At 37.0% G+C, this 57,671-nt stretch carries 56 protein-coding genes and 2 pseudogenes (2 of these 58 cut by a window edge); 48 read left to right on the top strand and 10 right to left on the bottom strand.

Annotation, left to right across the window (positions count from 1 at the left end; all coding sequences use genetic code 11):
• From V192_RS0117680 to V192_RS0117640, 9 genes are all read left to right on the top strand, one after another.
• A protein-coding gene (locus V192_RS0117680) for a precorrin-2 dehydrogenase/sirohydrochlorin ferrochelatase family protein (protein ID WP_025873608.1) crosses the window boundary here: on the top strand, positions 1–180 show its end. The gene continues 264 nt to the left of window position 1, outside the view; only the last 180 of its 444 coding nucleotides appear in the window; its start codon lies beyond the left edge, outside the window; the stop codon is at positions 178–180.
• Between the two features lie 23 nt (positions 181–203).
• A complete protein-coding gene (locus tag V192_RS0117675) occupies positions 204–1,034 on the top strand; it encodes an STM3941 family protein (protein ID WP_025873607.1) in 831 nt (276 codons plus the stop codon).
• A 133-nt stretch (positions 1,035–1,167) separates the two neighbouring features.
• The gene (gene nirB / locus V192_RS0117670; protein ID WP_025873606.1) at positions 1,168–3,570 is read left to right on the top strand and encodes a nitrite reductase large subunit NirB; all 2,403 of its coding nucleotides are present in this window, start codon (positions 1,168–1,170) and stop codon (positions 3,568–3,570) included.
• 2 nt (positions 3,571–3,572) lie between these two features.
• Complete coding sequence (gene nirD / locus V192_RS0117665; RefSeq protein WP_025873605.1) at positions 3,573–3,881, top strand: nitrite reductase small subunit NirD; 309 nt, start codon at positions 3,573–3,575, stop codon at positions 3,879–3,881.
• Positions 3,881–4,765 carry a uroporphyrinogen-III C-methyltransferase gene (gene cobA / locus V192_RS0117660; protein WP_025873604.1) on the top strand — a complete coding sequence of 295 codons (885 nt, stop codon included), beginning with the start codon at positions 3,881–3,883 and terminating at the stop codon, positions 4,763–4,765. Before nirD ends, cobA begins: the two co-directional genes overlap by 1 nt.
• A 392-nt stretch (positions 4,766–5,157) precedes the next feature.
• Positions 5,158–5,943, top strand: coding sequence for a formate/nitrite transporter family protein (locus V192_RS0117655; protein ID WP_025873603.1), 786 nt, complete (start codon positions 5,158–5,160; stop codon positions 5,941–5,943).
• Between the two features lie 47 nt (positions 5,944–5,990).
• On the top strand, positions 5,991–6,899 hold the full coding sequence (hemC, locus tag V192_RS0117650; RefSeq protein ID WP_025873602.1) for a hydroxymethylbilane synthase: 909 nt from the start codon (positions 5,991–5,993) through the stop codon (positions 6,897–6,899).
• Positions 6,896–7,576, top strand: a complete 681-nt coding sequence (locus V192_RS0117645; RefSeq protein WP_025873601.1) for a uroporphyrinogen-III synthase — start codon at positions 6,896–6,898, stop codon at positions 7,574–7,576. Before hemC ends, V192_RS0117645 begins: the two co-directional genes overlap by 4 nt.
• Positions 7,577–7,780: 204 nt before the next feature.
• Positions 7,781–8,323 (top strand): dihydrofolate reductase family protein, encoded by a 543-nt coding sequence (locus V192_RS0117640; RefSeq protein ID WP_025873600.1) that lies wholly within the window; start codon positions 7,781–7,783, stop codon positions 8,321–8,323.
• Positions 8,324–8,463: 140 nt separating this feature from the next.
• On the opposite strand, the gene V192_RS0117635 is transcribed toward V192_RS0117640, so the two are convergent.
• Entirely contained in the window at positions 8,464–9,228 is a 765-nt protein-coding gene (locus V192_RS0117635) for a DeoR/GlpR family DNA-binding transcription regulator (protein ID WP_025873599.1), read from the bottom strand.
• A gap of 309 nt (positions 9,229–9,537) precedes the next feature.
• On the opposite strand from V192_RS0117635, the gene rpiB reads away from it, so the two are divergent.
• From rpiB to V192_RS0117540, 19 genes are all read left to right on the top strand, one after another.
• A complete protein-coding gene (gene rpiB / locus V192_RS0117630) occupies positions 9,538–9,987 on the top strand; it encodes a ribose 5-phosphate isomerase B (protein ID WP_025873598.1) in 450 nt (149 codons plus the stop codon).
• A 26-nt stretch (positions 9,988–10,013) separates the two neighbouring features.
• Complete coding sequence (gene fsa / locus V192_RS0117625; RefSeq protein WP_025873597.1) at positions 10,014–10,658, top strand: fructose-6-phosphate aldolase; 645 nt, start codon at positions 10,014–10,016, stop codon at positions 10,656–10,658.
• Between the two features lie 67 nt (positions 10,659–10,725).
• A complete protein-coding gene (locus V192_RS0117620) occupies positions 10,726–11,508 on the top strand; it encodes a triose-phosphate isomerase family protein (protein ID WP_239644731.1) in 783 nt (260 codons plus the stop codon).
• Positions 11,509–11,511: 3 nt separating this feature from the next.
• A complete protein-coding gene (gene dhaM, locus V192_RS0117615; RefSeq protein WP_025873595.1) occupies positions 11,512–11,895 on the top strand; it encodes a dihydroxyacetone kinase phosphoryl donor subunit DhaM in 384 nt (127 codons plus the stop codon).
• Between the two features lie 18 nt (positions 11,896–11,913).
• Positions 11,914–12,336: a Lin0368 family putative glycerol transporter subunit gene (locus V192_RS0117610; protein WP_025873594.1), complete on the top strand. Its 423-nt coding sequence runs from the start codon at positions 11,914–11,916 to the stop codon at positions 12,334–12,336.
• Positions 12,337–12,351: 15 nt separating this feature from the next.
• Positions 12,352–12,693 (top strand): Lin0368 family putative glycerol transporter subunit, encoded by a 342-nt coding sequence (locus V192_RS0117605; RefSeq protein ID WP_025873593.1) that lies wholly within the window; start codon positions 12,352–12,354, stop codon positions 12,691–12,693.
• An 18-nt stretch (positions 12,694–12,711) separates the two neighbouring features.
• On the top strand, positions 12,712–13,701 hold the full coding sequence (locus tag V192_RS0117600) for a dihydroxyacetone kinase subunit DhaK (RefSeq protein ID WP_025873592.1): 990 nt from the start codon (positions 12,712–12,714) through the stop codon (positions 13,699–13,701).
• Between the two features lie 16 nt (positions 13,702–13,717).
• Positions 13,718–14,482 (top strand): SDR family oxidoreductase, encoded by a 765-nt coding sequence (locus tag V192_RS0117595; RefSeq protein WP_025873591.1) that lies wholly within the window; start codon positions 13,718–13,720, stop codon positions 14,480–14,482.
• Positions 14,483–14,568: 86 nt separating this feature from the next.
• Positions 14,569–15,222: a dihydroxyacetone kinase subunit DhaL gene (gene dhaL, locus V192_RS0117590; RefSeq protein WP_025873590.1), complete on the top strand. Its 654-nt coding sequence runs from the start codon at positions 14,569–14,571 to the stop codon at positions 15,220–15,222.
• Between the two features lie 16 nt (positions 15,223–15,238).
• On the top strand, positions 15,239–16,051 hold the full coding sequence (locus V192_RS0117585; protein ID WP_025873589.1) for a transketolase: 813 nt from the start codon (positions 15,239–15,241) through the stop codon (positions 16,049–16,051).
• Between the two features lies 1 nt (position 16,052).
• A complete protein-coding gene (locus V192_RS0117580) occupies positions 16,053–16,976 on the top strand; it encodes a transketolase family protein (protein WP_025873588.1) in 924 nt (307 codons plus the stop codon).
• A gap of 232 nt (positions 16,977–17,208) precedes the next feature.
• Positions 17,209–17,655: a CopY/TcrY family copper transport repressor gene (locus V192_RS0117575; protein ID WP_025873587.1), complete on the top strand. Its 447-nt coding sequence runs from the start codon at positions 17,209–17,211 to the stop codon at positions 17,653–17,655.
• A 35-nt stretch (positions 17,656–17,690) separates the two neighbouring features.
• A complete protein-coding gene (locus V192_RS0117570; protein ID WP_025873586.1) occupies positions 17,691–17,891 on the top strand; it encodes a heavy-metal-associated domain-containing protein in 201 nt (66 codons plus the stop codon).
• Positions 17,892–18,107: 216 nt separating this feature from the next.
• Positions 18,108–20,204 carry a BglG family transcription antiterminator gene (locus tag V192_RS0117565; protein WP_025873585.1) on the top strand — a complete coding sequence of 699 codons (2,097 nt, stop codon included), beginning with the start codon at positions 18,108–18,110 and terminating at the stop codon, positions 20,202–20,204.
• Between the two features lie 23 nt (positions 20,205–20,227).
• Positions 20,228–20,575, top strand: coding sequence for a PTS sugar transporter subunit IIB (locus V192_RS0117560; protein ID WP_025873584.1), 348 nt, complete (start codon positions 20,228–20,230; stop codon positions 20,573–20,575).
• Positions 20,562–21,851: a PTS sugar transporter subunit IIC gene (locus V192_RS0117555; RefSeq protein ID WP_025873583.1), complete on the top strand. Its 1,290-nt coding sequence runs from the start codon at positions 20,562–20,564 to the stop codon at positions 21,849–21,851. Before V192_RS0117560 ends, V192_RS0117555 begins: the two co-directional genes overlap by 14 nt.
• 14 nt (positions 21,852–21,865) lie before the next feature.
• Positions 21,866–22,267 (top strand): hypothetical protein, encoded by a 402-nt coding sequence (locus V192_RS0117550; RefSeq protein ID WP_025873582.1) that lies wholly within the window; start codon positions 21,866–21,868, stop codon positions 22,265–22,267.
• A gap of 25 nt (positions 22,268–22,292) precedes the next feature.
• Complete coding sequence (locus tag V192_RS0117545) at positions 22,293–23,156, top strand: class II fructose-bisphosphate aldolase (RefSeq protein WP_025873581.1); 864 nt, start codon at positions 22,293–22,295, stop codon at positions 23,154–23,156.
• A gap of 4 nt (positions 23,157–23,160) precedes the next feature.
• Entirely contained in the window at positions 23,161–23,778 is a 618-nt protein-coding gene (locus V192_RS0117540) for a P-loop nucleotide/nucleoside kinase family protein (RefSeq protein ID WP_025873580.1), read from the top strand.
• A gap of 95 nt (positions 23,779–23,873) precedes the next feature.
• Here the strand turns inward: V192_RS0117540 and V192_RS0117535 are convergent, their stop codons facing one another.
• The 3 genes from V192_RS0117535 to V192_RS0117525 all read right to left on the bottom strand — a co-directional run bounded on the left by V192_RS0117535 (position 23,874) and on the right by V192_RS0117525 (position 26,298).
• Positions 23,874–24,353 carry a GNAT family N-acetyltransferase gene (locus tag V192_RS0117535; RefSeq protein WP_025873579.1) on the bottom strand — a complete coding sequence of 160 codons (480 nt, stop codon included), beginning with the start codon at positions 24,351–24,353 and terminating at the stop codon, positions 23,874–23,876.
• A gap of 173 nt (positions 24,354–24,526) precedes the next feature.
• Positions 24,527–25,909 (bottom strand): DUF5808 domain-containing protein, encoded by a 1,383-nt coding sequence (locus tag V192_RS0117530; RefSeq protein ID WP_025873578.1) that lies wholly within the window; start codon positions 25,907–25,909, stop codon positions 24,527–24,529.
• 14 nt (positions 25,910–25,923) lie between these two features.
• The gene (locus tag V192_RS0117525) at positions 25,924–26,298 is read right to left on the bottom strand and encodes a GntR family transcriptional regulator (RefSeq protein ID WP_025873577.1); all 375 of its coding nucleotides are present in this window, start codon (positions 26,296–26,298) and stop codon (positions 25,924–25,926) included.
• A gap of 147 nt (positions 26,299–26,445) precedes the next feature.
• Between V192_RS0117525 and V192_RS0117520 the strand changes: the two genes are divergently transcribed.
• The 4 genes and pseudogenes from V192_RS0117520 to V192_RS0117505 all read left to right on the top strand — a co-directional run bounded on the left by V192_RS0117520 (position 26,446) and on the right by V192_RS0117505 (position 30,324).
• The gene (locus V192_RS0117520) at positions 26,446–27,774 is read left to right on the top strand and encodes a C1 family peptidase (protein ID WP_025873576.1); all 1,329 of its coding nucleotides are present in this window, start codon (positions 26,446–26,448) and stop codon (positions 27,772–27,774) included.
• Positions 27,775–28,071: 297 nt separating this feature from the next.
• A complete protein-coding gene (locus tag V192_RS0117515; protein ID WP_025873575.1) occupies positions 28,072–28,935 on the top strand; it encodes a PhzF family phenazine biosynthesis protein in 864 nt (287 codons plus the stop codon).
• A 743-nt stretch (positions 28,936–29,678) separates the two neighbouring features.
• Positions 29,679–30,013: pseudogene (locus V192_RS20610) on the top strand (DMT family transporter).
• The gene (locus tag V192_RS0117505; RefSeq protein ID WP_025873574.1) at positions 30,010–30,324 is read left to right on the top strand and encodes a DMT family transporter; all 315 of its coding nucleotides are present in this window, start codon (positions 30,010–30,012) and stop codon (positions 30,322–30,324) included. The pseudogene V192_RS20610 and the gene V192_RS0117505 overlap by 4 nt, the downstream one beginning before the upstream one ends.
• Positions 30,325–30,664: 340 nt before the next feature.
• Here the strand turns inward: V192_RS0117505 and V192_RS0117500 are convergent, their stop codons facing one another.
• On the bottom strand, positions 30,665–31,234 hold the full coding sequence (locus tag V192_RS0117500) for a recombinase family protein (RefSeq protein ID WP_025873573.1): 570 nt from the start codon (positions 31,232–31,234) through the stop codon (positions 30,665–30,667).
• Between the two features lie 446 nt (positions 31,235–31,680).
• On the opposite strand from V192_RS0117500, the gene V192_RS0117495 reads away from it, so the two are divergent.
• From V192_RS0117495 to V192_RS0117465, 7 genes are all read left to right on the top strand, one after another.
• Positions 31,681–32,424, top strand: coding sequence for a signal peptidase I (locus V192_RS0117495; RefSeq protein ID WP_025873572.1), 744 nt, complete (start codon positions 31,681–31,683; stop codon positions 32,422–32,424).
• Positions 32,425–32,513: 89 nt separating this feature from the next.
• Positions 32,514–33,551 carry a BsaA family SipW-dependent biofilm matrix protein gene (locus V192_RS0117490; RefSeq protein WP_025873571.1) on the top strand — a complete coding sequence of 346 codons (1,038 nt, stop codon included), beginning with the start codon at positions 32,514–32,516 and terminating at the stop codon, positions 33,549–33,551.
• A gap of 34 nt (positions 33,552–33,585) precedes the next feature.
• On the top strand, positions 33,586–34,347 hold the full coding sequence (locus V192_RS0117485; RefSeq protein WP_025873570.1) for a hypothetical protein: 762 nt from the start codon (positions 33,586–33,588) through the stop codon (positions 34,345–34,347).
• A gap of 57 nt (positions 34,348–34,404) precedes the next feature.
• Positions 34,405–35,277 (top strand): BsaA family SipW-dependent biofilm matrix protein, encoded by an 873-nt coding sequence (locus tag V192_RS0117480; RefSeq protein ID WP_025873569.1) that lies wholly within the window; start codon positions 34,405–34,407, stop codon positions 35,275–35,277.
• A gap of 78 nt (positions 35,278–35,355) precedes the next feature.
• Complete coding sequence (locus tag V192_RS21030; protein ID WP_025873568.1) at positions 35,356–36,021, top strand: winged helix-turn-helix domain-containing protein; 666 nt, start codon at positions 35,356–35,358, stop codon at positions 36,019–36,021.
• A 71-nt stretch (positions 36,022–36,092) separates the two neighbouring features.
• Positions 36,093–36,752 (top strand): hypothetical protein, encoded by a 660-nt coding sequence (locus V192_RS0117470; RefSeq protein ID WP_025873567.1) that lies wholly within the window; start codon positions 36,093–36,095, stop codon positions 36,750–36,752.
• Between the two features lie 32 nt (positions 36,753–36,784).
• Positions 36,785–39,013, top strand: a complete 2,229-nt coding sequence (locus tag V192_RS0117465; protein WP_025873566.1) for a vWA domain-containing protein — start codon at positions 36,785–36,787, stop codon at positions 39,011–39,013.
• A gap of 29 nt (positions 39,014–39,042) precedes the next feature.
• On the opposite strand, the gene V192_RS0117460 is transcribed toward V192_RS0117465, so the two are convergent.
• On the bottom strand, positions 39,043–39,918 hold the full coding sequence (locus V192_RS0117460) for a helix-turn-helix domain-containing protein (protein WP_025873565.1): 876 nt from the start codon (positions 39,916–39,918) through the stop codon (positions 39,043–39,045).
• 300 nt (positions 39,919–40,218) lie between these two features.
• Here V192_RS0117460 and V192_RS0117455 point away from each other — a divergent pair, with 300 nt between their 5' ends.
• The 5 genes from V192_RS0117455 to V192_RS0117435 all read left to right on the top strand — a co-directional run bounded on the left by V192_RS0117455 (position 40,219) and on the right by V192_RS0117435 (position 49,307).
• Positions 40,219–42,933: a SpaA isopeptide-forming pilin-related protein gene (locus tag V192_RS0117455; protein ID WP_239644730.1), complete on the top strand. Its 2,715-nt coding sequence runs from the start codon at positions 40,219–40,221 to the stop codon at positions 42,931–42,933.
• Between the two features lie 124 nt (positions 42,934–43,057).
• Entirely contained in the window at positions 43,058–43,243 is a 186-nt protein-coding gene (locus tag V192_RS21475; RefSeq protein ID WP_128080838.1) for a serine-rich class II lanthipeptide, read from the top strand.
• Between the two features lie 109 nt (positions 43,244–43,352).
• A complete protein-coding gene (locus V192_RS0117445) occupies positions 43,353–46,466 on the top strand; it encodes a type 2 lanthipeptide synthetase LanM family protein (RefSeq protein ID WP_025873563.1) in 3,114 nt (1,037 codons plus the stop codon).
• Positions 46,467–46,478: 12 nt separating this feature from the next.
• Positions 46,479–48,623 (top strand): peptidase domain-containing ABC transporter, encoded by a 2,145-nt coding sequence (locus V192_RS0117440; protein WP_025873562.1) that lies wholly within the window; start codon positions 46,479–46,481, stop codon positions 48,621–48,623.
• A 57-nt stretch (positions 48,624–48,680) separates the two neighbouring features.
• Positions 48,681–49,307 carry a recombinase family protein gene (locus V192_RS0117435; RefSeq protein ID WP_025873561.1) on the top strand — a complete coding sequence of 209 codons (627 nt, stop codon included), beginning with the start codon at positions 48,681–48,683 and terminating at the stop codon, positions 49,305–49,307.
• 131 nt (positions 49,308–49,438) lie between these two features.
• On the opposite strand, the gene V192_RS0117430 is transcribed toward V192_RS0117435, so the two are convergent.
• The 3 genes from V192_RS0117430 to V192_RS0117420 all read right to left on the bottom strand — a co-directional run bounded on the left by V192_RS0117430 (position 49,439) and on the right by V192_RS0117420 (position 52,185).
• Entirely contained in the window at positions 49,439–50,488 is a 1,050-nt protein-coding gene (locus V192_RS0117430; protein WP_025873560.1) for a chitinase, read from the bottom strand.
• 31 nt (positions 50,489–50,519) lie between these two features.
• Positions 50,520–51,104 carry a lytic polysaccharide monooxygenase gene (locus tag V192_RS0117425; protein ID WP_025873559.1) on the bottom strand — a complete coding sequence of 195 codons (585 nt, stop codon included), beginning with the start codon at positions 51,102–51,104 and terminating at the stop codon, positions 50,520–50,522.
• A gap of 235 nt (positions 51,105–51,339) precedes the next feature.
• A complete protein-coding gene (locus V192_RS0117420; RefSeq protein ID WP_025873558.1) occupies positions 51,340–52,185 on the bottom strand; it encodes a helix-turn-helix domain-containing protein in 846 nt (281 codons plus the stop codon).
• Positions 52,186–52,615: 430 nt separating this feature from the next.
• Here V192_RS0117420 and V192_RS0117415 point away from each other — a divergent pair, with 430 nt between their 5' ends.
• The gene (locus V192_RS0117415; RefSeq protein WP_025873557.1) at positions 52,616–53,953 is read left to right on the top strand and encodes a PTS sugar transporter subunit IIC; all 1,338 of its coding nucleotides are present in this window, start codon (positions 52,616–52,618) and stop codon (positions 53,951–53,953) included.
• Between the two features lies 1 nt (position 53,954).
• Positions 53,955–55,375: pseudogene (locus V192_RS20600) on the top strand (6-phospho-beta-glucosidase).
• Positions 55,376–55,452: 77 nt separating this feature from the next.
• Here the strand turns inward: V192_RS20600 and V192_RS0117405 are convergent.
• The gene (locus V192_RS0117405) at positions 55,453–56,253 is read right to left on the bottom strand and encodes a MurR/RpiR family transcriptional regulator (RefSeq protein WP_025873556.1); all 801 of its coding nucleotides are present in this window, start codon (positions 56,251–56,253) and stop codon (positions 55,453–55,455) included.
• A gap of 196 nt (positions 56,254–56,449) precedes the next feature.
• On the opposite strand from V192_RS0117405, the gene V192_RS0117400 reads away from it, so the two are divergent.
• Together V192_RS0117400 and V192_RS0117395 are read left to right on the top strand one after the other, a co-directional pair.
• Complete coding sequence (locus tag V192_RS0117400) at positions 56,450–57,190, top strand: acyl-ACP thioesterase domain-containing protein (protein ID WP_025873555.1); 741 nt, start codon at positions 56,450–56,452, stop codon at positions 57,188–57,190.
• Between the two features lie 142 nt (positions 57,191–57,332).
• Positions 57,333–57,671: the 5' end (the start) of a DUF72 domain-containing protein gene (locus V192_RS0117395; RefSeq protein WP_025873554.1), read on the top strand. It continues 495 nt past the right edge of the window; the window shows 339 of its 834 coding nt (coding positions 1–339); it begins with the start codon at positions 57,333–57,335; its stop codon lies off the right edge, out of view.

Genomic DNA, 57,671 nt, shown 5'->3' with positions numbered 1-57,671 from the left:
TCTGAACACCAATGGGTCAATGATTGTAGCCAGAAAGAAAATAGCGATTTTTATAATATGAGCACGATTGAAGACAAGGAGTATCTAATAGCCTTGTCTTCTTATGGGCAAAATCCAGCTGCAGTGAAAGAGAAGAAAAGAGAGTTAATAAAATTGTTGGATGAAAATTCAATATATTAAATAAAAAGGTAGGAAAAATGAAAATGAGTGAGTATTATTTAATTGAAAAGAAAAATAAAACGCTAGGAAGGACTGTTTTGATTTCTTTTTTTGGCGTTGTTGGTTGGCTTATAGTATGTGGTATTTTTATGAATATCAATGAAACGTTGATTATGTTCGCTTTTTTTGCAGGTGTTATTTTCTTTGGCTATTATTTTGTTAAAGGAATTTATTTGACGATTAAGGGGAAAAAATTGGTCAGCTGGACACCAGAACAACTAACGATCTATTCAATTTTTGCAAATAGAGCAAAGTATTCGATTCCTTGGGACAAAATAGAAAGCATCAGTTATGCCTATGAACAAGGAGTTATTTTTATTAATGACGATAATGCCTATAAAGAACTAGGAATAAAAACAAGTAAATTAAATCAAAAACTTCAAGCAAAAAATGGGGTCTATTTCAACTATAAAAATATCAAGGGTTATCAAGAAAAGGAAGTCTTGCTATATCTGAGATCTCTCTTGCAAGAATATGCGCCAAAAGAATACGTTGAAGAAAATAAATTGGAAGAGAAACAACCGATTGACCAAAAATCCGAAATCAACAAAGATGAAGATAAACCAACAAAAGGCGGAATGATTCGGGGCGTCATAGTAGCTGCCGCTCTTATTTCCATTGTGTTGTTTGTACTATTGTGGATAATCAGTTTATTTTCTGCTGGGATCAGAGAATCTAGAGCAGTTGAAATTATCAATTTTATTTTAGAAGCATTCATTGCTTTAGGACTTGTGTTAGTTATGTTTGATGCATACAGTTCAAAAGGAAAGGTCACCAACGAGCAGAAACTGAAAGAGAAAGAACTAGAAAAATAAATAGAATATTTTGAGAAGACGGTGACTATTAGGTAATTCCCTAATAGCCACCGTCTTTCATTCTTGCTATTCTAAAAAAGACAAAGCATCGAAAAGATTGCTCATAACATCACAAAAGGAGAGTATACATAAAATGAAAGAAAAGCTTGTCTTAATTGGAAATGGAATGGCTGGTGTTCGCACTATTGAAGAAATCTTAGACCGTGATTCTGATCGTTATCAAATCACGATTATAGGAGAAGAAAAATACCCGAACTATAACCGGATCATGCTGAGCAATGTCTTACAAAAGAAAATGACTGTTTCAGAAATCATCACGAATCCATTGGAATGGTATGAAGAAAATCAAATTGAATTGATCAATCATGATCCAGCAGTTCAAATGGACACTAACAATAAAAAAATCATCACCCGATCAGGCAAAGAAATAACTTACGATAAATGCATTTTAGCTACAGGTTCTAGAGCCTTTATTTTACCTGTTGAAGGAGCGCAATTACCTGGAGTTGTTGGGTTTAGAACAATCGATGATACGGAAAATATGCTTGAAGCTGCTCAAAAATACCAAAAAGCAGTAGTGATTGGCGGCGGGTTACTTGGCTTAGAAGCGGCAAAAGGATTACTGGATCAAGGGATGGACGTAACTGTGATCCATTTAGAAAAATGGCTGATGGAAACCCAATTAGATGAAAAAGCAGGTAAAATGCTACAAGCAGATTTAGAAAAACAAGGCTTAAAATTTCTAATGGAAAAAGCGACTCAGAAGATTCTCGGAGATACCCGTGTTACAGGGTTAGCCTTTAGTGACGGAACTACGATCGAAACGGATATGGTTGTAATGTCGATCGGAATTCGTTCAGAAACAACACTAGCAAGAACAGCAGCGATAGAGGTGAATCGTGGAATCGTTGTCGATGACTTTATGAAAACAACTGTTCCAGATGTTTTTGCAGTAGGGGAATGTGCGGAACATAACGGCAATGTTTATGGTTTAGTTGCACCCTTATTTGAACAAGGAAAGGTTTTGGCAGATGTATTAACTGGTAAAGAAGCGAAACCATATCAAGGTAGCACGACATTTACTTCGTTGAAAGTATCTGGTTGTGATTTATATTCTGCTGGAAATATCAAAGAAACTGAAGGAATCAATAGTATCGAAGCATTTGACGGGATCAATTATACGTATAAAAAGATTTTTGTAAGAGACAGTCAAGTTATCGGTGTAGTTCTTTATGGGGATACCAGCGAAGGGAATCGCTATTACAATATTTTGAAGAAAAACGAGAGTATTGAAGAATATACGCCAGTATCTTTACTCCATATGGTTGGTGAAGAAGCGAGTGCGGATGTGAGTGAATGGCCGGATGATGAAGTGATCTGTGGCTGTAACGGAATCGATAAAGGAACGATCATGACTGCGATCAATGAAAAAGACCTGACCTCTGTAGCGGATGTGACCAAACACACGAAAGCAGGCGGATCTTGTGGAAAATGTAAATCTGTGATCGGCGATGTTTTAGCCTATGCTTTAGGTGGTGAAATTGTTTCTGCACCAACTGGGATTTGTGGTTGTACGGATTTAACGCGAGATCAAATCGTTACCCAAATCTATGCAAAGAAAATGACCTCTTCTGATGAAGTTTACCGGGAATTGACTTTTACAAATCCAGAAGGTTGTCCGAAGTGCCGTCCTGCAATCAATTTTTATTTAAATGTGGCGTGGCCTAAAGAACACGAGGATGAAAAAGAATCTCGCTATGTCAACGAACGCCTCTATGCCAATATTCAAAATGATGGGACGTTTTCAGTGATTCCAAGAATGCGTGGCGGTAAAACGAATCCACAGCAGTTACTACTGATTGCTAAAGTTGCAGAAAAATATGATGTACCGATGGTTAAAGTAACAGGTAGTCAACGAATTGGTTTATATGGAGTGAAAAAAGAAGACTTACCAAAAGTTTGGGAAGAACTGGATATGAAAGCAGCTGGTGCTTATGCGAAAGCTGTTCGTTCAGTAAAAACTTGTGTGGGCGCGAATTTCTGTCGGTTTGGTACGCAAGATTCAATGGGATTGGGGATCAAACTAGAACAACGCTATGAGTTTATTGATACGCCACATAAATTTAAAATGGGTGTATCTGCTTGTCCAAGAAGTTGTGTGGAAAGTGGTGTAAAAGATTTTGGGATCATCGGTGTGGAAAACGGCTTCCAAATTTATGTTGGTGGAAATGGCGGAACCGAAGTCAAAGAAGCGGTGCTACTAACAACTGTTGAAACCGAACAAGAAGTCATCGATATTTGTGGGGCAATGCTGCAATATTACCGTGAAACAGGAATTTATGCTGAACGGACTGCTCCATGGATCGAACGTATGGGCTTTGAAGTCGTCAAAGAAGTGTTATTAGATCCTGAAAAACGTCAAGAATTATTAGCAGCATTAGATGATGCTGTTGCAGGACGTCGTGGAAATCCTTGGGATGAAGTGGTTGAAGATCAGAAAACACGTCAAGAGTTATACACAGTGGGGAGAGTATAAAAATGGAAAAAATTTTTGTCGGGCGATTAGATGAATTAGCACTTAGAATGGGTAAAGAAGTGATCATTGGAGAGCAGAAAATCGCTGTTTTTCGTTTAAGTGATGATCGTGTCAAAGCGATTGAAAATGTTTGCCCACATAAACAAGGCCCGTTAGCTGAAGGAACGGTTTCTGGTGAGTATGTTTTTTGCCCGTTGCATGATTATAAAATCAATCTGAATGATGGACAAGTTCAAGAACCAGACGAAGGTTGCGTTCGTGCGTATGAAACAATTGTCGAAGAAGACCTCGTTTATGTCATGGTGGAGTGATGGGAAAAGTTTATTTTGTCGGAGCAGGTTCTGGAGATCCAGAATTATTGACCTTAAAGGGAAAAAGAGTGCTGGAATCAGCAGATGTGATTATTTACGATCGATTGGTCCACCCAGTGTTCCTATATCTAGCGAAAGCTTCAGCGCGTTTTATTTACAGTGGCAAATATCCTAAGAATCATGTGTTGAAGCAAAAAAATATTAATCAATTGCTGTTAGAAGAAGGGCGTCAAGATCAAATTATCGTTAGATTAAAAGGTGGTGACCCAGGTATTTTTGGTCGTGTTGGGGAAGAGATTACCACACTTCAAAGTGAAGGAATCAGCTACGAGCTTGTTCCTGGAGTGACCGCCGCTTCTGCTGCTAGTAGTTACAGTGGCATACCTCTAACTCATCGCGAACATAGTAGTAAAGTAACTTTGGCGACTGCCCATCGTCAAGCAGGAGAAACCATTGATTTTAAAGGGCTGACAGAAAACGGGACGATGTGTTTATATATGGGGGTAGAACGAGTAGAAAGTACGCAAAAGAAGCTTTTAGAGCAAAAAGTTTCACCAAAATTACCAGTAGCAATCGTTGAATGGGGCAGCTTAGGTCGCCAGCGTACGGTTACAGCTACAATTCAAACAATGGTTGAAGCAATTGCGGAACATCAAGTTCATAACCCTGCGCTGATTATTTTAGGAGATGTTGTTTCTTGTCGAAAGGGGGCAGATTGGTTTGAGCAATTGCCGTTGTTTGGACAAAAAATTCTAGTGATCGATACAGAAAAATCGATTTTGAAATGCTTCTTACGTATACGCAACAAGGTGCCGATGTTTATGCGATTCAAGTTGGTGAGCACCGAGATCAACGGTTTGATGCGGTGCATCAGCACTATTTAAGTGATCATCATTTTGACGAGGTAGTGTATTTGAATCCAGAATTGACAACGATGTATAACAAACAATGGGATGTTTTGAATAAGCAATTTGTTTAGTTGGCTTTATGGGCTAAACGAGCCCATTCAGCTTTTAAATGTATCTAGCTTTATGGGCTAGCTCTTCGGAAAAAAGATAAATTATGAATGAGACAAAAAGCGCCTCAGTCGTAATTTCCTATTTTTCTGTCAGGGCTAAACGAGCCCATTCAGCTTTTAAATGTATCTAGCTTTGCGGGCTAGCTCTTCGGAAAAAAGATAAATTATGAATGAGACAAAAAGCGCCTCAGTCATAATTTCCTATTTTTCTGTCAGAGCTAAACGAGCCCGCTACGCTTTTAGATTAGGAGGAAAAATATGGGTTCACTTCAACCACCAGAAATAGTTGATGTTACAATTGAAAAAGGCGTTCAAAAGACGCGTGCTAGTTTTTTAACTTTAGCAGTATTAGGTTTTTTAGCGGGTGTATTTATCGCTGTTGCAGGGATTGCGATGATTCGAGCGATGGGGACTATGCCTAAGGAATGGGGTTCTTTGGTTAATGTGATCGGTGCGGCTGTTTTCCCATTTGGGTTGATTTGTTTGTTATTAGCCGGAGGAGAACTGGTGACAGGGAATATGATGGTCGTTTCAATGGCGTTGTTTGCTAGAAAAATCAGTGGCAAAGAATGGGTGAGAAATATTGTGATCGTGACGCTTTTTAATTTGATCGGCTCACTGTTTGTCGCTTATTTCTTTGGTTATCTGAGTGGCGCATTGCAAGGAGATTTTGCAGAGCGGGCGATTCAAGTTTCGCTGGGCAGAACCAAAGATACTTTTTTACAAGGGTTTCTTTCAGGGATCGCCTGTAATTTTTTGGTAAGTACAGCGGTCTATTTAAACTTTGCGGCAAAAGACTTTATTGGCAAAATCGTTGGGATTTTCTTACCGATCATGGGGTTTGTGATTTGTGGGTTCCAACACGTTGTGGCAAATATGTTTTTGATTCCGATGGGAATTCTTTTAGGCGGTAATACTTGGTCTGCATTTGGGCTGAATATGATTAGTGTGTATTTAGGCAATATTATTGGGGGCGGCTTTTTTGTAGCAGGACTTTACTTTTTAGCGTATAAAGTTGGTACAGGACAGTTGTCAAAAAGGTAAAATCTAGTATGATTAAAAGATAAGTAAAGAAAAAGGAAGTAAGTTTAATGAAAACCGTTCGTGTCGGCACCAGAAATAGTCCTTTAGCGATGAAGCAAACAATGATCGTAGTAGAGTTATTAAAAGAAATTCATGGTGATTTTCCATTTGAGATCGTGCCAATGACCACCAAAGGAGATCAAATGCTTTCGGTAAGTTTGTCTAAAATCGGTGGTAAAGGATTATTTATCAATGAAGTGGAACAGGCTTTATTGCAAGGCTCGATCGATTTTGCTGTTCATAGCTTAAAAGATATGCCAGCGAAAGTTGCAGATGGTTTGATATTAGCTGCAATACCTGAGAGAAGTGATCCTGCGGATTGTTTGATTTTTAGAGAAGTCTCTACTTTAGAAGATTTACCAAAAGGCGCTAAAATTGGAACTAGTAGCTTACGTCGTGAGTTTCAAATGAGAAACTTGCGTGAAGATTTTCAGGTTGAATCGATTCGTGGCAATGTAGGAACTCGTTTGAAACGAATGGAAGAACAAGGGCTAGATGGAATCGTTTTGGCTACGGCTGGTTTAAAGCGATTGGAGTGGTTTGCTGAACCAACTCATCCTTATAATATTTTAACGTGCGAACAATGCATTCCAGCTGTAGGGCAAGGTGCTTTGGCTGTAGAATGTCGCAGTCAGGATCAAGCGATGAACGATTTTTTAAAACCGATCGATGATTCGTTGACGAGAAAATTAGTGATGGAAGAACGTTCATTTTTAGCAATGCTGAATGGGAATTGTGATATCCCGATTGGAGCATATGCTGTTCAGCAACAAAAAGGCTACCGTTTTTCAGGGTTTTTAGGAGATAAAGAATTACATCAATCATTTACTAAAAGTGTTTATGTCGACGATTTAGCAGGTGTTGGAGCGAAAATAGCAACTGACTTATTAAATGAAATGAATCAGGAAATAGTATGAAAAAAATCCTTCTAACGCGTTTGCCAGAAGATAATTGGGAAGATTGTTCCTATTTTCAAAAAAAGGGATTTGAAATCGTCGAAATTCCTTTACTTGGGCTAAGAAAACGAGCAATAGAGCAATCATTTGAATCAATGGTACAACAAAGTGAGTGGATCTTTCTAACCAGTCAACATGCAGCTGAATTCTTTTTTCAGCAAGTAAAAAAAAGAGCAGTTTCAATGAAAAAGTTCGCGGTTATTGGTGAGAAGACTGCACAGGTTCTTTTAGCGAATAATGTGTTAGTCACCTTTCAAGCACCAATTCCAACGAAAAAACATTTATTTGAAGCATGGTCAGACTGTAATTTAAAAGCAACATCGATTTTTTACCCAAAAAGCAATTTAGCTGATGACCTTGGTGAATCAGAATTAATAGCTAAAGGCCATCAGTTATTTACGCCGATTCTTTACGATAATTACTTTCCAAAAGAAAACCAAGAATTACTAATGAAACTTTTAATCAATGAAAAAGTAACGGCAGTCTATTTAGCAAGTCCATCTTTATGGCACCGATTTTTATCTGTTTTTAGAGCAACTGGTGTGAAAGAGATGCCGACACTATACTGTGTAGGTGAAACAACGAGACAAACTATCCTAAAAGCTGGTTATAAAGCGATATTAAGACAAGAAGTATAGTTGAACGAAGGAATTTCCTTTCCCTCAACTATACTTTTTTTTAGACAAATTAGTTGACGAAAGTTATAAAACAGGTACAATAAATAGTTCCAGCAAGAGATATATAATCTAGCTATATGAGTGGATCACTACGCTACGTTTCGATTTCAACTTTTCATTCGAAGTTAAACGAGCCCATTATGCTTTTAAATTTAGGAGGTTTTTATGAGTAGAGAAGTAATTTTATACATTGCAGCAAGTATCGATGGCTATATTGCAGAACCAGACGGCAGTATTGATTTTTTAGGTGGCGGCATCGAATTAGTAGAAGAGGATACTAGTTACCAAGAATTGATGGGGAAAATCGATACAGTGGTGATGGGGCGAACAACGTATGATCAAGTAGTCAATGAATTATCTCCAGAGCAATATCCTTATGAAGAACAAGCATCATATATTATCACAAGCCATCCAGATGAGAATACAGACAAGCTTTTCTTTACACGCAAAGGGCCTGTAGAACTGATTCAAGAATTAAAGGAGCAAGACGGACAAGCAATTTGGGTCGTAGGTGGGGCAAGTATTATTGCACCTTTAGTGGAAGCAAAATTGATTGATACGTATATTCTAACAACGATACCAACGATTTTAGGAAAAGGGATTCCTTTGTTTAATGAATTTAATGGACCAGTGAATTTGAAATTAGATCAGGTTTACGTGAAAAATGATATGGTTTATACGACATATTCAGCACGAGATTTTTCATAAAGCAATATCACGATACTATTCTACCGAAGGAACTGGACTATTTGTGTAAACGCTTGTCTTATTTTGAAATAAGCCGGTTTAAAATAAAAATAGCGATCTTCTGTCTATAAAAAGCCAAAAGATCGTTATTTTTTGTCTATTTATATAATCTCAACCTCATTTTCATAATGAGTTTTAACTTCTTCTAACAATTGATCATCAGTAATCAACACTTCTAACTGGTTCAATTTAGCAAAAGTCGCAATCGATTTTTTTTCGAATTTGGTACTATCGATCAATGCGATCGTATGCGGTGCAATTTCTACCATTCTCTTTTTTAACTCAACCTCATATAAATTGAAGTCTGACAGCCCTTCAGAAGCAGAAATCGCATAAGCTGATGTAAATAATGTATCGATATTTAGCTTCTTCAAAATTTCAATCCCTAAAATCCCTTCAACAGCATTGGAAGAGCCCTTAACAACGCCACCGATCAAGATGACCGTTAAATTATAGTTTTCCTTCAACAGTGAGGCAGTACGGATGCCATTGGTCAAAATCGTTAATTTTAGATCAGATTGATCGATCAACTTAGCTAATTCATAACAAGTTGAACTAGCATCTAACACAATACATTCACCAGGTTGAATATAAGCTAAGGCTTTTTTAGCGATCTGTGTTTTCTTATCTATATTTTTTTGTTTACGAATATCATAATTTTTGTCTATTTTAAGGGTTTCATCCTCTTTACTACGAATGGCTCCGCCGTGTGTACGGATCAAAAGATTATTCTTACTTAAATAGTTTAAATCAGAGCGGATCGTCGCCCTAGAAACACCTAAAATTTCTGTTAACCCATTAACAGATACAGACTCTTGTTCCTGTAACAGGGACAAAATCTTCTCTCTTCGTTGGTCTGTATACAATTTTTCTTCCTCCTTAACTCCTTATGTTAGCTAAAGTATACAGGAATGTTTGTTAAATGACAAATTTTCTGTCGTTTACTTTCGTTTTTTTTTACTTTTTTGGAAAAAATGAAATGATTTAATAAATCTATATGTCAGATACAGTCCATATTAATGACAATTTTTTCTCGTTTTATAAGTGTTTTACTCGTTCTTTTTGTTTTCGTAAATTTTCTTTTCGGATTAATTCGAAAGTAAACGAAAATAAATGTTGACAAAACGAAAGTGTGAAGCTAATATGAATGTATACAAAAGAAAGAGGTGGAGAAAATGAAAATCGGGATCGGCTCAGATCACAATGCGTTTGAAATGAAAGGCCAATTAAAAGAGCATATCGAAACCTTAGGAATAGAAGTAATCGATTTTGGCTGTTTTTCACCAGATGAGGTAGATTACCCTAATATTGCATTTGATGTAGCAAATGGTATTAAGGATGGAAAAATTGAACGTGGTATTTTAGTTTGTGGAACAGGTATCGGTATGGCTATGGCCGCAAATAAAGTTCCAGGAGTTAGGGCAGCACAATGCCACGATACTTATTCTGCAGAACGTGCGCAACTAAGCAATAATGCACAAATCATTACCATGGGATCAAAAGTTATTGGCATAGAAGTTGCAAAAAAAGTTGTGTCAGAATATCTTTCAGTAACGTTTAAAGGTGGGAACTCTGCACGAAAAATTGATCAAATCATGCAAAAAGAATCAGAATTTAGCAAATAAAATCCTAAAGAAAAGGAGTGACACAGATGAAATTTTTTCTTGATACAGCAAATATTGAAGAAATCAAAAGAATCAACGAATTAGGTTTAGTAGATGGGGTAACAACGAATCCAACGATCATCTCTAAAGAGGGACGGAATTTTAAAGAAGTTATTATTGAAATTTGTGAACTCGTAGATGGACCTGTCAGCGCAGAAGTAATTGCACTAGACACAGAAGGGATGCTCAAAGAAGCGCGAGATATAGCCAAGTGGGCAGATAATGTTGTCGTAAAAATCCCTATGACAGAAGCAGGATTGAAAGCGGTTCATATTTTGAGTAAAGAAAATATCAAAACAAATGTCACACTTGTTTTCACCGTAGCACAAGGATTAATGGCAGCCAAAGCAGGGGCAACATTTATTAGTCCGTTTGTAGGCAGGCTAGATGATATTGGGACAGATAGTTTAGCATTGATCAAAAATTTAAGAAACGTTCTAGATCAATACGGCTATTCTACTGAAATAATTGCTGCTAGCATTCGAAATTTGAAGCATGTTGAAGAGGTTGCTGAATTAGGAGCAGATATTGCTACGATTCCGGGCAATATTTTTCCAAAATTATGGTCGCACCCATTAACGGATGCTGGGATTGAAGCATTTATGAAAGATTGGGAAAATTTTACCAAGTAAGAAAAAGACTAGGAATTTTTAAGTAGTTGCTATTTAAGAATTCCTAGTTAAAAGAGAGGAGGAGCAAATGATGACTAAAAGAAAACCAATTGTGGGAATCAGTCTAAAAATGTATCAAAATCAATTAAAAGAAGCCCAAACTTTTGCTCAAGCAATCTCTGCTTTAACGGGACAAGTTGAAGCAGTAGAACAATTTATGTGTCCAGGGATGGGTGTTCTTTATCCAGTTTCGAAGGTGATCGATCAATCTAAAATTGGGTTGGGCGCACAAAATATGGCACCAGTCGGCTATGGTGCATATACAGGCGAATTTTCGATCGATTCTTTACTGGATATGAAAGGTGCCTATGTAGAATTAGGGCACATCGAAAGACGGACGATTTTCGGCGAAAGTGATAATCTGATCAACCAAAAAGTATTATTGGCTTTAGAAAAAGGTGTGGCTCCCGTTCTTTGTATCGGGGAATTGACTCATAGCGATGACTATCAAGAAATAAAAAATTTGTTACTGAAACAATTATTTCTAGACCTTAATCAAGTACCACAAGATCAAGTAGAGAAAGTTATTTTAGCTTATGAGCCAGCTTGGGCAGTGGGGAAAACGTTAGCTGCAAGTGCGGTTCATGTTCATGCCGTTCATAGATTAATTAGGGATTGCTTAACAGAATTATATTCATACGAGACTGCTCAAAAGATACGAATCATTTATGGTGGTTCTGTTTCTCAAGAAAATGTTCAGCTGATCGTTTCCGATGAACATGTTGATGGTGTTTTTGTTGGACGTTTTGGTCACGATCCTGAACGCTATGCGAACATCGTTAAAACAGTCAAATTGATCAAGGAGGTTTAAAGCATGTTTGGAATAATCTTAGTTTCCCATAGTCAAAAAATTACCGATGGAACGAAAGAAATGATCGAAGAGATGACAGGTGAGCTAGAAGGAGTGCGGGTCATTTCAGCAGGTGGTACAGGTGATGGCCGTTTAGGGACGAATGCTGTGATGATCATGGACTATATAGAGGATTGTCGGGAGTGCGAACATATTTTAATTTTTTGCGATATTGGAAGCGCTATTTTAAGTTCAGAAACAGCAATTGATTTAATAGATGATGAAACATTAAAAGAAAAAGTGGAAATCATGGATTGTCCATTGGTAGAAGGGGCATTTGCTGCCGCAGTTCAAGCGTCCGTTTCACAAGATAAACAATTGGTTGTTGCAGAACTAAGTCATTTGTAAAAGAAAGGAAGCAAAACAATGAAATTCATACGAGGATTGGTCGGTTACACAATTGCTGGAATGTTAGTGATGGCCGTTTGGGGACAGTTGGGTGCGTTTGGAATTTTTGGTGGCTACTTAGCGGCTTTGATTATTATTGGTCCGATGTGGTTTATGAATCATTTTGTCAATTTAGTAGGAAATGAAGACGATGCGGCTTTTGTTGATATGGGGTTAGCGATTGGTGTTTGTGGCATTATGCGAGATACATTTATGAATGGAACAGAAAGTCTAGTTTCTTCATTACCAACAATTGGCTTAGTTGTCATTGGGGCGATTATTGGTGGAATTGTCGCAGCAGCGGTTGAGAAAAGTATGGCAAAGGATACAGAACATGAAGAAAGTGCACCAGAACCTGGTATGACGGAAAAAGAATTGGGTCGTTTAGCAGAAACGGAATAAAGGAGAGAATAAAAAATGACGATTAGTTTAGGTATTGCAACGATTTTAGGCGGTTTTTTATTTCCCTTTGCAGTTCGGATGATCTGGGGGAAAATGGTCGATCAATGGGGGGCAATTGGTGGTTGGATGGCAGCGGCATTTGTCGTTGGAACAGTTTGGTGTATCAATCATGGTATTTCCACACCGATGATTACCCAATCCGGAACAGCATGGGTCGATATGGGATTAGCAGCAGGAGTCGGTGTTTGGGTTGCTTCTGCATTAACAGGAGGCAATGTGAAAAAGTCGTATAGAAATGTTTTAGCAGCAGTTTCAGGTGGTATTTTGGGCGGATTCTTATTGTCATTATTTTTATAAAATGGAGGAGAGATTTAAATGAGAAGATTAGTAAACGATGGATACGAAGTTGTCGAAGAAATGTTAGAAGGATACTGTGCTGCTCATGAGGATTATGTTCGATTTGCTGATAATAAAAGAGTGTTGGTTAGTCAAAAAATGAGTGAAGAACCCAAAGTTCGTGTGATTGTCGGTGGTGGCTCTGGTCATGAACCTTTATTTATCGGATATGTGGGAGAAAATTTTGCAGATGCTTCGGTTGTCGGCAATATCAATACGTCACCTGCCCCAGATGCTTGTTATGATGCTGTAAAAGCTGTAGATAGCGGTAAAGGTTGTCTGTTTATGTATGGCAATTATGCTGGTGATGTTATGAATTTTGATATGGGGGCAGAGCTTGCTGCAGAAGATGGCATCCGCGTAGAGACGGTTTTGATCACAGATGATGTGTATTCTGCAAAAAATATTCCTGATCGTCGTGGTGTAGCAGGAGATGTACCTGTATTTAAAGTTGCAGGAGCAGCGGCTGCCAAAGGGTATGACTTAGATCGTGTCAAAGAATTAGCAGAAAAAGCGAATAGTAATACCTATTCTATGGGCGTTGCGCTATCTTCTTCAACATTACCGGTGACAGGGAAAGCCATTTTTGAAATGGACGAAGGTGATATGGAAGTTGGTATGGGCATCCATGGCGAACCGGGAATCAAACGAAGTAAATTAGAGCCAGCTGATAAAGTGGTAGATCAACTCTTGAGCTATATTTTAGAAGATGCCAAAGCAAAAGCTGGGGAAGAATATCATGTGATGGTCAATGGTTTAGGCGGGCTGCCTGTGATGGACTTATATGTTTGTTATCGTCGTGTTGCAGAAGTATTAAAAGAAAAAGGAATCATTCTTCACAGACCATTAGTCGGAAATTATGCAACATCTATGGATATGGTTGGAATGTCGATTACAATTGTTCGATTAGATGACGAACTAAAGGAACTTTTAGATATGTCATGTGACACGCCTTATATGAAATTATAAAAAGGAGCGAAAGAAAATGGAATATAAAGGATACGATATAAATTTTGGATTAGCTGAAAAAGTAGTGATTGTCACTGGAGGGTTGAGTGGAATCGGGGAGGCGATCGCTGAACTTTTTATGAAAAAAGGCGCTAAAATCGCTATTTTTGATATAAAAGAAGAAACAGAGCAACTTATTTCAGAAAAATTCAAAGAAAAAGGCTTCGGCGTCAAAGTAGATGTAACTAATAAGAATAGTGTGATCAAGGCCGTAGAAGCAGTAAAAAAACATTTTGGGAAAATAGATATTTTAGTTAATTCTGCAGGTGTTGCTTTATTGGATGATGCTGAAAATCTGTCAGAAGAATACTGGGATAAAACATTTGCGATCAATGTAAAAGGTAGTTTCTTAGTAGCGCAAGCAGTTGGGAATGAATTGATCGGTGCAAATGGTGGAAAAATCATCAATATGGCGTCACAAGCTGCGGTGGTTGCGTTAGATAATCATGTTGCGTATTGTGCGAGTAAAGGAGCGATTGTTTCCATGACGAAAGTATTAGCGTATGAATGGGCGCAGTATGATATCAATGTAAACTGTATTTCTCCAACCGTTATTTTGACTGAATTAGGGAAAAAAGCCTGGGCAGGTCAAGTGGGTGAAGAGATGAAAAAACAAATTCCAGCGGGACGTTTTGGCTATCCAGAAGAAGTTGCTGCGTGTGCCCTTTTCTTAGCAGCAGATGCCTCAAACTTGATCACTGGCGAAAATTTAGTGATTGATGGCGGCTATACGATTAAATAATGAAGAGAGGTATTAAGTAATGATTCGCTTGATCAATTATTACTTAATACCTAAAAGAATTTTATTTTAGATGGGAGTAATGAACGATGACAACAAAAATAATCGCAAATAAAGAATTTTTTAAAAACTCACTGATAAAAATGGCCGAGCTATCAGAAGAGCAAAGAGATTATTGGACTTCTTTGGATTCTAATATTGGAGATGGGGACCATGGCATCAATTTAAGTATTGGGTTTCGTGGGATTTCTAAAGAAATTGAAGAGCTGGATAAAACAACTGAAGATATCCATTCATTACTTAAAAAATCTGGAATGATTTTACTGTCTAAAGTGGGTGGAGCGTCAGGACCGTTGTATGGTAGTTTTTTTATAAAAATGGGCAAAGATATCGAAGAAAAAACAGAAATCACATTCCCAGAATTTGTAGACATGCTTCAATCTGGTATTGACGCAATTCAAACCCGAGGAAAAGCCTCATTGCAAGATAAGACGATGCTAGATGCGTTATTACCTGGAATCGAGTATTTGCAAGCACACAAAACGGATGAGGATTATTTGACAGTGATGGAAAAAGCAATCCAACTGATGCAAGAAGGTGCAGAATCTACAATACCTTTAATCGCCAAAAAGGGTCGTGCGATGAGACTTGGTGAACGCGCAATTGGACACAAAGATCCTGGCGCAGAATCATCATGGATGTTGCTGAATGTCTTTTTTGAAGAAATGAAAAATAACAACTAAAGCGGGATGTGGCAGGATGGAAAAGTTAGAGAAAAAAGCACAAGAATTGAGAACTATGATTATTCAATCGTTGGCAGCTGCGGGCTCGGGACATCCAGGGGGTTCCTTATCTGCAATTGATATTTTAACAACGTTATACTACCAAGAAATGACAATCAACACACAAAACTATGCGCAGCGAAATCGGGATCATTTTATTTTATCAAAAGGACATGGAGCGCCTGCTTTATATGCAGTATTGGCTGATAAAGGCTTTTTCCCAAAAAGTGATTTATTGACACTACGAAAATTTGGTAGCCATTTACAAGGACATCCAGATAGAAATAAAACATATGGTGTCGATGCATCAAGTGGCTCATTAGGCCAAGGTTTATCCATTGCAAATGGGTTAGCTTTAGCAAAAAAAATCGATAATATTGATTGCTATACGTTTGTTCTTCTAGGAGATGGTGAGCTGCAAGAAGGTCAAGTATGGGAAGCGGTGATGAGTGCGGCACATTATCATTTGAATCGAATCATTGTCCTTATTGATCATAATGGCTTGCAAATCGATGGGACAAACGATGCTATTATGGGTGTCAATGATATTGGTGCCAAATTCACCAGTTTTAATTGGCATGTTCTTCATGCAAATGGGCACGACATCCCCTCAATTGCCCAAGCTATTCAAATAGCCAAAAAACAAACGAGCGCACCAACTGTTATTGTTTGTGAAACAATCAAAGGTAAAGGTGTTAGTTTTATGGAAAATCAGGTTGCATGGCATGGAAAAGCCCCTTCAAAAGAAGAAGCAGAGAAGGCTTTGACTGAAATAAAGGGGGCAGAATAAAATGGAAAAAGCAACAAGACAGGCTTATGGAGAAACATTGCTCAAACTAAAAGAACATCCAGACCTAGTAGTTTTGGACGCTGACTTATCTGCGGCAACAAAAACAGATATTTTTGCGAAAGAAGCACCTAACAAGTTTTATAATATGGGCATCTCAGAAGGCGATATGATCGGTACGGCTGCCGGTCTAGCTTTAGGTGGGAAACGTCCCTTTGCCAGTAGTTTTGCCATATTTGCGGCTGGCCGGGCCTATGAACAAATTCGCAATAGTGTAGCTTATCCACATTTAAATGTAACAGTCGCGGCAACACATGCAGGAATAACAGTGGGAGAAGATGGTGGCTCACATCAAGCTATTGAAGACATTGCGTTGATGCGAGTGATTCCTGGAATGACCATTTTGAATCCCGTTGATGATTTAGAAACAGAGGCCGCTATTGAAGCGATAATGGAACATACTGGACCTGTTTATTTACGCTTAGGTCGATTACCAGTGACTAGAGTTCATTTAGAAAAACCAGTTTTTAACATTGGGTGTGGTGAGGCTCTGACAACGGGCTTAGATGGAACCATCATAGCTACCGGACTAATGGTACAAGAGGCTTTAAAGGCTGCAGCAGAATTAAAGAAAGTAGGTCTGTCCATTCGTGTCTTGAATTTTTCTACGATCAAGCCGTTAGATGAAAGACTAGTATTGTCGGCTGCCAAAGAAACACCTTGGTTGATTACCGCAGAAGAACATAGTGTAATTGGCGGCCTTGGTTCAGCGGTTTCTGAATATCTTTCAGAAATCTATCCTACAAAAATTGTAAAAATCGGTATCCAAGATCGCTTTGGTCAATCAGGAGATCCAGCTTTACTAAAAGCAGAATATGGGCTGACTGCTGAAAAGTTGATCGAAACAGTAAATAAATTATCTCGATAATAAAGAGTACTAGAGGATGAGACAGACGTGATTGCTTCTGCTCCTAACGTTTATCTGGATTTTAAGTGGGTGGGATATGACTCGAAGAGTTATGTCCCACCCACTTGCATTGTATTCAATTAAAATCTTCTCTTTGACAAACACCAAAAAAAGAGCTATTATTAATGCATAGGTTGACTACGTATGTAGTTAATTGCGATATGACAAGAAAACAATAAAAAGGAGACTTTTTATGTCAGAAAAGAAAAAAGCTTTAAGTATCACTGACGCAGAATGGGAAGTCATGCGCGTTGCTTGGGCAACGGGGGAAACGACAAGTAAAGAAGTGACGGATATCCTCAATGAAAAAACTGAATGGAAAAGCACTACCGTCAAAACATTATTGAGCCGTTTAGTCGATAAAGGTATGCTTGGAACGAAGCGTAACGGCAATAAATTTACCTACTTTCCTTTAGTTGAAGAGCGCAAAAGCATTGAGGCCCTTTCAGAGGAAATGCTGACAAAAGTATGCAGTAAAAAAGTTGGGAAAGTCCTTGAAACAATCATCAATGAAAGCTTGTTAAGTTTTAACGATATCGATGAATTGGAAACCTTACTGAAAGAAAAACGAAAATCAGCTGTGGACACCGTGCCTTGTAACTGTATACCTGGTCAATGTCAGTGTCATCTAGCTCGTTAAATCAATACCATAAAAAATATAAGGAGTGTTTATCAATGGAAAAAACAGTAACGATCAACGGAATGAAATGTGACGGTTGCGTGACTATCGTCAAAGAAAATTTTGAAAAAATTGCAGGTGTGCAATCAGCAACTGTTGACTTAGAAAAAAAATCAGCATCTGTAACGAGTGATAGAGAAATTTCAAATGATGAGCTGCAAAACTCATTATCAGAAACTAAATTTACTGTGGCTTAAAAAAATAGGCTGCGAAAAAAGATAGTTTATTCTAATGTAAAGAGTGGTCAAAACTGTTTTAGTTTTGACCACTCTTTTTTTGTATACTAAAAAGGCAACAATTCGTTTTTTTGAAAATGTTCGCGCTTACATTTTTGCCAAGAAATGTTGCAACAATCTCCACTAATCAATTGCTCTACACCACTATATAATGAAATCAAGCAAGGAGAGAAGCAGATGAAAGATCGAACAGTACAAATTTTTAAACGCTTTATTTGGTCGGATTATCCTTTGACTCTTGGCGAGTTAAGCGAAGATTTTCAAATCAGTAACAGAACGATCAGGAATGAAATCAAGGAAATCAACGAGTTTCTTGATGAACGGACATTACCTGAAATTAAAACGATCCGAAATAGAGGTATGTGTTTAAATCTTGATCAAAAGGAAAGGGAATTATTGTCTGTCTGTATTGATGAGAAAAATGAATTGGATTACTTGAATCGAGAAGAACGAATTTTTGACCTGATTTTAGCTTTTGCTTTAGCGGAACGGCCTGTGTTTTTATATCAAAAAGAATCAGAGTATCAAATCTCAAAAAGCACAATGGATGAAGACATGCGCAGGGTCAGAACGATTCTTTTAGAGTATGGCATCGAAGTACTGAGTATTCCTAAACAAGGAATCATCTTAAAAGGATCAGAGCGAACGATCCGAACCATGATTTATGATGTGATCAATCGATCCATTGATAGTTTACGGTTTCTTGATGGAAATGAAGTTGGCTTGAGTACACCAGAAAAATATTTATTTCGTTATATTCCTAAGAATATATTAAAGGAAATCGATCATGTCTATCATCAGACGATTTCTTCAAGAGAAGATCTCTACCGCAATCAATTGGTCATGTTTACTGCTATTTGGCTAAGCCGCTATTTAAAACAAGAATTGATCGTTGACTCTTCGTGGGAAATAGTTGATACAGGTCAAAATAAGCTTCAAGCATTTGTTGACAATCTGTGCCAAAAACTTGCAGTGAGACCACCGATATCTGAAACAAACTATATTATTTTTATGTTGGAATCCTTCAATACAGGTAGTATCAGTAACTCTGTAGAGTGGGTACAAGCGCAATTATTATCGATCCAGCTCATTCAATTTGTTGAACAAACGACTAAAATTCCTTTTTCCAAAAAAGAGGAATCACTCCATGAAGGTCTGTATCGGCATATGGCTGGTTTGATCAGCCGAGTAAAAAGTGACATTCAGATTTTAAACCCTTTAAAGGAAAATATTAAACGATACTATGGAAATATCTATTTTGCGATCGAAAAATTTGCTCCTACCATTGAAGCAATAACTAGAAAAGAGCTTAGTGAGGATGAAATAGCTTTTTTGACCATTCATTTTTCAACCTCTGTTAGTGCGATCAATCAAGAATTGACGTATACCTATAAGGCGGTTGTTATTTGTAATCATGGTACAGCGACCGGTCGACTATTAGCTGAGCATTTAAAAGAACTATTCAATATGGATGTAATAGCGGTCTTAAGCACTGGAGAAATGGATCTGATCAAAAAATTAGATGTGGATTTGATTTTTTCAACGCTTAGTTTAACTTATCCAGACAAACCAATTTTAGTTGTAGATCCAATCATTAAAGTCGAGAGCCGAAAAAATATCCAAGCCTTTTTGGAACAAAACAAACAATATAAACGTCTAATAAATAATGCCAATGATTCTACTGAATTGTTTTACCGTGTGCTTGACTTGATCAAAGAAAGTGGTGGAATGATCTCCAGTACGATTTATCAAAAGTTAGAAAAGACCTTTGATAAGAACCATTTAAAGATAAATAAAAGGGAGTTGCAGCCGATGCTAAAAGATGTCTTAAAGAAAAGCGATATCTTGTTATTAGAAAAATGTCCAGATTGGGAGAGTGCGATTCGACGAGTGGCTTCTCCATTGCTAAAAGAAAAGTGTATCGAGGAATCGTATGTAACTGCGATGGTCGGGTCTGTTAAAGAATTTGGTCCATATATCGTGATGGGAAAACACCTCGCTTTAGCCCATGCACGACCTGAAGATGGTGTAAATAAATTAGGCATCAGCGTGGCAACGTTAGCAGAACCTGTTGTGTTTGGCAATGAAGAAAATGATCCTGTGAAAATCATATTTTGTTTGGCAGCAGTAGATTCTTTTTCCCACTTAAATATTATGAAAAGCTTGATTGAATTGATCAACGATGAAACGAAAATAGAGCGTTTGACCAACTGTAGCAATGTAGCTGATTTTGAAACGATTTTATATGAAGAAGCGTTAAATGAAACAAAATAATAAAAAGACTGGAGCGGATCATTATGAAAAAACTGACGATTTTATTTGTTTGCGGAGCAGGGTTAGGCAGTAGTTTTGCAGCACAGATGGCAGCGGAGGATGTATTAAATCAAAAAGGAGTAGAAGCCAAACTAGAGCATACGGATATCTCATCGGCTGTTTCGATGAATCCCGATATCATTATTACCGCTCAAAATTTTCAATCACAATTTGAAAAATTTAGCATCGATGAAGAAAAAACGGCGATCATTTACTTGAAAAATATTGTCTCAAAAGCCGAAATAGATGAAAAAATCACACCAGTTTGCAAGCAAAAGGCGCTATTTAGCGACCAATATATAAATGGAGGGCGTTATCATGGGGGTCATTAATTTTATCATCGAGAACATTTTGACACAGGCATCGATCACGATCAGCTTGATTGCTATGTTGGGCTTGATTTTGCAAAAAAAATCGATTGGTCAAGTGTTATCGGGTTCATTAAAAACGTTGTTAGGGTTTCAAGTATTAAGTGCTGGTTCTAGTATTATCGTTGGAAGTTTAACTTATTTTGGGGAAATTTTTACAGAGGGATTTCACATGCAAGGGATTATTCCTTCTATCGAAGCAATCAACGGACAGGCGATGAATGAACTTGGATTAGGTCGGGATATTGCGTTAACCTTTTTAGCAATTTTTGTGTTTAATATTTTGATTGCTCGCTTTACAAAATGGAAATATATCTTTTTAACGGGACAAGCTATTTTATGGATGGCGACAATGACAACAGTTTTTGGTTATTTTGCAGGTCTTCGTGGGATTGTTTTGATTCTTGTAGGTGGATTTATCGGAGGCGTCTTTGCGGTTGCAATGCCTGCAATTGCCCAACCATTTATTAGAAAAATAACTGGTTCTGATGATATCGCGCTAGGGCATTTTTGTACCATTGGTTATTTATTTGAAGCGGGTGTTGCATGGATTTTTGGCGAACGTGGTGAAAATAAGAAGTCGGTGGAAGATCTTAAATTACCGAAATCGTTTGAGTTTCTGCAAGATACGTATTTGTCTGTGATGGTTGTGATGGTGCCGCTATATATCGTGACTGTGTTGTTCGCAGGTGAAACATTTGCTTCAACCTTATCAGGCAACCAAAATTATATTATGTTTGCCTTCTTACAAGCGATCCAATTTGTTGTAGGTGTCTATGTTTTACTAGCAGGCGTTCGTTTATTACTTGGAGAAATCGTACCAGCCTTTAGAGGGATTGCGATGAAATTAGTGCCAAATGCGATTCCGGCGTTAGACTGCCCAGTGTTTTTCCCTTATAGCCCAAATGCAGTGATTCTAGGTTTTATTACAACGACGATTGGGGCCGTTTTGGCGATGTTCATTTTACCAACATTTGGCTTGGCAATGATTTTACCAGGCATGTTGACGAACTTTTTTGCTGGCGGGACAGCGGGAATTTTTGGAAATGCAGTCGGTGGTAGACGTGGCGCAATCATTGGCGGAATCGCACATGGCTTTTTTATTACATTACTGCCCGCACTATTAGTGACGATTTTCAATAGCATGGGCTTTGTCAACGCTACAGCGACGGATGTAGATACTGTCACAGCGGCTCTCTTATATGCTTGGATCATTAGTCCGATCATGAAGGCCTTTTAAAAAGGAGGGGAACGATGTTTGATTTTTTTAAAAAGAAAAAGACAAGTCTAGTGAAAGTAGACGTAGAAGCGGTTTTGACAGAGGAACAAAAAAATGAACTTCATAAAGAAATCGATCAAGTTACAGCGGAAATCGCTGCATCAGAATTAGCAGACAATGCTTTAGCTGAAAAATATGAAAAAATGGGTTTATTATTTGTACAACTAAATGAAATCGACCAAGCAATCACGGCATTAGAAAAAAGTCAGTCCTGTAAAAATAGCATTGGTCAGGGCTATAAAAAATTAATGAGTTTGTACAATCAAAAACGAGCTGAAGCTGCCAAAAATGGTGACAGTGATGGAATCGACTTGTGGATGAATAAAATGGATGACATGCGGCAAATCGCGAAAAAAGTGACGATCAGCGGTCAGTAAAATTGAAAAGAATGGGGAGAAATACATGTATACAACATTGAAAGAAGTTACGAAAACAGCAGAAGAATTGAATTTTACCGTAGGCGCTTTTAACGCTCACAATTTAGAAATGCTACCAGAAATGATTCGAGCAGCAAAAGAGATGGGCGCGCCGATCATTATTCAAACCAGTGTGGATACAGCAAAATATATTGGGTATGATGTCTTAGTTTCCGTAGTAAAAACGATGGCAGAAAAAGAAATGGTCGATGCAGTATTACATTTAGATCATGCCAGAAATTTTGATGACATCAAAGAAGCGATCGATCATGGGTATACTTCTGTTATGTATGATGGTTCTCATTTACCGTTTAAAGATAATATCTTAAAAACCAAAGCAGTAGTGGAATATGCCCATCAAAAAGGCGTTTCGGTTGAAGGGGAATTAGGAACGATCGGCGGTACGGAAGAAGGCATTCATGTAGCTGAAGATGACAAAGTTTATACTAAACCAGAGGATGCGCTGGCCTTTGTAGAGGCAACAGGAATCGACGCGTTAGCGATTGCGATTGGAACGAATCACGGGCAATTTAAATCCAAGACAGAAGTCAATGTCCCCTTATTAAAAGAAATCAATGCAATCGTTGATATCCCTCTTGTGATCCATGGTGGAACAGGGGTAAAAGAAGAGGACTATCCAGAGTTGATCAATAACGGTATTCGTAAATTTAACGTTGGGACAGAGCTTTTAGTCAACTGGACGAAAACAGCCAAAGAATCCTTTGAAGAAACGGCGGTCAACAAGTCCTTACGCTACAATGTTATTCCTGCCAATGAAGTCTGTCACGATATTGTCAAACACAAGATTGGTTTATTCATGAATGTTGAAAGTCCGATCCATTTACGTTAGTCAGATGAAAAAATATTTGATTTTACTTGCAGGAAGTCCAGCAACGGGCAAAACCTATTTGATCCAACAAATTCGCGAACAAATACCTAACTTATTTTTGATTACGCCAGATGAGGGAAAGGAATTGTTAGCTGATTCAGTCGGTTTTGACAATCTTATGGAAAAAGCTCAGTTAGAAAAAAGAGTGTGGTCCTTTTATTATAATGTTTTAGCATTATATATGGAGGTTGGCAAACAAGTGATTGTTTCAGAATACCCGTTTAGTGATAAGCAAAAAGAGAAACTAGCCCAATTAGCTGAAACCTATGAATATGAAGTGATTACGGTTCGGTTAGTAGCTGATTTTGACGTATTATGGGAACGAAGACACCAACGAGACTTAGAGCCGGATCGACATCTGAGCCATCTAATGACCCACTATCATTTTGGAGACACCTTAGAAAATCGTGTGAAGGCGGATAACCATATTACAAAAGAGCAATTCAAACAAATAATCGAAGCAAGAGGATATAATCAGTTTCAACTGGGTGAATTACATGAATTTGATGTTACAGATTATCAGAAAGTTGATTATGGTGCTTTGATCGAATATTTGGCAGATAAAGTTGAGAACGGCAACTAAAAAATACTGTGATACAAAATAGAGGCATTCCTGAACATAATTCAGAAAATGCCTCTATTTTGTATCAGTAAAAAGATAGAAACGAAGCAATCGGATTACTTTGTTTCTTTACGATAGACCATCAAATAATTCATCAGCATGACACCATTACGATATTGAACCTTTTGTTCGACTAACTCAAAGCCAAGCGATTCAAAGAATGGTTTCGCCGTGATCGAAGAGTAAACTGTGAGCTCTTTGGCGCCTGTTTTTAATGCATGATTTATCAAATCTTTAGCCAGCATTTTTCCGATACCGTAGCCGATCCATTTTTTATCTACATACAATAAATCAAGCTCACCAGAATCAGTAATATTGCCAAAGCCGATCACTTCCATTCGATTCAGAGCAACAACGCTATAGGTAGACGAAAGTCTAGTATGCCATTGTTCATAATCAGGGTTTAGCTGAATCAATTGTTCGATTTGTTGTTGCGTATAGTCTTTCTTATTAATTGCTTGAACAGTACCGTTAAATATAGCAAGTATGTCTTTTAGATCAGATTGTTGATATTTTCTCAAACTGAATACAGTCATTATTCCTTCACTCCTATTCACTATGCTTAGTTTAATCACATAATAGAAATATGTCAAAGTATAATTGACAGAATAGAGCATTTTTTAGCAAAATAATCCACTCTATTTCCGTATCAAGTGATGTTTCTACTAAAATAAGGGAATTTGTTGTGGATGTAAGCCTAATGACTCATTCAGCTTCCTAAAATATCTAGGATATTCCGATAGTATTTTTCAGTTAATGTACTGTCTTTATTAGTATAATAGTATAACTTATTTTTTGTCCTGATTGCTAAGATCGGCTTTTTATCCGTTAAAACAAGCAAGTAAGCAGGTTCACCATTGACCTGGAATTCTCCAGTCAAATAATTTTCTGTCGCTGTTCCGTAAACACGCAGTCTATCTTTAGGCAGATGATTGATCAATTCTACGGATTCAATATCGTTTAAATCGATCTGTCTGCGCTGACTCAATGGTGCTGATAAGTAGATGCTACTGCGAGTCGTAGTCAATTCAAATGGATTACTTGAAAAATCACTGATCAACATCGGAATACTTGCGGCGACAAGAGCAATCAAAACCAATATACCTGTTAGTCCTAAAGTGAATTTTCCAGCAGGTCTGCCTAAATTGACAGAAATATTCATCCCGACACGATCTGGCACCATGATTCTTTTATCATTTGGATTAATATAGATTCCATATTTCCAATATTGATCCTCGTCGCTGTAGCGATACTCTTTTGCTTGTGCAATCAATTGATCTTGCTTTTTTCTAGAGGAGAATAAATAATAAAAAGTAAAGAGCACAAATACAAGCATAAGAATCAGATAACCAATTGAAAATGCCATCATTTGTTCATAAGGAACCATTACTGAACCTATCGCCAGAAAAGCTATAGGGCTTAAAATAAAAGCTGAAACAGCCATTAAAACAGACCAATGATGACGCATTTGATCATTGACCAGTTGATTGATCATTTCATCGCTTGTGACCGGCTTAACAGGAAAACGTGCAATAAAATAATAAAACAGCAAAAACATGCCCATCATTAGAAGAGAAATAAGGCAAATGATCCAATTACCGTTAGCTGATCCAAATGTTGTAATGGAATAGAGACAACCCGAAAGAGTAATCAAAACACTAGGTAAGAACCACCAAACAGAAATTAATTTGCGATTTTTATTGGCTACTAATGTTGTATCGACTAAAATCGGACTGATTGGTAAAATCCAATTATTTTGAACTTTTACCGTGGTCATTTTACGTATGTAAACAACCTGTAGGTAAAAAGAAGTCCCAATATACCCAATCAGCATCATCAGAAAATAGAGCATAACGAGCGAATCATAGGGGATGACAAGGATTGGAAGGGCAACAATAGAGAAAATCAAGGCACATTGCAGTAACCTCTTTTTGTATGTTTTACTGACGGTTAGAACTTGTTCCTCTTGTAGTTTATCTTTAGGTAAAGTTGTTTCTAAAATAATATTTTTATGCGGATTTGCAGGAATCCTACCTGCGAAAGCCATTAAAAAGTTGACCCCAACAAGTAATAAATAAAGAAAGAAATTCATTTTCAACACACCTTTTACTGTTCAAATTTTTTATAAATCTGTTTCACGTCTTCTTGTATCGTCTTTTCTGATAATTGATGGACATTAGCTACAGCTAATAGTAGTTCCAAGTCTTTTAAAAATTGTTCTTGAAATGCGGGCGTTAAGGATTGCTTTTCAGCGACTCTAGTGCCATTACGTCGATCGGTCAAAATATAGCCGTCGTTCTTCAATAAAGTATAAGCTTTGGAAACAGTCATCATATTTACGCCAATTTCATCTGCCATTTGCCGAACAGAAGGAAGAACTTCCCCGGTCTGTAACTCATTTCGGGCGATTCCAACGATGACTTGATTGTAAATCTGTTGATAAATCGGCGTTTGACTCTGCGTATCAATTTCTAATAACATGGTTTCACCTCTTTTTATTCTTCTTTGTATTAGTAATGATAATACAGGTGGTACAATAAAGCAACTTTATTTGATTAAAAACTTGAGGGAATGAAAATTCAGGCATATAATGAAAAAGGAATACGATGAGTGAAAGGATGAATCAAAATGTCAGTAATTGAACCTACAGTAACAAAACAATTTCACGATACCTTTGTGGAAAACAATAAACAAAATGCCTTACAACGCGGAGTTGTCAAAAATGGCATTACCGCCTCTGCTCAAAATCAAAGCGCTGAAGTGAACAATGTCCCGGTATTTTCAGTAGATATCGCCACTGGAAAAGTGGCCAATCAAAAACAAAGTGGTCGTTGCTGGATGTTTGCAGCGTTGAATACATTTAGACATAAAATGATCAATAGCTTTAATTTGAAAGATTTCGAACTTTCTCAAAACTATACTTTTTTCTGGGACAAATATGAAAAATCAAACTATTTCTATGAAAATATCATTGCAACAGCTGATCAAGAATTAGACAGCCGTAAAGTTGCTTTCTTATTAGCAACACCTCAACAAGATGGCGGACAATGGGATATGATCGTTTCTCTTTTCCAAAAATATGGAGTTGTACCAAAAACGGCCATGCCTGAAAGCAGTAATAGCTCCAATTCTCGTGATCTAAACAATTATTTAAATAAAAAGCTAAGAAAAGATGCCGCAGTTTTACGTGAGTTGATAACTAGCGGAAAAACAGCGGCCGAAGTTCAAACGGCCAAAGCAGCAATGCTAGGAGAGGTCTATAATTTTTTAGCGATTTCATTAGGAACGCCTCCAGAAACAGTTGATTTTGAATACCGTGATGAAGAAAAAAATTACCATTTGGATCAAAATTTAACACCGCAATCGTTTTATGAAAAATACGTTGGCGTGAATCTTGATGACTATGTCAGTGTGATCAATGCACCTACAGCAGATAAGCCTTATAATCAAACGTATACTGTAGAAATGCTAGGCAATGTTGTTGGAGGAAAAGAAGTCAAATATATCAATGTGGATATGACGACATTCAAAAAATTAGCAGTCGCTCAACTTGAACAAGGAGAATCCGTTTGGTTTGGCTGTGATGTAGGTCAATCTTCTACAAGAGATAGCGGGATTATGTCCTTAGATGCCTATGATATGAATGATTTATTCGATATCGATTTCACTATGACCAAAGCACAACGTTTGGATTTCGGTGAAAGTTTAATGACTCATGCCATGGTATTGACTGGAGTAGATATCATCGATGGTGCTTCTACTAAATGGAAAGTGGAAAATAGCTGGGGCGAAAAAGTTGGCGATAAAGGATTCTTTGTGATGAGTGATGCGTGGATGGATGAATACACCTATCAAATCGTTGTACGTAAAGATTTATTATCAAAAGAATTACAAGAAGTTTGGCAACAAGAACCTACAGTTTTAGCCCCTTGGGATCCAATGGGTGCACTAGCTTAAATATCCTCTATATATTCACTTCAAAAAAGGTAGAGGGTGGATAGAAGTGTTTAACACTGAGAATTGAGTAGGTACACGTATCATCAGATCACTACGCTCTTTGTGATTCTTAGCAGCTCTAGCCTGTTTTCTGCGTAGAAGTTAATGAGGTCAAAAGGTGGTGTAATGCAGTGTAGTAGCTGCTTCTACTCTCACCATTTATTCGCATTTAGAGTCCGAAACAAAACTGACGATGTTTATAAGTAGTCTTTCTATGCTACAATTTATTGATAAGTAAAGAAGGAAGGTAGGTGTCCTATGCAAATACCTGTTTATGTTGCCAGTGGATTTAGCAAGGATCATAAAGGTGGAAATAAAGCAGGAGTGGTATTGATGGAGAAAACACTGACCACGACTCAAAAAATGGCGATAGCCAAACAACTAGGCTATGCGGAAACCGCATTTATATCAGAATCTATGATTGCTGATTATAAATTTGAGTATTTTACACCAAAAGAAGAAGTTGATCTATGTGGTCATGCGACAATTGCATCTTTTGTAATACTGAAGTATTTGAAGAAACTGTTTCAAACGCACTATACGATTGAAACAAATAGTGGTGTTCTTACTGTGACCATTAAAGAGGACATCATATTCATGGAACAAACCAGCCCGATGTTCTATGACGTTTTATCTCCAAACGAGCTTAGTGACTGTTTTGATATTAAAGCTATAGACTATAGAAACCCAATTCAAATTGTTTCCACAGGCCTAAAAGATATTTTAATTCCAATAAAAGACGAAACACAATTACAGGCACTACAACCTAATTTTGAGAAAATCAAAGAAATTAGCAAGGATTACAATGTTATTGGAATGCACCTATACACATTTAATGAGGGACGAATGATCTGTAGAAATTTTGCTCCACTATACGATATTAATGAAGAAGCGGCGACTGGAACGTCAAATGGTGCTTTAGCTTGTTATCTTTATCAACGACTTGGCTTGTCAAAGGAAGTCTATGTATTTGAACAAGGATATTCTTTACACTCGCCTTCAGAAATAGTAGTTAAACTAACAACGAATAGCGAGAACGAGATAGAAAAAGTCTACGTTGGCGGCAAAGGCTATTACTGTGAAACAAAGGATCTGACTATAGAAAATAGTGAACGAAAATAAAATACACATAATAAAAGATCCAACCTCTAAGAGACAGGATCTTTTTATTACGCCAAGTCTATGTATATTTTCAAAAAGATTTTAGTGTGTTATAATTTGTATAGACAAAAGAAAGACGCTGACATTACTACCGCCTAAAGTAAGTAATATCAACGTTGACTGATTCACTAGGAATCTTTTTTGATAAGATAAGTGTATCATATGTTGATTAGATTTACAAAATCAGGATGCTGTAATTTACAGAATTATCTGATCGAATAAAACATTTCTATAAGAAAAGATATTTTTCAAGAAAATGATTGGAAGAAATATCGGTCAAATACATGAATTTTTATGTATTTGTGAGGAAAATAGCCCCCAAAAAGTTGATTTCAAGCAATTAGACAGAACCAAAATTGATTTATTAAGTTTTATTTAATAAAGTAAGGGAAATTTTGCCTATTGCCAAAACATTTATAGTGGAGTAGAATGAGAAGCAGTTTTAGTCGATTGAAACATTAAAATTAAATCAAATAACTTTAATAGGTGGCGCCGGCTACTTATTATCAAAAGTGTGAATTCACAATTCGTAGGCCTTAGATAGAATTGTTGATTGACACTTTTTTTATTTGTTGATCATATAGTTTTGAAACAGGCTAAAAATAGAACGAGGAAATGAGGGACTGTTCAGTGCATCCGCAGTTGGTGCAGAGGGAAAGAGAGTATTTTTATAGCTGTATGTTTAAATTTTAGGAGGTTTTTAGATGAATAAGGATTGGATAAAATTAATGATCGGAGCATTTTTTGAAGTATTGTGGGTGATTGGAATGAAGCATAGTAATACTTGGTGGGAAATTTTATTAACAGTTCTAGCTATTTTCATTAGCTTTTACGCATTGATCCGTTCGGGAGAAACATTGCCAGTCGGAACGGCTTATGCGGTATTCGTGGGCTTGGGAACTGCAGGTACAGTGATTACAGGAATCCTGTTTTTGGAGAGGAATTTAAAATAGCCAAGATTCTATTGATCGCATTATTATTGATTGGTGTGATGGGCTTGAAATTCGTAACAGGAGAGAAAGGAGCTGAACAAAAATGAGTTGGTTATTTTTGATTACCGCTGGAATTTTTGAAATGTTAGGAGTCGGATCGATCAGTCGTTTTAACCTTAATAAAGATAAAAAAAACTTATTCATGTTGTTTTTGACATTTGGTTCCAGCTTTATCTTTCTTTATCTAGCAATGAAGAGTTTACCCATGGGAATTTCGTATGCTATTTGGACAGGCATTGGAGCTGCTGGGGGAGCTATTTTAGGAATGCTTTTTTATGGTGAATCAAAAGATTGGCGTAGAATTATTTTTATTGGCGTTATTTTAGCTTCTGTCATTGGTTTGAAACTGATTGGGTAGCTAGGAATTATTTAGTAGCAAATCACGTTATTTTGTGGTAGTTGAAAAGAATGAGGTTGGGTCAGAAGTGTTTAATCCCGAGAAATAAGAAGAGATTCAAGAAAATTGCTCTTCAAATTTTTGTGAATCTCAGCTTATTTCCAAAGGGATTGCTTCTGATCCCACCGTTTATTCGGATTTAGATCCCGAAACAAAACTGATTTTTAGTTTTGTCCCGGACTCATTCTTTTCAACTACCACTTTCTTTTTCAGAGTATGTACTATTATTAAGTGTGCAATGTAGATAAATTGTCCTTAGTTTATTCCTTGTGTTTTTATGTGTAAATGCGGTGTGTGATTCTTAATTGATTTTTCTTAGTAAGTTGTGCTTACGGATATGGTTATATACCGTTGGTACAGAGATATTACATTTTTTTGCAATTTCAGGAACCGATAAATCTGAATTGACATAAAGGTTCAGCGCTTCGTTTACTTCTTTGGTTCGCGGTGGGCGTCCTAGTTGTTTTCCATTTTCTTTGGCGGCTTCAAGACCTGCCATCACTCTTTCACGAATTAATTCTGCCTCCATTTCAGCAAATGCACCCATCACAGTGAAAAAAAAGCGGCCCATTGCGGTTGTAGTATCGATATTGTTTTGAATACTGACAAAATGAATATTCCTCTGATCAAATTCTTCTAATAAATTCAGCAGTTGCTTTGTTCCGCGAGACAGGCGATCAAGTTTGAATATAACCAGTGTATCCCCTGACTTTAAACAGGACAATACTTTATTCAGCTCACTCCTAGATGTTTTTCTACCACTTTCTCGTTCCTTATAAATCTGGTCAACGCCGTATTGTTCGAGCGCTTTTTGTTGAGAGTCGAACTTTTGTTGATGTGTACTGACACGCATATAGCCTATAACAGCCATTAATGAACACCTACCTCTAAATAATTGATAATTGCCATATTTCAGGCGAAAAATAAACTGTTGCTTCATCATTCAGCATTTTCTATAGCCAAATAAAATCGATAAAATTGTTGCAACCACCGCCTTTGAAGATGAAAGATACAAGTAGTAAAAAATATTATTAGAATACTATTGACTTTCAGTTTTCTCTATAATAAACTAATGATTTTTATAGAGCTGAAACGCCTGTACTTTTTTTTAGGAGAAACAGTTTGGAAATACGTTATGAAAGGGTTTAGCCATTCATACGTATTTCTTTTTTGCGTTTTAGTTGATTTTCTCAATATCATTAGTTTTTTGGACACTTAAAATGACTGCAATTTTAAGTTGAAATGCCTGTTCTAGTTGATTTTGAATGAGGAGTCATTGTTTTGGGTAAGTACGAGGCAAAGTGAGGGTTCAGACAAATGGCAGAAGAGCGGCACAAGAAGCAACAGCCTGCTAAAAAAAGACGTAAATCACCACCAAAGCAATCAACAGATGAAAAACAAGTCGTAAATCGACCCAAAAAAGCAACGAAGCCGGCAGATAGAAAGCCGCATCCAAAGAAGAAAAAAAGAAAGCCAACATCTGTTTCACACAAAAAAAGACCTGTTGCTCAACAATCTAAAAATCCTGTTTATACGATATTATTCAATGTGATTTTTTATGGATTTATTTTGTTAATGATTTTTGGCTCTATTGCTTTTGCGACGACAGGTAATACAGATAAAAGTGTGTTGGGTTATCGATTTTTCGGCGTACTGACAGATTCAATGGTGCCGCGAGATCCTGAAAAACAAAAAGGCGGTTTTCATTCTGGAGACATTATCATAGTCAAAAATATTGCAGGTGATAAGGCCAAGGTCGGAGACATCATCACCTTTCGACCAAGTATTAAAAGTCAGGCCTTTTTAACGCATAGAGTGAAAGAAAAGCTCGATCACTTAGGGGATACAAAAGGAACCTACTACATTACACAAGGAGATGCCAATTTAGCAGAAGATGTTCCGATCAACGAAAAACAAGTGATCGGTAAAAAAATTGCTGTGATTCCTAAAGTTGGTGCGTTTCTAAATTTTATACGTGAGAACCCGCTTGTGTCGATTATCTTTTTAATTTCGGTGTTTGGATTCATCACGATTATACGATATTACATTTTAAACAAATAAAGGTATTCACTTTTTGATAGGGGAAGAAAAGTAATTTTTCTATTATTAAAAAGTTAATAATAAAAAATATTTTGGGAGGAAATTGAGAAATGAATAAAAACAGAAAGAAAAAAGTCCTTGCTTTAGCAAGTGGTTTTGCACTGGTTGCCGTATTAGCAGCAACATTTGCCTGGTTTACCAGTGAAGACGAAAAAAATAACCACTTTGAAGGGCAAATCGCAACAGGAAAAGATATTGAAGTAGTGGAAACATTTGAACCACCGACCGAATGGGATCCAGGGTCAGAAGTAAACAAAGATGTAGCAATTGCCAATATTGGTAAATACAAAACATTGATTCGTGTATCTTTAAAAGAATCATTACAACTTTTACAAGATCATCAAGCAAAACCAACAACTGGTGCTGAGCTTGAAGGTAAAACAGCTGATGATGTTTATGTATTACCAGGAACAGATGCTCCAGCAGGTTTCACAGCTTCTACATTTGATGGAGCTGCGCCGAAAATCGAGATTACAGCAGGCGATTTTAAAGGAACTTACACATTAAAAGTGAAAGAAAAATCTGAAACAGTTGGCACAAAAACAACGTATACGTATCGTTACGCATTTGAAAAAGACGGCGTATTATACCATGCAAGCGGTATAGATGGCTTCACTCGCAATGCAGCAAATCAAATCAGCCTAAAATCTGGTACACCAGCACTTAGCTATGTATCACTAGCATATCAACCAGCTGATGAAAAAGAATGGACCAACCCAGTTTATGCACCGACATTTACACCAGATGGCACATTGATTTGGAATGCGCCAGCAGCAACAGGAACAGGCAATATTCAAATTTCATTCAACAATATTACAACAGATCCAACAGTTGCTGATAAATGGTATTTCAACTCTGCTGACGGTTATTTCTACTATACAAGCGTAGTAGATCCTGGTGTGAATACAGCACAATTGATGGATGCAGTTAAATTACTAGGAACAGCAGGCAATGAATACAGTAAATTGATCTATGATTTAACCGTTAAAGGTCAAGGAATTGCAGCATATAAAGATGCTGTAGATGATTGGTTACCAGCAGGTGGAACTTTAGCAGACGCTTTGAAAGCATTAGTACCTGCTAAATAATCAAAAACCGTTAACTATTTGAGGAGGAAGAAAAATGCAAAGAAAACACAGGATGACAGGGTGGTTTCTGATGGGACTATTTTTATTGGTCAGTTTATCACTCGTAATTAAACCTGTTGAAGTAAATTCTGAAACAAATCTTCCTCCTGGAATAGTAGCTGGTGATGATCAAGGGATTAAAATACAAAGCGACGGACAATACCTAGTGGATATTCGTGATGTGGAACCAGGGAAAAAATGGTCCACCAAAATCACGATCATCAATCTTGAAAAAGATATCCCTTATCATTTAACGATGAGTGTCAGCAAGCCTACACTTATTAGAGGAACTTTGGACTTAGCTCAAGCTATTGAAATGACATTGAGGTATGACGGCAAAAAAGTCTATCAAGGCCCAGTCTCTGGTGTCAGTCAAACATTGAATTTACAAGATAAAGCAACACCGTTAGATTTAGGTACATTTAAAAGCGGTGATACGAAAACGCTAGAAGCAGATTTTGAATTAGACGGAAAAAAATATACCAACAGAGATTTTTTTGAAAAGAATATCATGGAAAATAGTTGGTCATTCAAGGCAGTCAAAACAACACTCCCTGATACACAGGGGCCAGATCAACCCAAAAAACCTTTTTTAGAAAGCATAACAGATAAATTAAAATTTCCAAAAACAGGAGAAGAATGGCGCAATGCATTGCTGTTTTCATGTATCGGTTTGTTCTTGGTTTTAGTTTCTTTATTAATACTTAAATATAAAAAGCAAGAAAAACAACATAGACCAAAGAGAAAAAACGACTAATGATGATAACGTCAATTGAATTTTTTAGAACGATCAAATGACAGGGGGCAGCACAGCATGAAGAAAAAAAAGCAACTTCGAAGAAAAAAACGACAACAAAGAAACAAGAAAACTGTAAAAGTAAACACTAAATTGATTGTCGCTGTCTGCACATTTCTCTTTTCTGGTTTGATGGTTCTAGGAAGTACATACGCATGGTTTGTTTCTGAAGACAGTGAAGTCAATCATTTTGTAGGTTCAAGGCTAGCAGCTGAAATCGTAGAGGAATTTGAACCAGAGTTTGAATGGCAACCCGGAGTGGATACAAAAAAAGTGATTCAAGTTAAGAACACTGGTAATCTTCCTGCATTCGTCCGTATCAGCTTATATGAGTATTTATTAACATTCAAAATAGATACCACTGATCAAACAGGCAATGGTAACTTAGCAACCTCTTCAAAAGAAGTATTACCAACGGTTGATCCAAAAGACACAGGATCATGGCAAGCAGCAGCTGACGCCGGTGGGACTTATTTACGCGAGGGTAAACATGTTATTGCAGAAAAAGCAATTGTTCCTAATGTACTCACAGGAACAGAAATGTATAAATTTAAAGACAGTGGCAGAGACAAAACGGAGCTCCGTTGGTTTCAGTTGAACTTTCCAGATAATGTTTATACTACTGCGCCAGTAAAAGGAACAAAAGATTACTGGTTATATAAAGACGGATATTTTTATTATTCTGAGTTGCTTCAACCTAGTGAAGTCAGTGCATTGGTGTTGAAAAGCGTACGATTGAGTTCGAATGCACCAAATAAGTTTAAAGGTGCGCTATATCAATTAAATCCTCTGATGGATGCCCATGATGCAACGAAAGGACTTTTAAGCACGTGGAATATTGGCAATTCTGGAGAGATATATGACATGTACCATGATCGCTTAAGTGATTAAAGAAAGTAATTTGAAACTATACACTGAACTGAATGACTTGTAAGAGTAGATGGAAAAATCAAAAGGATGTGAAAAGATATGTACGCGCTAGGGATGCTTTCGGATAAACAAACGATACAAGAAAATGAACTAGAACGACTTTTTACTGATTTTGATATTCAGATTTATGACTTAGAAAATACGGATCTAGCCTCCATACAAGGTATCTTGCTTCAAAAAAATGAGCATGTTCGGATAGAAAAATTATTTCAATGGCTGATAAAACTTCAAGAAATGCCATCAAAACCGATTTGGATTTTGATGGATGAACCATTAGGTGAAGAAAAAATTGTCTATTTGAAATTAGGAGTTACTGGCTTTTTATTAGCATCAGATTCTTTTGATGAGATTGCGATGACTATCAAGAATGGCATACGTTGCATGACAATAGAAAAAGAACAAGGTTTTTATCTAGATTCGTCAAGTTTAACTGTGCGGTTTGGGCGTAAAAAAATCATTCTGACTAAATTGGAATATGCATTGTTGGATTGTTTGTATACATCCAACAACAAGGTTCGTACTTATGAGGAAATCGCTGAATATTTATGGGATAAAGAAGAGATTGCACCAAAATATCGTGTCGCAAATTTAGTTTTCCATATACGTAAAAAAATACAAATGGTTGATGATGAATATGCGGATATTATCAAAACTGTTCGCTCAAAAGGTTATCGGTTGAATATACCAGAAGAATTGCTTAAGTAAGAAGTAGGAGCATAAGGGATTTTGATGTTTCGCACATAGTTAATTACGTCAGTATAGGGAGTGGATGGATCGTGAAAAAAAAGCGGAAGGTAAAGAAGTATTTAAGCATAAAACAATGGTGCTTACTTACGGGCTTTTTGGTAATGCTATTCAGTCTTTCATTTGGCTTGTATCAAACTTACGCTGCTTTGACCGATTCTGATCAAAAGCAGAACGAATTCAGAGTTGGTAATCTTCAAAACACTATCGAAGAGGAATTTGACCCGCCAACAGTGCTGGAGCCTGAGAAAGACTATTTAAAAAAAGTAACGATCAAAAATACGGGAGAACAGGCAAGTTTTATCCGAGTGTTAGCCTTACCTATCTTGACCAAAAAACAGCCAAATGGAGCAATTACATTATTGCCGGCAACGGTAAATGGTCCACAGCCAGTACTAAGTGTTGATTATAACCTAAAAGATTGGATCGATGGTAAGGATGGCTATTTTTATTACAAATATAAGTTGGTCAAAGGAGCCAGCACTGCAAACTTATTTACTAATGTAAAAATGAATCAAGCGAACATCACAGAAGAATATCAAGGTGCTACGTTATCCTTTGAAGTGAAAGCAGAAGGTATCAACACAACCAAATTTGCATATAGAGATGCTTGGTGGGGCGGAAAAATACCGACTGAGAATCCTCAACTGGAAGTGGATAATACGTTAAAAAATCAAACAGTGGATGAGTAGCTGAAATTCTAAAAGCAAAGAAGGTAGATACTGTGTTTAAGAGAAAGAAAAACAGGCAACTGAAATGGATTAAAGGGCTGATAGCTATTTTTTGTTTGATTGGTTTCGTCTATACAGCTCAATCTTTCTTAGTGGATACAAACGCTCCAGTGAAGGCGGCCAAAAAAACCGAATTAGCACCAGGGAAAGTTGGTATAAGCAAAATAGCAGAACCTGTAGCAGGAATGGTCAATCAATGGGATATCACGTTACGTATTGAAGGCCGCAATCAATTTCCGCCGCCGGCAACAGATATTGTACTGATTGTTGATACTTCTGGAAGTATGAAAGATAATGACCGAATGATCAAAGCCAAAACGGCTGCTGAAAAATTTGTGAATATGGTCTTAAGAAAAGATTACGAAAATAGAATCGCACTTGTTACATACAGTAGTGAAGTAACGAATTATACCTTTAATGAAGCTGGTTGGAGTGGCCAATTTGTTGATCCAGCTCATAAAGGATTGTTGATCGATAAAATCAAAGAATTGGAACCCGTGGTAAATGGAGGAACCTATACACAGGCTGGAATCAAATCAGCGACTGAAGTGATGGCAAAAGCAACAGGTAAAAAAAGAAATATTGTATTGATATCTGATGGCGTGCCCACCTATAGTTATCCACCAACAGCACCATATAATCAGCTGGCTGGCATGGAAAAATTTGACTATCTACAAAATGGCTATGACTATTATGAAACTGTTAAGACCATTCCAAAAGAAAATTTTGACTATAGCAAAAGATATGGAAATGGTGCGAGATACCGAATTGGTGCATTCGCTCCTGAATATGAACAACCACAAGATTCCAAAAATCGCTTGATGGCTAACCATGCACATAGTGCAATAGCCGAAGCAACGATTTCAAAAAATGAAAAGAGAGCAGATGGCGAATTGGTTGTGACCGATTTTTATACGATCGGTGTAGATATGGACTCAACCTCACAAGATGATGAAGTGGTTACAGGAAATCAGACGATGAAAGAAATGGCTACTTCTGAGGATAAAAGTTTTGCTGCAACGGCTGATAATTTAGAGGATATTCTAAGTGGAATTGCTGGAGAAATCGTCGGAGCAATAAAAACTGCCTCTGTTGTTGACTCAATGGGAGACGGCTTTGAAATGGACGGTGGAATCTCTGCTACTCAAGGGATAACTGAGATTAAGGAGGTAGCTGGTCGTCAAACGATCTATTGGGAAGTTGGAACACTTAAAACACCAGTTTCTAGTGATCCTGATGAAGATGTCATGTTTGCAGAAATCAAATATCGGGTGAACGCTGGAAATGATGTCTTGAAGCCAGATGTTATAGGCGAAGACGGGCTAGCAGCAACGAATGAGGAAGCAACAATTAAGTATAAAGATTATAGTGATACTATAAGAGACCGTACGTTTGATGTACCATTTGTCAAACCGATCATTGTTAGTTTACAAAAAAAGTTACTGAATGAAAAAGGTGAAGAAATAAATGATCGAACAGAAATGTTTGACTTTAAGTATGGAAACGATTCATACACTACAAATGATCGATTTTCACTCTATTCAAATGACATTAAGAAAATCGTTCATCCATGGAAAGCGGATCAAGATTATTTTGTAGAAGAGCTCTTAAAAGCGAATCAAGATTATGAAACAACGATCGATATCAACGGACTAGAAACAAAAAATTCCAAAGCTACATTCAAATTTGCACTGGCTACTAAAGATCACGCACATCAGCAGATCATTGTGACGAATAAGCAAAATCCCAAAACGAAGACCGTTTTGTTAAATATTCGTCAAAGCGTACTCAAGCCAAATTCTGAACTAGTTGTTCCATCAAAAGGCTTTTACCATTCGACGATCGATGAGACACAACAGTCCATCAACTTGATTTCTGAAAGTACTACAAAGGATACCGCACCTGAAGTCTCACAAACGCTTTTTACTAAATATGAAATAACATTAAACAAGGATCAGAAGCTGCTAAAAATAACTGATTTAGTTCCTGAATATTATACATTTTTCGGTTATATTGCTACGAAAACAAACGAAAATCTAAATACGATCCATTTATCCAGTAATACAGCTGCATTGATAAAAAACAATCAAGCTGTATTAGATTATCAAACAGATAATGAATATTGGGTAACGATGTTTATTACACCTAATTTTGGGGAAGATAGTAATGGTGAGTCACCGAGACCCTATAGTTGGGATTACAAAGTAAATAAGTTCGGATAATAATTGGATTTCTAAAAAAAACAAATAAATTAATAATAAATGGCGTTCGAACGTAAGATTTTTTTGTACTCAAGTACAGTGGCTTTATAATCTAAATTTTCTAAAATAGTCAGATAATGATTGATTTGAAGGTTCTCTGACTGTTTTAGATTCGCCGTTTGAGCAATCTCATAGTTTAGTTTTGCAATAATCGTTTCAAACAACCGGTAATTATTTTGAGCATTTTCTTTAGCCAGAGTCGAAAATAGTAAGGTGTTCTCATAATCTTGACAATTAAGACATAAGCTAGAAAGGTTTAAATAGATTCTAAGCTTAATATCTTGATATTGTTCTAAATGACTGAGGACATCGATTTTTTTGCCGACCAGAATTCCCAACGCAATCGCCTCTGAAAGCTCAAAACAATATAAGGAATTGTTTAACAGTTTTAATTCATAAAGATACCATTTGTCGATACCAATCAGATATTGTTTGATCGGCTGCATCAGTTCATTCAAAAAATTGGTCGCCTCAGCTTCTACGGGTTCTTTGTTCAAATAGGACATCGCTTGAGTGATTAAATTTAGGTGGAAATACTGTTGCTTATTGGTCAAGGAATAAAAATGTTGAGACTTTTCAGCAAGCGAATCAAGCATGTTCTGATCCTTTTTAAAGACAGCTTGACTTAGCTGACGGTATAGCTGCATTTCTGTTGGACACATTTCTGGATCAAGCAAATAAAGAAATTCATCCACTGAAATAAACAGCTTTTCCAGTATCATCAAAAATTTATCAAAAGACGGCATGCTGACATTTGTTTCGATTAAATAATAAGTTTGCCTAGTCATAATACCGTTATAGATGTCTTTTTGGCTAAGGCCTTTTTCTAGTCGTATTTTTTTTATTAACGTTCCATAATCTTTCAAATTATAGTTCCCCTCTCCATCGGTATAAAATACTTTACCTTGTGAAAAACTTTATGGTACATATGTTATTATAGCAAAAACATTAAATAACTAGTGCAAAATAAAACAATTTTTAAATTTATTTTTATTTTTTGGAATTTCTTTTTAAATAGAGAGAGGAGTGAGCAATATGATTGAATTATTTATCTGGTTTATTACTTACTAAAATTATTCGTTAGAAGTTAAAAATCAAAAATTGTTGAGGGAGTTTTATTGTATGAAACAAAAAATTAGCTATTTATTTTTTCATTTATTTTGGTTTTGTTAGCAATCAGTACGATAGGTACAAAACAGGCTGAAGCAGCCCAAAATACATCGTGGGCAACAGCAGCGTCGGGAAATGGTCAGACCGAAAATCTATTCACAAATGATTATCTGTCAGGTGTTCAAGAGAAACTGTCGACTGGTTCAACCGTAGCACCCCGATTCTTTGCTCCTGTGTCATGCGGAGGCATTCAAGTTATTAAATATGATGGACGGACAAATGCTCGATTATCTGGTGCTCAATTTACGATCTATGATAGATACAATCGTGTTGTTCAAGTGATCCAGACTAATTACAATGGTATTGCTGAAACCCGATCATTGCCAATAGGGAGTTATTCAATTCGCGAAACAAAGGCACCAAATGGTTATCAATTAGAAACAAGCGCAATGTACTTTAACATTTCATTTTCTGGACAATTCATTTGTCTGACTAAATGCAATACACAATTACCGCCAACTGTATCAAAAGGAACATTGAAAGTCATTAAAACGAATGAAAATAATCAAGCGTTGGCTGGAGCAGTTTTTGACGTTTATAATTCAAATAATCAGTTTGTGGGAAGAATCACAACAGATGCCACAGGTACAGCTTTTCTGTCAGGACTTCCATACGGAACATATATGCTGATCGAAGTGCAAGCACCAGCGGGTCATCAATTGGATACAACGCCAAGATACGTGACTATTTCTTCTGCATCACCTAATGGAATAACAAGCATCAGCATCTTGAATAAAAAAGTCATTACCACAGGTGCATTGCAAGTCATTAAACAAGACGAAACCGGCAAACGCTTGGCAGGAGCAGAGTTTGAAGTTCGAAATGCCAACGGAGTTGTTGTTGGAAGAATTACAACAGATGCAAATGGAGTTGCTACATTGGGCAATCTACCATTTGGCACCTACCAATTGATCGAAACAAAAGCCCCAGAAGGCTATGAGCTAGATACTACCCCAAGATATGTCACAGTATCTAAAACAGATCCAAACGGAAAAGTAAGTATTACAGTACTAAACAAGAAAAAAGTTACGACTGGTGCACTTGAAGTGATCAAACAAGACGAAGCAGGCAAACGCTTAGCAGGAGCAGAGTTTGAAGTTCGAAATGCCAACGGAGTTGTAGTTGGAAGAATTACGACAGATGCAAATGGAGTTGCTACATTGGGCAATCTACCATTTGGCACCTACCAATTGATCGAAACAAAAGCCCCAGAAGGCTATGAGCTAGATACTACCCCAAGATATGTCACAGTATCTAAAACAGATCCAAACGGAAAAGTAAGTATTACAGTATTGAACAAAGAAAAAGTTGCCACGGGTTCACTTGAAGTGATCAAAGAGGATGAATCAGGCAAACAACGTTTAGCAGGAGCAGAGTTTGAAGTTCGTGATGCCAACGGCAAGGTTGTCGGTAACATTACAACCGATGAAAACGGAATGGCTACATTGAAAGATCTGCCTCGTGGAACCTATCAATTAATCGAAACAAAAGCACCAGAGGGTTATGAATTAGACGCAACACCAAAAACGGTCGTTATTTCCAAAGATGATCCAAACGGTGTGGTTAGTATAACGATTACGAATAAGCTAGAAAAAACAACTGGCGATCTCGAGGTAGTGAAAAAAGACGAAGCTGGAACGCTTTTGGCCGGCGCTGAATTTGATGTGTATAACTCAAATGATCAGCTAGTTGGCAAGATCACAACAGACGCAAATGGTATCGGTCAATTAACAGATTTACCATATGGTACCTATAAATTGATTGAAACTAAAGCGCCAGAAGGCTATGAATTAGATACAACACCAAGATTTATTACCTTATCTAAGACAGATCCAAACGGCAAAGCTTCAATTGAAATAGTCAATAAAAAAATAGAGTTGCCTGCGACAGGTTCATTAAAAGTCATTAAATATGTGAAGGATTCAGATCCAATCGTCTATTTACCAGGAGCAGTTTTTGAGGTATATGACGGTGATACTAACCTGATCGGTACGTATACGACAGACAGTAATGGAGAAATTCTTTTAACGGATCTAGAACCAGGAAAGTATTATGTCATTGAAATCGAAGCACCGCCAGGCTATGAACAAGATACAACTTTCTATGAAGTAACCGTTGAATCAGGCAAAGTAGCCGAAGTTAGACATGCGAATGTTAAAAAAGAAAACTTAGGCGGTTTGAAAATCACAAAATACGCCAAAGACGAAGATGGTTTTGAAACGACTAACGTCTTGCCAAACGCTGAATTTGAAGTAACGGATTCAGCAGGTAATGTTCACAAAGGAACCACTGATACTCAAGGTGAATTATTCTTCCCAGGCTTACCTGCTGGTGAAGTGACGATCACTGAAACAAAAGCTCCGGATGGCTATGAAATTGATGCAGCAGTTCAAACGAAAACAATTGTTGCAGAAACAATTACAGAAGCAGTCTTTTATAATAAACCAAAACAAGACCAGGGGCGTGCGTTAGTTTACCTTTCAAGTAATGATGCTAAACAGGTTCTAAAAGGCTTGGAATACAATATCGTTTGTACGAAAGGTGCCGCTTTTGAGACCACTGTTGTCACTAATGCATTTGGTCAAATCAGTATCTACTTATTACCAGGAGAGTATACGATTGAACCTGCTGAAAAAGGTAGAACGACTACTAAGCCAACAAGCTTCAAAATCGAAGCAAACAAATTCACTATTATTAAATTAGTAATCTAAGCTATTGTAGTGAGGAAAAAAATGTTTTGAAATAGAGAGTTTAATAAACGATCTATTTTAAATAAATGGGAATAAAAGTGCACATTTTATTGTCGTAAAAAATCATTTAGGAGGAAAACACACTATGAACAAACAAGCTGAACAAAAAGTTGGGAAATCTTTTGAGGAATTAACACCAGAAGAAATGAATAAAGTACAAGGAAGCTTTGGTTGGAGCTGGTCTTCATCATCTTCATCTTCATCATCAAGTAGCTGTTACTCTACAAGATGTAGCTATAGCTGCTGCTCTTCAAGATGTTGCGGATGGTAATCTAAAATAAGCAAGTTGCTAGACGAGTTCCTTTTGATAGGAAACTTGTCTAGCACTTGTTTTTAATCACAGAAATTTTACATAAATAAACGTATAAAAGGAGATTGACATGAGTTTTAAAAATTTGGCGAAGGCTACATCAATCCGACAACGGTATGACCTTTTAAAAGAGTATAACTCCAAAAACGGTATAACTTATGCTGATGATCAACTTGAAAATTATAAAAAATGGCGTAAACGTCCCACAACTGTGACGGATGAACGCTTTAAAGAGATTTTGGACTCATTAAAGTTGACAGAAGAAGGATTTGATTTAGCAATTAAAGAATTGACTTCGGATGAAAAAGAATATATTGTAACAGCAATTTCCGAAGAAGAATGGATGAAAACAACGAAATTGATCTTATCACAAGAAGATCTCTTAGTCGCAGATGTTTTTGATGAAAGCAAAGCGAATTTCACCTATGCCTTACGTTTGCATATTGATTATTTAGAAAAACAATTAGAGAAAATTATTGCGGAGTTTCCAACAATTATAGTCCAGACAACAGCGATGACAGAATATTTAGGCGAAGTAATCAATCGTTTTATGGATATTGGATTGCGGACGTTTGTTTATGATTTGCATGTAGAAAAAGAGAAGCTCCCATCCTCAGAATCACTTGATGAAAAAGAAGGCTTTCGTCAATATTTAATAACACGCTTTGATTCACAAGAGAAGCTATTGGCATTTTTTGATCAATATCCAGTATTGACTAGATTGTATGCTGAAACAGTTGATTTTCAGTTAGCGAACTTTCGAGAGTTGCTTCACGCACTTGCTGAAAGCGAAACAGAGCTTAATCAAGTATTCCAAGTAGAAAAGCCAATTTGTTTAACAGGTTTAAAAATGGGGGCAGGGGATTCTCATGATAAAGGTAAATCAGTGGCAATTTTGACCTTAAGCAATGAGAAGAATGTCGTATTTAAACCGAAAAATCTAGTGATTGGCGCACGCTTTGACCAATTTATTCAAGAAATCAATGAGATGAATCCAAACGTTGATTTTTATTTGACTACAAAAATAGTTAAAGAAAAGTATACGTTTGAAGAATGCTTGATTTATTCTGAATGTGTATCACAAGAAGAGGTCAATCACTACTATCGTCAGTTTGGCCAAACAATCGCATTAGTTTATTTACTGAATGGCAATGATTTTCACCTAGAAAACGTGCTGGCTTTTGGAAAATATCCTGTTTTGATCGATCTGGAGACGATCATTCAAAACCATTTCCCGATGCCAGATGGGGAAAATGCTATCGTTAAGGTGATCCAAGAAAATGGTGAATCAGTCGTTATGAGTGGTTTAGTGCCTATTTACTTGTTTGAAGAACGGGCAGAAGCGGATGTTGAAGGAGCTACAAAGGGAATTCAACTGAGTGCGCTTAGCGGTGGCGAGCAGAAATTACCCTATAAAGTGTTGAAATTGATCAATTTTGATTCCATCAACATGCAATTTAAATATCAAGAACACATTACAGATGCAGCAGAAAATATTCCTATGTTCAAGGGAGAAAAGGTTGATTTTGTTCCATATATCGACACGATCATTGCAGGCTTTAAAGAATTTTCAGCTTTTGCTATGCAAAATAGAGAAACATTGGCATTTTTGGCGGAAAAGACATTTTCAGATTGCCTAGTCCGCAACGTAATAAAAACAACTCAAAGCTATGGCGATCTATTAGATTACTCAACACATCCTAGCTGTATGGTCGATTATATCGAGCGGGAGAAACTATTTGAGAATCTATGGATGCATGGCTATTCTAATTCAGAACCAGTACCTTATGAAGTAAGAGATATGCTGCAGCATGATGTACCGATCTTCTTTAACCCGACAAGTACAAAAGATTTGATGGCCAGTCAAGGTGAAATAATCAACGGAATGTATCAAGAAACAGCGATCGATCTTGAAGTGCTGCGATTGAAGAACTTTTCAAAAGAGGAAGAAGAACAGCAGCTGGACTATCTGAAAACGTCATTTGGTTTGTATCACTCAACGGATCTACAAGAAAAAGTAATTCCGTTAAAAGAGCAAATCCCACAGGTGAGTTTCTTAGACGGCGCTGTAGCAGTTGGTGAAGCAGTGCTTGAAGCTGCATTCATTGGTGAAGATTCGATTGCATGGAAGGACATTGAAGAAACTTCTCCGGACAATTATGTTGTGAATGTTATGAATGAAAATTTTTATGACGGTATCACCGGAATGTATTTGTATTTCAGTGAATTGTATCATATTACTGGGGACGATCGATTCCAAGAGCCTTATGAGTTGGCACAAGCTCTAGTATTGAAGCTAGAAGCCGACTATGTGGACAGTATTTCAGCATTTTATGGCTCCTTTGCGGCTGTTTATCCACTGCTATATACCTATAAATATAATCATGATCCCAAGTTACTATCAGTAGCTGAATCCATTGCAGGAAAATACATGGAACGCTATGAGAAAGAGTCTGTTGAAAGCTATGATTGGAATGGTGGGACGGCTTCGATCGTGAAAGTGTTTGTCCATTTGTATCAGTTGACGAATAAAGCGGATTACTTGGCTTTTGCTAAACAGTTATTATTAGATTTAGATCTTGAAAAAATCACTCAGGGCGGTTTTGCACATGGTTACTCAGGTGTGATTCACGGAGCGAACAGTTTATTCAAAATTGAAAAAGACCCTGAAATCAAACAACTGATTGAAACCTGTTTGGTAAAAGAAAGAACAACGTTCGATCCTAGTCAAAATGGTTGGCTAGACCTTCGTCCAATGATCCCAATGGTGAATGATTTGTGGTGTTATGGCTCTACAGGGATTGGATTGGCCTATTTGGATCTACTAAATAGCGGATTTGACGATCCACGATTAGCAGAAGAAGTTCAAATTGCCGCCCAACGATTGATCGATCAGGACAAAAGAGATGATTGCTTATGTCACGGTAATTTTGGTGATTTAGAATTCTTGATTGAATATGGTAAAACAACATTAGCCAACAGGCAACAAAAAGAACAGATTCAAACAAAAGTTCAAAACGCCTATCAGAAGATTACTGAAGGAAGCTATATCTTTGAAGGACTGCCAACGATACCTAAATATGGTTTGTTTACAGGATTGTCTGGGATTGGTCACCAGCTTATCCGCATCCATGATGCTAACCAAGCAGCAGATGTCTTAACGTTAGCACTACCAAAGAAGTAAGGGGGGATACTATTGACAAAAAAAGTACCATTCACTGAACAAAGTGAGCATAGTGAATGCGGACTAGCTTGTACAACGATGGTTTTGAACTATTATGATGACAATGTTACGCTAAATCACCTGCGCGATGTCTATGGCGTACCTAAAGGCGGTAATACACTGACCAACTTAAATCAAATCTTGATGGTTCGTGGCATTGAAACCAAAGCGATTCGAGTGTTGGAATTAGATATCTTAGAGGAACAGACGACACCGACGATTTGTTTTTGGGAAGAGCGTCATTATATCGTTCTAGAAAAACTAACAGCTAAAGAGGCAACTATTCTTGATCCTGCGAGCGGTAGGAAAAAAATAAAGAGAGCTGAATTTGAAGCTAGTTTTTCAAATATTGCATTGATCTTAACGGACGTTGATGTCACGATCACACAAAGAAAGAAGAAAAAGAATGCCACTTGGACGATTCTAAAAGAAATTTTAACGAATCAACGAGCAAAGGTCGCTCTATTTATTGCGTTGACTCTTTTGATTCAAATGGTGACAATTGCTATACCTAGATTGACGCAAACAATCATTGATAATTCGACTGTTGCTGTGACGAATATCGTTCAAATCGGGTCAACGATCGTGATTCTGTTCATTGCCTATTATTTATTACAGGTTGCAAGAGGACTAGTTTTGATTGTATTGGAAAACTTGTTTGATTTAACGCTGATGAAGGCTTTCATGAAAAAGATCATTCATTTGCCGCTGCGCTTTTTTGTGAATCGCTCAACGGGAGATTTGATTTTTCGAGCGAACTTAAGTGTGATCATTCAGCAAATCATGAGTCAACGAATGCTGACGATTTCAGTAGATTTTCTATTTGTGTTTATCTATTTGATTTTAATGATCAACTTGTCGCTGAAATTAACACTGATTGCTATTTTTGGGGCATTTATGATGGGCGCTATTTCAGTAGTCAACTCCAAACGAGTGCAAAGCATTACCAATAAAGAGTTGATTGCTCAATCTAAGGTTCAGCGCATTCTGGTAGAATTGTTTGAGGGAATGGAGACCGTTAAATCTTCTGGCTCTGAGCAACAATTTTACACAAAATGGCGCAATGAATTCAAAAATCAAATCATGTTGCGAGCGGAGAAAAATCGATTTTCTACGTGGGTCAGAACGATTCAAACCTCGATTCAATTTATTTTACCGATTGTGCTGATTTATGTAGGGCTATTTCAAGTGACGCAAGGCCAAGTGACATTGGGAGAACTAATCAGTTTTAATGCCTTGTCAGGCGCTTTTATTGCACCGATCGTAACAGTTTTTGATTCATATACAGAGTTCTTATTATTACGTTCTTATTTTGGCAAGCTAAATGAAATTCTAGAAGCAAAAGATAATCCACGACTGGTCAACGAAGGAGAACAAATCTCAGGAATTGATTCAGTAACAGTTGAGGATGTTTCCTTTAAATACAGCTACTTTGAAGAAGAGATCCTTCATTCTGTTTCATTTCAAATTGAACGCGGGGATAAAGTAGCTATCGTTGGTAAAAGTGGCTCCGGCAAGAGTACCTTACTGAAATTGCTAGCAGGTTTATATGACACGACTTCAGGGCAAATTAAATTCAATGATGTTGATTTAAAGCAAATCGATGATACCTCACTGAAAAGTAGCATCAGTATCGTCAATCAAAAACCGACGATTTTTAATGCTTCTTTATACGAAAATATCGTATTGAATCAAACGGAAGCTCCGGAAGGACGAATAGAACAGGCGATTTTTGATTCACGAGTAGATGAAATCATTATGAACTTACCTTTAGGACTAGAAACGCAAATTTCAGAGGGTGGGATGAATCTATCAGGTGGACAAATGCAGAGAATATCGATTGCCCGGGCATTGGTCAAAGAAACTAGTCTACTATTGATGGATGAACCGACTAGCTCGTTAGACAATATTTCAGAAAACTTCATTATGAATCGTTTAAAGACCTATGACTTTACTTGTATCATTGTGGCCCATCGTTTAAATACGATCAAGCACTTCGATCGTATTTTAGTAATGGATCAAGGTAGGATCGTTGAAGAAGGGACGCATAAAGAGTTATTAGCACTAGAAGGTTATTATCATTCGATTTATTTTGAACCGATGAATATCACCGAGTAAAAGAGAAGTAGACTGTAGATCATAGGTTTTGGAGGAACTCTAAGGGGGGAAAATAGAATGACAGTTATTGGTTATATGCGTGTCAGCACACATTATCAAAAATTTGATTCTCAGCAACAAGCATTAGAAGACTACGGTGTTGATCAAATTTTCAAAGAATATGAAAGTGGACGTAAAAGTTTTCGCAATGAACTGAATAAGGCACTGAATATTTTGCAGCCAGGAGATACCTTTGTTATTTTTAAATTGGATCGCTTAGCTAGAGGAACCAAACAGTTGTTGGTTTTATTAGAACGCTTTAACGAGCAAAATATCAATTTTGTCAGTATTGAAAATAATATCGATACATCGACACCAATGGGTCGCTTCTTTTTTACGATCATGGGCGCTTTTGCTGAAATGGAGGCAGAACTTATTCGTGAGCGTGTACTGGCAGGTTTGAGCGCAGCCAAAAAAAAAGGTGTTGTTCTAGGTCGTCCACCGCTTGTTAATCAAGTCAATGAAGCACTTGAGCTCTACCACAATACCGACATTTCAACAGAAGAAATCTCAAAACGTTGCGGTATTTCTATCTCGACAATCTATCATCATTTAAGGAAAGACGGTGTCTATCGAACGAAAAAGACAACGGATGTTTCTAAAAGTAGTAAAATATTAGTGGGTAGTGTAGAAGAGAAATCATAAAAAAAGAAAAAAGACGAGCCCGAGACAAAACTAAACATTAGTTTTGCTTCGGGCTCTAAATCCGAATAAACGGTGGGATCAGAAGCAATCCCTTTGGAAATAGGACCGTTCATTCCAATCTCTTTATTCAATTATTGTAAAATTTGTGCATACCGAGTAGCAAATTCATTATTGTAAGGTACGCCATTGACATTCGTTCCAACATCCCAGTTAGCGGACCAAGTCATCAGTCCTTTGATTGGATTGCCATCTTTAGCTAGCTGATCAAGTGCTTTGTAAACGGATGTCGGATCAATCACATAACCGCTGCCGGCACCATCGATATTTGCAGGAAGACCTAAAACAAGTTTGTCATTTGGAATCTTCAAGAATGTCCGTGTGCCGTGGATCATTGAATCCGACATATAATAAAGAAACTCATATTTCAACGCATCGTTGCTTTGTGGGATCCATTTATTGATCTCGTCTACCCAAACACCATCACCGCCTTGATTATATAACTGTGGTGCAATGTAGTCGTAGTAACCATCTAAGGAAGTAATGTATTTTTCATAAGCACCGCCTGGTTTTAAATAAGGAAATTCAGGCGCCATCGTGATGATGAAGTTTTTTCCTTGTGTTCGGTAGTGTTCTTTAACGATTTTCAAGGCCTTGGGAATCACCGTTTGATTATCACCAGCTGTAATTGCGGACTGTTCTAAGTCGATATCCAGTCCGTCAAATCCATACGTCTCCACTTGTCTAATCACTTCATCAGCGAAAGCCTGTTCATCACCAGTTTTTAATTGAATATGTGCATCAGCTCCTCCTAATGCAAGTAAAACAGCTCGCCCTTGACTGTTAAGTAAAGCAACATCTTGCCTAAAAGCAGCATCAGTTTTGTTGTAAGGAACAAACGTCGGGATTCGGCTGACACCGTCACTTTTCATGAATGAAACAGGCACCACATTATACGCTTTATTCACTTCTGCTAATGAAATGTTGGCAGAAGTTCCTTGTTTGTAGCCGTCACGACCTTTAGAAGCCCAATTATGCCAATAACCGACAAGGACTTTCTTATTTGCTACACTGACCATTTCACTGGCAGAGTCTGCAGCATCAACAGGTGTTGATGCTAGTAAGGTACTTGTTAGTATACCTGAGACGAATAAAAAGGCAGGAATAAGCTGTTTGAATTTCATGGACAGGACTCCTTTTAATTTATTTTAGTTCCTATTTTACATTGACATCGATTGCTTGATAGAAAGCATTGGTCGTATCATAAACATTCCAAACAGCGTAGATGACATGATAGCCTTTGCGGTCACTTGGAACAGTGATTGTATGATTGACAGAAGCTTCTGGGATAGCTGCTTTATCGTCAACACGTCCAATTAAATCGAAATTTTTGATATCTAAAGGTTGATTTGGATTCCAGCCTTGTTTTGTCATATAGTAATCCCAGGTAGAGGTTCTGTGACGAGCTGTTAGTGTCCAATTGATAGCAAGAGGACCAGTCGTAATGTCTGTTTTATGCCAAATATCGGCTGTTTGAACGTCTAAAGGCTCAAATCCGCTGACACCTGCACTGGCTAATTTTCCAGGCGTAAAGGTATTTTTTGTAGCTTCGATACTTTGAGGTTCCCACTCTGCACGACCAACATTTTTATTTATTTTTCCACCTTGGGTACTACCAAAATAGGCCCGACTTCCAGGTGATGAAACATATCCATGAGCATGTGTGACAGTAGTTGAAAGAGATAGACCTCCTGCCAATAAACCAAGTGTAAGGACTGCTTTGAGCATTGTGTTTTTCATTGTGATTCCTCCTAAAAGTATTTTTGTAGCGCTTACAATTGTAAATGTAACATGCTGTTTTATATTATTCAAATGATATGCAATTATTTTTATTATGATAAAATGGTGAGCAATTCTGTGAAAAAACTCTTTTCAGCACGGAGCATTTATCTATAATAACTAGTAATAGTTAAAAATAAAATACTCCGTCAGTAGGCTGAAATGTCCTACTAGCGGAGTGTTGATCAAGATTTTTTTAACGAATTAATGTTTTTTCATCCTTTGCAATCACTGATAATAGAGAGTGATTTTCATTAAAGGCAGCAAAAACCTTTGCACTTTTAAAATCAGGAGCTGTTAAATCTGGGGATTTCATAAAGTCATTAAATGCTGCTTCATAGGCTAAAAGATCTAGCATATATAAAGATTGGTATGTTCGGTTTAAGGCCATGCCGCTTGTAGCTAAATCATAAGCTGTATCGTAATTTTTGATTAGCGAATAAAATTTAGCAGTATTGAAGAATATTTTCGTTGCTTCAATAGGCATTTTGATTGTCATTTTATTTAGCATATCGATCGATTTTTCATAATAAACTTGGGCTTTATCCAACTCATTGGCCATTTCATAGACGATACCAAGACTGTTGACGGAAAGAATGGCATAGATCGAGTTTGGATCACCAAGCTCATCGGCACGGTAGAAATAAAATAAGCTATCCGTTGTGTTGTTGAAACCTAATAAGTTTGTGATTCCCTTAAAATACAGCCAACGAACTTCCAACTCTTTATTTTGGAAATCAGCAGGATTGATTGATGTTGCTTGTAAAAGTGAATGAGCTTCTTTATGTTTAAATGTATTACATAAATCTTCAACATGATTTAATAAAGAGGTTAATTTCTTTTCATCATTATCATCTAATACACTCTCAAGACTTAGGTTTAATCTCTTACATATTGCGTCAAGGATTTCAAGACTGTCACAGACGTTTTTATTTTCTATATTACTGACAGTTCCTTGTGTACAAATTCCAGCAGCTAAAGTGACCTGCGACAATTTTTTTTGTTTTCTTACTGAACGGATGATATCTCCTTTGATTCTCATATTTTTCCCCTCTATGTTTATGCATTATAGTTCTAGTTTTATATAATAGTATGGTATTATCCCTTTAGAATCAACTAATTTTTTGGAGGGATAAGCATGTTAACATTTTTAGATCTATTGTTTGAAGTACTTGGTTACGGCAATACGGGTCACGTGTAGTGTGAAAAAATTAGTTATTAGGGATTTTTTTGGAACAATTAGTTAGAACAAAAAGCTTTTTAAAATGGAAGTATTTTTTTATTCTGTTTTAAAAAGTTTTTTTTAATTTGTTTTTAAAAAGTTTTTTTTATGGGTTTTAAGAAATAAGCATTTACAAAACTTGTAAAAGTTACTACTTCTGTAAATTGTACAAAACTTGTCTGCGTTTTGAGGTAAATGCTGTGCTATTCTATTTTTGTAATCGATTACAAAAAATAGAGGAGAAAAATGAATGAATAAAATTGAAGAGATAATCAATAACCGATTAATGCCCATTGCAATAAAAATTCAAAATAATAAATATATGAGTGCCATCTCTGATGGTTTCTCAATGATTTTACCGATCACGATGCTTGGTGCTATTTTTACGTTATTATCCAGTATGCAATTTGAATGGTATCAAAATTTTTTAAAAGTGACGCACTTAGCCACTATTTTAGGCTATACATCAAAAGTCACGACTGATTTGATCGCGCTTTATGTGGTTTGTGCTATAGCCTATAATTTAACGATAAAATTAGGGTTTAAAAAAGATGCGTTCTTTTCAGCTCTGATCGCCTTAGTTTTATTTTTCCTTTTGTTGCCAGCGGGGGTGGATCATCAATTGGAATCAGGTGAAATCATTGCGGTTTCCAATGCTTTAGGAACAGAATATTTGGGGGCAAAAGGGATGTTTATGGGAATTATTCTAGGAATGATCATTCCCATCATCTATTGCGGCATCGTTAAGCGAGGAATCATCATCAAAATGCCGGAAAGTGTTCCGCCAACGATTGCAAAATCGTTTGCTTCTATTGCGCCAGCTTTCATTCTAGCTGGTATCTTCTCCTGTATTCGTTTTGGATTTGAACTGACTTCTTATGGTGATGCGAATAACTTTATTTACACTATTTTAGGTGGACCACTGCAATCGTTGGGAAATAGTCCTTGGTCGTTTATCATTTTAATTATTGTGGCACAACTTCTATGGTTCTTTGGTATCCATGGATATATGATCATTCGTCCTATTTTACAGACGGTTTTTATTCCACTAAGTTTGATGAATCTAGCCGCTTTTGAAGCCGGTGAACAATTGCCAAATGCGATCACGTACCAACATTATGGAACTTATGCCAATTTAGGCGGGTCCGGTGCTTTATTAGGATTAGCTATTTTGATGGCTTTTACAGCCAAAAGCGATCGTTATAAAAAGCTTGGAAGAATGGCATTACCAGCGACGTTTTTTGGAATCAATGAGCCAGTTATTTTTGGCATACCAATGGTGTTGAATACGATTTTCTTTATTCCTTTTGTTTTAGGTCCTATCATAATGTTTGTTGTCCCTTATCTATTGCAAGTATTTCATGTGATCGACACATTAAGAGGCATTCAGCTGCCACTTGGAACTCCCGCCTTAGTCTACGGTTGGCTGGAAGGTGGCTTGCCGATTTTAATTGTGCAGGCTGTGCTGATCGTTGTTCAAATTATTTTATGGTTTCCGTTTTTCAAGGCGGCAGATAAGCAGGCAATGATCGAAGAAAAACAGATGGAGATAGAAATAAGAGCAGAAACGGAAAAAGTGGGGGATTAAGTTGCAAAAGTTTAAAGAAGATTTTTTGTGGGGCGGTGCATTAGCTGCCAATCAATCAGAGGGCGCCTATTTAGAAGACGGAAAAGGGCGATCGATTATTGATATTTTGCCAGTCGGAACACAACGTAAGCATGGTTTAAAAGACCCAAACTATGTAATGGAAAAAGACTTTGATTATTATCCAAGTCATCGATCCATTGACTTTTATCATCGTTATAAAGAAGATATCCGTTTACTAGCTGAATTAGGGATCAAATGTTTACGGACCTCGATCAGTTGGCCTAGAATTTTCCCGAATGGTGATGAAACGGAGCCTAATGAAGCAGGATTGGCCTTTTATGATGCAGTTTTTGATGAATGTTCAAAATATAATATCGAGCTGCTTGTAACGATCAATCATTTTGATACACCGCTGAATTTAGCTCAAAAATATGGTGGTTGGCAAAATCAGCAATTGATTTTGTTTTATAAAAGATATTGCCAAGTCCTTTTTGAGCGTTACCATAAAAAAGTTAGGTATTGGATCACATTCAATGAAATCAACATGATTTTACGTAATCCGTTTTTAGCAGGTGGGATTGTAAAAAGTGGGGGAAAATTGGAAAAAGAAACTATTTTCCAAGCCGCGCACCATCAATTAGTTGCCTCTGCTGAAGCAACAAAACTAGCAAAAGCGATCGATCCGACTATGCAGATTGGCTGCATGTTGGCAGCAGGCAGTGTTTATCCGTATACATGTAATCCCAAAGACATTCAAGCAGCTGTAGAGCGAAGCAGAGAGCAGTACTTTTTCATCGATGTTCAGGTCAATGGACGCTATCCTTATTTTGCACAACGCTATTTTGAAGAGCATGACATCCAATTGGCGATTTCAAAAGAAGAAACAACACTCTTGGCCGAAAATACAGTAGATTTTGTAGCATTTAGCTATTATACTAGTCGTTTGGAAACGGTAGATAGCGAGTTACGGAAGAACCTTATTGAGGGAAATGCTATGGCGAGTATTAGAAATCCCTATTTGAAAGATGCTGGCTGGGGCAGACAAATCGATCCACTAGGTTTTAGAATCACGATCAATGAGATCTACCAACGTTATCAGCGTCCGTTGTTCATCGTTGAAAATGGCTTAGGTGTGGAAGATACATTTGATGAGGGGACGATTCATGATCCTTATCGGATTGCTTATTTTCGTAGTCATATCGAGCAGATGGCAGAAGCGTGAAAGATGGAGTTGATCTGATTGGTTATACGACTTGGGGCTGTATTGATTTGATCAGCGCGGGTACAGGCGAAATGAAAAAACGTTATGGATTCATTTATGTCGATTTAGATAATGAAGGCCATGGCAGCCGTAAACGTTATAAAAAAGACAGCTTCGCATGGTATCAAAAAGTGATTGCGACCAATGCGGCCGTTTTATAAGAATTGATAATAAGCTAGAGCACCTAAGAATTGTTTGATTGAATCTTAGGTATGCTAGCTTATTTTCCTATCAAAAATTAGGAATAAAGTTGATAATAACGGGAGTATAGAACATCGATCAATAACTGGGCTTGATAAGGAGCGGCCTTTTTGATTGAGCTTTGCCCAAGGTAAAGAACTTCATCGAAGATATTAGCTATTTTCATTTGGACATTTTGGGTGATCAATACGGTGTAGTTGTCGTTTGAAGACATGTCAAACAAAAGATCACTGAACTTTATAAAATAGTTGCCGTCTGTTGAAAGAATGATCACTAAGCTGTTTTTTGACATTTGTTGAAATGCTTTGCGTTGATCCATTCGTCCATTAAAATAAGTGACATATTTTCCACAAGAGAATAGAAGGTATTGAAATTGTTCTAATAATAGCCCAGAAGAGTGTGTACCGAAAAAATAAACATCCTCCGTGTCGTGGATTCGTTGACATAATGCATCGATCTGGTCTAAATTCAGATGTTTTTCTAACGACTGCAGTGAGGTAGAGATATGTTTGATATAGTTATTGAGGGTTTGTTCTTTCGTAGAACCATCAATCGTCAATTCAAAATTATTTTTGTTGATAAATTTTTTGGTTTCCAGTTGATAATCAATAAAAGCCTGTTTCATGTCAGAAAACTTTGAATACCCTATTTTTTTAGAAAACCTGCTGATACTAGCCGTAGAGGTAAAGCATTCAGCTGCCAGTGCTTCAATCGTGATATCAGGCGCATCATGTCCCACTTTTTTTAACAAGATTCGTGCAATCGTGGTATTGATATTTCCTTCAGTAGTGGAAATAACGAGATCCTGAAGTTTCCCTACAATACTTGTTTTTTCCATTGTTACCTCCCGATTAAGTATGATTATTCAAAGTATAACAGAAAAAAAGGGGCAGTGAATATGATTTCTCAGTATGATCAAATAATCTTGAGTGATTATTATGACAAGGGCTAAACGATGATCAGATACTTGTTTTCATCTGCTTAACTTATGTTATAATTTAACTAGTTTTATAAGTGGAAAAGGAGGAGATCCAGTGGCAAAAAAATTTACAACCCCGTACGAAGTCGCTTATTATGATGGCGATATTACTAGAAAAATGACGATTCCATCAATGCTAGCCGTTGTGATCAAAACATCCGAAGAACAAAGTGATGCTTTAGATCGAGGCAGTGATTTTGTCGCTTCTTTTGGTCTTGGCTGGGTCATCACCAACTATGAAATCCAGATCACGCGTTTACCTATCGTGGGAGAAAAACTCGCTGTGACAACACAAGCAATCGCGTATAATAAATATTTTTGTTATCGTAACTTTTGGATTCACGATGAAGCAGGTAATGAATGCGTGCTGATCAAGTCAACCTTCGTGTTGATGGATAAAGTAAATCGTAAGATGAGTAGTGTCTTACCTGAAATCATCGAGCCGTATGAAAGTGAAAAAATCAAGAAAATTTATCGTAGCGAAAAAATCGAAAAAGTAGAAAATGGTGCGTTTTCACCCTATCGTGTGCGTTATTTTGATATTGATGGTAATCAACACGTGAACAACGCTATTTATTTCAATTGGTTACTGGATGTATTAGGATATGATTTTCTTAGCACCTATGAGCCGACTTATATCAATGTTAAATTTGATAAGGAAGTTGAATATGGGCAAGTCGTAGAAAGCCATTATGAAATCCTTGATACGGAAGAGGGAAAAACAACAAGACATGAGATTCGGATTGAGGGTCAAACCTACTGCGAAGCGAATATGAAGTGGAAAAAAAGTAAATAAAATCATAAAACGAAGTCATTTTTTGACTGAGACAACTTTTTGTTTTGTCTTAGTCTTTTTTAGTATAAAATAAACAGATAGAGTAACGAGTTTAACATTTATACAGAATAACTTGAACAAGCAAGGAAAGGAAACTAGTTCTATGATACGATTAGGTTTGACTTCTTTTAATGAACATGATAAATTAACCGGAAAAAAGCGTTCAACTTTATATGAATACGCAGGCTATTTACCTCTGGTCGAAATGGACACCGCCTATTATGGTATTCCAAAACAAGATTCCGTTAGGGAATGGACTAAATCAGTTCCAGAAAATTTTCGTTTTGTCATGAAAGTATACAGTGGGATCAGTTGTCAGGGAGAATGGCAGCAGTATTATCAAAATGAAGAGGAAATGGTTGAAGCATTTCTAGCGAGCATGGCTCCCATGATCGAAAGTGGCAAGCTTTTTGCTTTTCTCGTTCAATTTTCGGGAACCTTT

The sequence above is a fragment of the Enterococcus crotali genome (assembly GCF_000633635.1).
Lineage (GTDB): Bacteria > Bacillota > Bacilli > Lactobacillales > Enterococcaceae > Enterococcus_L > Enterococcus_L crotali.
Note: the sequence above shows the minus strand (reverse complement) of the source record. Positions and strands in the feature narration are given on the sequence as shown.

What these genes read in the sequence shown, in the direction of transcription:
- V192_RS21030 (WP_025873568.1), top strand. Translation starts at nt 35,356, where the DNA reads ATGTACGCGCTAGGGATGCTTTCGGATAAACAAACGATACAAGAAAAT.
- V192_RS0117500 (WP_025873573.1), bottom strand. Translation starts at nt 31,234, where the DNA reads ATGGCTGTTATAGGCTATATGCGTGTCAGTACACATCAACAAAAGTTC.
- V192_RS0117575 (WP_025873587.1), top strand. Translation starts at nt 17,209, where the DNA reads ATGTCAGAAAAGAAAAAAGCTTTAAGTATCACTGACGCAGAATGGGAA.
- cobA (WP_025873604.1), top strand. Translation starts at nt 3,881, where the DNA reads ATGGGAAAAGTTTATTTTGTCGGAGCAGGTTCTGGAGATCCAGAATTA.
- V192_RS0117640 (WP_025873600.1), top strand. Translation starts at nt 7,781, where the DNA reads ATGAGTAGAGAAGTAATTTTATACATTGCAGCAAGTATCGATGGCTAT.
- V192_RS0117655 (WP_025873603.1), top strand. Translation starts at nt 5,158, where the DNA reads ATGGGTTCACTTCAACCACCAGAAATAGTTGATGTTACAATTGAAAAA.
- V192_RS0117420 (WP_025873558.1), bottom strand. Translation starts at nt 52,185, where the DNA reads ATGAGAATCAAAGGAGATATCATCCGTTCAGTAAGAAAACAAAAAAAA.
- rpiB (WP_025873598.1), top strand. Translation starts at nt 9,538, where the DNA reads ATGAAAATCGGGATCGGCTCAGATCACAATGCGTTTGAAATGAAAGGC.
- V192_RS0117480 (WP_025873569.1), top strand. Translation starts at nt 34,405, where the DNA reads ATGAAGAAAAAAAAGCAACTTCGAAGAAAAAAACGACAACAAAGAAAC.
- V192_RS0117515 (WP_025873575.1), top strand. Translation starts at nt 28,072, where the DNA reads ATGCAAATACCTGTTTATGTTGCCAGTGGATTTAGCAAGGATCATAAA.
- V192_RS0117535 (WP_025873579.1), bottom strand. Translation starts at nt 24,353, where the DNA reads ATGACTGTATTCAGTTTGAGAAAATATCAACAATCTGATCTAAAAGAC.
- V192_RS0117605 (WP_025873593.1), top strand. Translation starts at nt 12,352, where the DNA reads ATGACGATTAGTTTAGGTATTGCAACGATTTTAGGCGGTTTTTTATTT.
- fsa (WP_025873597.1), top strand. Translation starts at nt 10,014, where the DNA reads ATGAAATTTTTTCTTGATACAGCAAATATTGAAGAAATCAAAAGAATC.
- V192_RS0117560 (WP_025873584.1), top strand. Translation starts at nt 20,228, where the DNA reads ATGAAAAAACTGACGATTTTATTTGTTTGCGGAGCAGGGTTAGGCAGT.
- V192_RS0117430 (WP_025873560.1), bottom strand. Translation starts at nt 50,488, where the DNA reads ATGAAATTCAAACAGCTTATTCCTGCCTTTTTATTCGTCTCAGGTATA.
- V192_RS0117545 (WP_025873581.1), top strand. Translation starts at nt 22,293, where the DNA reads ATGTATACAACATTGAAAGAAGTTACGAAAACAGCAGAAGAATTGAAT.
- V192_RS0117445 (WP_025873563.1), top strand. Translation starts at nt 43,353, where the DNA reads ATGAGTTTTAAAAATTTGGCGAAGGCTACATCAATCCGACAACGGTAT.
- V192_RS0117405 (WP_025873556.1), bottom strand. Translation starts at nt 56,253, where the DNA reads ATGGAAAAAACAAGTATTGTAGGGAAACTTCAGGATCTCGTTATTTCC.
- hemC (WP_025873602.1), top strand. Translation starts at nt 5,991, where the DNA reads ATGAAAACCGTTCGTGTCGGCACCAGAAATAGTCCTTTAGCGATGAAG.
- V192_RS0117620 (WP_239644731.1), top strand. Translation starts at nt 10,726, where the DNA reads ATGATGACTAAAAGAAAACCAATTGTGGGAATCAGTCTAAAAATGTAT.
- V192_RS0117595 (WP_025873591.1), top strand. Translation starts at nt 13,718, where the DNA reads ATGGAATATAAAGGATACGATATAAATTTTGGATTAGCTGAAAAAGTA.
- V192_RS0117525 (WP_025873577.1), bottom strand. Translation starts at nt 26,298, where the DNA reads ATGTTATTAGAAATTGATACGCAGAGTCAAACGCCGATTTATCAACAG.
- V192_RS0117425 (WP_025873559.1), bottom strand. Translation starts at nt 51,104, where the DNA reads ATGAAAAACACAATGCTCAAAGCAGTCCTTACACTTGGTTTATTGGCA.
- V192_RS0117505 (WP_025873574.1), top strand. Translation starts at nt 30,010, where the DNA reads ATGAGTTGGTTATTTTTGATTACCGCTGGAATTTTTGAAATGTTAGGA.
- V192_RS0117675 (WP_025873607.1), top strand. Translation starts at nt 204, where the DNA reads ATGAGTGAGTATTATTTAATTGAAAAGAAAAATAAAACGCTAGGAAGG.
- V192_RS0117585 (WP_025873589.1), top strand. Translation starts at nt 15,239, where the DNA reads ATGGAAAAGTTAGAGAAAAAAGCACAAGAATTGAGAACTATGATTATT.
- V192_RS0117550 (WP_025873582.1), top strand. Translation starts at nt 21,866, where the DNA reads ATGTTTGATTTTTTTAAAAAGAAAAAGACAAGTCTAGTGAAAGTAGAC.
- V192_RS0117435 (WP_025873561.1), top strand. Translation starts at nt 48,681, where the DNA reads ATGACAGTTATTGGTTATATGCGTGTCAGCACACATTATCAAAAATTT.
- V192_RS0117600 (WP_025873592.1), top strand. Translation starts at nt 12,712, where the DNA reads ATGAGAAGATTAGTAAACGATGGATACGAAGTTGTCGAAGAAATGTTA.
- V192_RS0117490 (WP_025873571.1), top strand. Translation starts at nt 32,514, where the DNA reads ATGAATAAAAACAGAAAGAAAAAAGTCCTTGCTTTAGCAAGTGGTTTT.
- V192_RS0117645 (WP_025873601.1), top strand. Translation starts at nt 6,896, where the DNA reads ATGAAAAAAATCCTTCTAACGCGTTTGCCAGAAGATAATTGGGAAGAT.
- nirB (WP_025873606.1), top strand. Translation starts at nt 1,168, where the DNA reads ATGAAAGAAAAGCTTGTCTTAATTGGAAATGGAATGGCTGGTGTTCGC.
- V192_RS0117570 (WP_025873586.1), top strand. Translation starts at nt 17,691, where the DNA reads ATGGAAAAAACAGTAACGATCAACGGAATGAAATGTGACGGTTGCGTG.
- V192_RS0117495 (WP_025873572.1), top strand. Translation starts at nt 31,681, where the DNA reads ATGGCAGAAGAGCGGCACAAGAAGCAACAGCCTGCTAAAAAAAGACGT.
- V192_RS0117530 (WP_025873578.1), bottom strand. Translation starts at nt 25,909, where the DNA reads ATGAATTTCTTTCTTTATTTATTACTTGTTGGGGTCAACTTTTTAATG.
- V192_RS21475 (WP_128080838.1), top strand. Translation starts at nt 43,058, where the DNA reads ATGAACAAACAAGCTGAACAAAAAGTTGGGAAATCTTTTGAGGAATTA.
- V192_RS0117610 (WP_025873594.1), top strand. Translation starts at nt 11,914, where the DNA reads ATGAAATTCATACGAGGATTGGTCGGTTACACAATTGCTGGAATGTTA.
- V192_RS0117540 (WP_025873580.1), top strand. Translation starts at nt 23,161, where the DNA reads ATGAAAAAATATTTGATTTTACTTGCAGGAAGTCCAGCAACGGGCAAA.
- nirD (WP_025873605.1), top strand. Translation starts at nt 3,573, where the DNA reads ATGGAAAAAATTTTTGTCGGGCGATTAGATGAATTAGCACTTAGAATG.
- V192_RS0117485 (WP_025873570.1), top strand. Translation starts at nt 33,586, where the DNA reads ATGCAAAGAAAACACAGGATGACAGGGTGGTTTCTGATGGGACTATTT.
- dhaM (WP_025873595.1), top strand. Translation starts at nt 11,512, where the DNA reads ATGTTTGGAATAATCTTAGTTTCCCATAGTCAAAAAATTACCGATGGA.
- V192_RS0117565 (WP_025873585.1), top strand. Translation starts at nt 18,108, where the DNA reads ATGAAAGATCGAACAGTACAAATTTTTAAACGCTTTATTTGGTCGGAT.
- V192_RS0117520 (WP_025873576.1), top strand. Translation starts at nt 26,446, where the DNA reads ATGTCAGTAATTGAACCTACAGTAACAAAACAATTTCACGATACCTTT.
- V192_RS0117555 (WP_025873583.1), top strand. Translation starts at nt 20,562, where the DNA reads ATGGGGGTCATTAATTTTATCATCGAGAACATTTTGACACAGGCATCG.
- dhaL (WP_025873590.1), top strand. Translation starts at nt 14,569, where the DNA reads ATGACAACAAAAATAATCGCAAATAAAGAATTTTTTAAAAACTCACTG.
- V192_RS0117415 (WP_025873557.1), top strand. Translation starts at nt 52,616, where the DNA reads ATGAATAAAATTGAAGAGATAATCAATAACCGATTAATGCCCATTGCA.
- V192_RS0117580 (WP_025873588.1), top strand. Translation starts at nt 16,053, where the DNA reads ATGGAAAAAGCAACAAGACAGGCTTATGGAGAAACATTGCTCAAACTA.